We start from the raw sequence: 56906 nt of genomic DNA, 5'->3' as shown, positions 1-56906 counted from the left end.
CAAGGGGCTGCAGGGTAGCGGGCAGTTCAGCGGGGGCGAGGGTCATGGCCCGATTGTATCGACCCGGTCGGGGCGCAACGGACCCGGTAGTGCCGGCCGCTGGCCGGTAAGGGTGAAGAGGTTGCCGGCCAGCGGCCGGCACTACCGATAATGGATGCCGCGTATTCATAATGGGCGGCAGGCAATAAAAAAGCCCGCTTGCAGCGAACTGCCAGCGGGCTCTGCTCCCTCCCCCACGTCGGGATGCAGGGCCATCGTGCGGGCTGCGAAAGCACTTTGCACGCTGCACTGCAAAACAAAACCGGCCGGTTCGGGTGACCCCCGTGGGGAAAAGCCATTCCACGAAGGTAGAACCCCCCGTACGGCGGGGGATGGCCGATAATCGGGTTTCCCCCCGAGAAACACTGTCGTCATGTCTGTTGATCGCATCGCCAACGCGCGTCTTCGTGACCGCGTGGTCTCCGCCGAGGCCGCAGCCGCGCTGATCCAGCCCGGTGAAACCGTGGCCATGAGCGGCTTTACCGGCTCCGGGTATCCCAAGGCCGTTCCCGTCGAACTGGCGCGCCGCATCGAAGCGGTGCATGCCCAGGGCAATCCCTTCCAGATCAAGCTGATGACCGGCGCCTCCACCGCGCCGGAACTCGATGGCGCGCTGGCCAAGGCCGATGGCATCGCCATGCGCATGCCGTTCCAGAGCGACCCGGATGCGCGCAACCGCATCAACGAGGGAAAGCTGGATTACATCGACATCCACCTCAGCCACGTCGCCCAGCACGTGTGGTTCGGCTTCTACGGCGAGATCGATACCGCCGTGATCGAAGTGTCGGCCATCCGCGAGGACGGCTCGCTGGTGCCCTCCACCTCGGTCGGCAACAACAAGACCTGGCTGGACCTGGCGAAGAAGGTGATCGTCGAGGTCAACGAATGGCAGCCGGCCGGCGTCGACGGCATGCATGACATCTACTACGGCACCGCGCTGCCGCCGCACCGCAAGCCGATTCCGCTGGTGAACGCCAACGACCGCATCGGCGACACCGCGCTGCGCTGCGACCCGGACAAGATCGTGGCGGTGGTGCGCACCAACGGCCCGGACCGCAACAGCCCGTTCAGCCCGATCGATGCGACCAGCGAGCAGATCGCCGCGCACCTGATCGAGTTCCTCAAGCACGAGGTGAAGAAGGGCCGCCTGCCGCCGAACCTGCTGCCGCTGCAGTCGGGCGTGGGCAACATCCCCAACGCGGTGCTGGCCGGCCTGGCCAAGAGTGGTTTCCGCGACCTGGGCGCGTTCACCGAGGTGATCCAGGACGGCATGCTCGACCTGCTGCGCGACGGCGTGCTGAGCTATGCCTCGTGCACCGGCTTCGCGCTGAGCCCGCAGGCCAACGAGACGTTCAAGGAGCACATCGATTTCTACCGCGAGCGCATCATCATGCGCACGCAGGAGATCTCCAACCATCCGGAGCTGGTGCGCCGCCTCGGCTGCATCGGCATGAACGGCATGATCGAAGTGGACATCTACGGCAACGTCAATTCGACGCACGTGATGGGCACGCGGATCATGAACGGCATCGGCGGTTCGGGTGACTTTGCCCGCAACGGCTTCCTGTCCGCGTTCCTGAGCCCGTCCACCGCCAAGAACGGCACCATTTCGGCGATCGTGCCGATGGCCAGCCACGTCGACCACACCGAGCACGACGTGTCGGTGATCGTCACCGAACAGGGCCTGGCCGACCTGCGTGGGCTGACCCCGCGCAAGCGTGCGCAGGTACTGATCGACAACTGCGCGCATCCGGATTTCCGCGCGCAGCTGCAGGACTACTTCGACCGTGCCAGCCGCGAGAGCTACGGCAAGCACACCCCGCACCTGCTGCCGGAAGCGCTGTCGTGGCACCAGCGCTGGCTGGATACCGGCACGATGAAGGGCTGAGGCCCGCGAACACTGGTAGAGCCGGCCGCTGGCCGGCTCCCCAGAACAGCCGGCCAGCGGCCGGCTCTACCTTCACGCGGTACGCAGCGCCGCCAGCGATTCGGCCTGCAGCCGCTCGTAGATCTCGAACTCGTCATTCACCGCCACGCCCAGCGCCTGCTCGAAGGCCTCGCGGTTGGCGTGGGCGGCATAGGCGCGCTGTTCTTCGCCGCCCAGGTTCGACTGGAAGATGCCCGCAGCGCTGACCGGCAGGAAATCCTCGTAGACGATCGGGTCGGCGGTGGCCAGGCCGGTGGCCACCAGCACTTCGGCCGGCAGATCGGCCACGCGTTCCGGCGCGGCGCGGCCGGCGTCGGTCAGCTGGTAGCGGTAGTAGCCCAGGCCTTCCTGGCGCAGCGTGTCATGGTCATCCGGGAAGCTGGCGAACACCGCCTGCAGGCGCTGGCCATAGTCGCCACCGGTACTGCCTTCGCCACCGGCATCGCGTGCCTGCGACAGCAGTTGGTCGTACAGCGCGCGCCCCTTCGGGGTCAGCGCAAGCCCGCGCTGCTCGATCTCGCCGAAGCGCGCGGTATGCGTGCCGGCATCACCGCCTTCGCTGTCCGGGAAATGCACCGCTTCTTCCAGTGCCTTGAAGCTGGTCTGGCGCAGCAGGATCGGGCAGGCACGGCGCGGCGGGCCTTCGATTACCGCCTTGGCGGCCATGCCGTGCTCGATCATCGCCGCCTGCGCCGCGTCGATATCCAGCGTGCGCGGGGTCAGGTGGTTGATGTGCGGGCCACGGAAGCTGACCACGTCGGCCACCAGCCGGTGCGCCTTGTTGAGGGCGTGGTAGGTCGGCAGGTCGACGGTGGCGTCGCCGTGCCAGCGGAAGGTTTCCAGCGCCTCTTCGACGAAACGTTCGGCGTCGGCCTGCGACAGGCCACCGTCACGCTCGGCCTGGTCGATCAGTGCCAGCGCGCCCTCGGTGAAGATGCGGCGGCGTTCGAGGATGCGCGCCGATTCGGCACGCAGCGCTTCGTCTTCGATCAGTTCCAGGCGCAGCAGCGAGGTGAACACGCGGAACGGGTTCTGCGCCAGCGCGGCACCGGTAAGCGGCCGGAACGCGGTGGAGTGCACCGGCACGCCGGCCACCGACAGGTCGTAATAGCCGACCGGGAACATGCCCATCACCGCGAACAGGCGGCGCAGCGTCGCCAGTTCCTGCACGGTGCCGACGCGGATCGCGCCGTGGCGCTCCTCGTCCAGGCGCGCGCGCTCGTCATTGCGCTGCAGCTGCGCGGCCAGCGCCGGGTCCTGCTCCAGCACCTGCGCGTTGATCCGCTCCACCAGTTCCACCAGCGTGCCGTACAGCGGCACTTCGGTGCGGTACATGCGGGACATGGCCTGGGCGAACAGGCGGCGGATCACATCAGGCGAAACGAAAGAGGCGCTCATCAGTCACTCGATTACGGGAACGGGGAACAGCTCGAAGCCGTATTGTCGCCGGAGCGCGCGGCGGCGGCGATATGCAGAGCAACATGAAGGAAATCGGTAGTGCCGGCCGCTGGCCGGCAACCTCTGGATGCCTGGAGTACAGGAATTGCCGGCCACCGGCACTACCGCTTCAGCTGGCGCTTCAGGGTGGCATCGAGGGTGATCGGCCGGTCCCAGTGCTGGTAGCTGGCCACGATGGCGTGGCGCACCGCTCGGTAATGCAGGTTGTCCGGCGCGCGCGGCATGCGCTTGACCACCGCCTCCCAGCCGCCCTCCGGGTTCTGGCTGAAGGCGCGCACGCTGTCGCGGCAGGTCTGGCCGCTGGCCTTGGCCCAGAAACAGGCGAAATAGATATCCCCGGCCTGCCAGCCGTGGATGGAGAACAAGGCGCTGATGTAGCCGCGCGGCACGCCGGCATAGCGCGATACTTCGTCGAGGAAGGCGTCGGGATAGCGTTCGGCGTAATGGTTGATGTCCTGCAGCTGGGCATCCACCCAACTGTCACCGGTTTCCACGGTGTAAGCCGCCGAGCGCTCGGCGGTCTGCTGGGCCAGCACGGTGGCCGGCGCCAGCAGCAGGGACAGCATCAGTGCGCGCAGTCGGACGTTCATGCCCCGATTCTGCCGCAGCCGCCCGCCCCTGTCAGGCCGCCGCCGCCTTGGCCTCGATCGCCGCCAGCGCGGCCGGCCAATCGTGCGCGGTATCGGCAGTGACCATGCGCGGTTCGTCGTCGGCCACGCCGTGCTGGGTCTCGTGGGCCCAGGTCACCGCGTACGGGGTATGCACGCCCCAGCCGCCAAGGGTCACCACCGGCTCGATATCCGAGCGCAGCGAGTTGCCCACCATCACGAAGCGCTGCATCGGCAGGTCGAACTCGGCCAGCACGCGCGCGTAGGTTTCCGGGTCCTTCTCCGAGACGATCTCGATGCGCGGGAACAGCTCGCGCAGGTTGGCCACCTTGATCTTGGCTTCCTGATGGAACAGATCGCCCTTGGTGATCAGCACCACCGGGTACTGTTCGGCAATGGCCGCCACCGATGCGCGCACGCCGTCGATCAGCTCGACCGGGTGGCGCAGGGTGTCATGGCCGATGTCCAGCATGCGCTGGATGTCCTTGGCATCGATGCGCTGGCCGGTGATGTCGATGGCCGCTTCGATCATCGACAGCACCATGCCCTTCACGCCATAGCCGAACACGGCCAGGTTGCGCTGCTGCACTTCCAGCAGGTGGCGGGCGGTCTGGGTGTCGTGCACGTCGACATAGCGCGACAGCAGGTCCAGGTAATCCTGCTCGGCCTTGCGGTAGTAGTCCTCGCTCTTCCACAGCGTGTCATCACCGTCAAAACCAACCAGGCCGATGGCGCGCGACGGCGCAGGCGTGGGGGTATTCATCCGCCAAGGATACAGCGGCCCGACAGACGGGAAAAACCCGGGCGGCCGTAGCCGCCCGGGTCTCCATGCACCGGTTTTCCCGAATCAGGTGTGGATCAGCGGCCCTGCGCCGCGCCGGCACCTGCGCCGGCCTGCTGGGCGGCCACGTAGGCCTTGTACTCATCGGCGCTCAGCTCGCCGTCCTTGTTGGTATCGGCCTGGTCGAACACCTGGGCGAGGCCCGCGTTCACCTGTGCCTCGCTCTTGCTGATGGTGCCGTTGCCATCGGTGTCGATGCTGGCCCAGGTCTGACCACCGCCATTGGCCTGTGCCGAGGCCGCTGCGGCCGCGTTGGTGGCCTGGTCAGCCGCCTGCCCGGCCTGTGCCGCCGCCTGCTGGGCCTGCGCGGCTTCATTCTGCGCCTGCGCGGCCTGCTGCTTGGCCGACTGGGCCATCGCCGGGATGGCCAGCACGCTGCCGGCGGCGACGATCAGGGCGATCAGGGGCTTGCGGTTGCGAATAGTCATCAGGGGTGTCTCCTACCGATTGGGTGGTGTTGCGCGGCGTGTTGTTTCCGCACGGCACCTACCCTGCCACCGCGTTTCTGAATCGATTTTGCGGCGCGACCTGCGTGAACACGCACGATTAACCACTGGCCCGCGCGCATGCATTAGCACGCTGGTTAGGGCGGAGTGAGCGGCTCATAAGCTGCGCATTCAGCGCAGCAGGATTTAACCGGCAGGCAACGAAAAACCTGCGTCAGTCGACGGTTTTTTCCAATGACCGCGAACTGAACATCACCCATCCCAAGGCGACACCGGCCAGCGCACCGGCGATTTCCAGCACCACGCGGCTGCCCAGTTCGTTCGGATCGTGGATGGTGGACAGGAACAGGCGCGCATACAGCGGCGACTCCAGCCGCACGATGCCCATGTAGAACAGCTTCCACGCATCGATGCCGGTGGAGATCACCACCGAGATGACGCACGACCAGCCGATCGCATGGCCCACCGACCAGTGCAGCAGCCGGCACAGGCGCGACCACAGGAAGTACACCAGCAGGCCGACCAGCAGGGCGATGGCGCCGGCTTCCAGGGTGCCGAGCAGGCCGAAGTGCAGGGGAAGGTTCATCGGGTGGGCAGGGATGAGAAGGCGGCCAGTGTAAGGGTATCGGCAGGGTTGCACCCTGCACCCGCGGAGGCTTCAAGCAACGGCCGAAGCCAATGCGGCTCTGGACTGCTGACGGTTTGGCGGGACGATGTGGGTGGGCAGGACACGCCGTAAACCCATCCATGGGGGCTCGATGGCGCCATCCATGGTGCCAACGGTCCTGCCCACCCACACCGCCCCACCCCCGACAGATTCCTGATGACGGTTGGTGGTAGATCCACGCCATGCGTGGATGAATCTCCATCGAAATCGAGTATCTCGATGATCAAACGAAAAGCATCCAGGCATGACGTGGATCTACCGTGTCGACCAAGGTCGACACCTACCAACAGCAGCGACCCTCTGCCGATGCCCCTACCGCACCGGGACGTCGTACGCGGTGCCGGGGTCCGGTTCGGGCTGCAGCGTGTAGTGCCACCACTCCTTCGGGTAATTCACGAAACCGCGCCGGGCCATCGCGCGCACAAGCCGCTGTCGATCTGCCTGCTGCACGTCGCTCAATCCGCTCGCCTGCGTATGCGCACGCGGCCCGAAGAAATCGAAATCCGTCCCCATGTCCAGCGCCGTGCAGGTGCCGCTGCGGCAATCGAGCAGGCCGAGGTCGACGGTGGCACCGCGGCTGTGGCCGGAACGCTCGGCGATGTAGCCGTCGGCCAGCAGGCGCGATTTGTCCAGGTCCGGATACTGCAATGCCTTGCGCGAAAGCTCGCGCGGGTCGTTCACCCAGGCCATGAAGGCCTGCACCGAGCGCACCGGTCGATAGCAGTCGTAGATCCGCAGGCCCCATCCATCTGCGCGCAGATCCCGCTCCACCCGGGCCAGTGCCTTCGCCACTGGCGCCAGCAGATAGCAGGAAGGCGCCTCGTAGCCGGGTACCGGCGCGCCGGTGAAGTTGTTGGCGCCGGCGTAGCGGATATCCATGTCGATGTGTGGCGACAGCGTGCGGATCTCCACCAGTCCGGCGCTGGCTGCATCGGTGGCCGCTGAAACGCGCGGTGGCTCAGCGGCGCTGGCGGTCGCGGCCAGCGCAGTCGCCAGTACGAGTGAAATGCAGGTCCTGGAAGTCATAGCTGAAGTCGATGTCCGGATCGATGGCGCGCAGGTCCAGCGTCGGCGACGGGCCTTCGCCCGGTTGCAGCCACGCCTGTGCTTCGTCGCCCAGCGTATCCCAGCGCAGCAGCCAGCGCCCCTGCAGCTGCAGCACCGTGGCCTGCAACCTGGGCGACTTGTCCACGCTGAAACGCAGCCCGTCCTTGCCCGGACACAGCGAGGCCGGCCCCAGCCACGGGTCGGTGTAGCGGCCTTGCCAGCGTGGCAGATCGGAAGCCGACGCCTGCCGTGCATCCGACGTCATCGGCCGCTGATGGCCGGTTGCCGCCCGCGTGGCCTGCTCAGCCTTCAGCTCGGCCAGGTAGGCCCTCGCCGGGCGCGCATCGTGCGCGGCGGTGAACCGTTTCAGCGTGGCCTGCATCAGGGCGGTGCGCGCATCCTCGCCCTCGCCGTTGATCAGCATCACCACACCCAGCTTGCGGTCGGGCAGCAGGGCCAGCGACGAATACATGCCCGACAGCGTGCCGGTGTGCGCCACCTTCCACTGCCCGTCCATGTCCGACACCCGCCAGCCGTATCCGTAGCCGTAGAAGTGCGCGTTGTCCCAGCGCCGCTGCCGTTCGCCCAGCGGCATCGGCATGTGCAGGGTCCACAGCGTGCGGCGCTGCTCAGCGCCCAGCCAGTCCGGCGCCAGCGCGGGATCCAGCAGCACCTGCATCCAGCGCGTCATGTCACGCAGCGAGCAGCGGATGCCACCGGCGGCCATCGAGGGCAGGTTCGGGCTGATGGCCCCATCGGCGTTCACCACTTCGTTGCGTTCGCCGCGCCAGGCATGCGGCTGCGCCACGTTGCCCACGCGTTTCACCGACCACGCCCCCACCTGGCAGCGTGCCATGCCCAGTGGCTCGAACACCTGTTCGCGCATCAGCTGGTCATAGGGTTTTCCACCGGCCGCAGCGGCTACTTCGCCGGCCACCACGTACATCAGGTTGTCGTAGGCGTAATGGCTGCGGAAGCTGCTGACCGGCTTCAGGTGCGCCAGCCCGGCAATGATGTCGGCACGGGTAAACGTGTTCGGCTCCGGCCACAGCATCAGGTCGCCGGCTCCCAGGCCGAGACCGCTGTTGTGGATCAGCAGGTCGCGCACCTGCATCTGCTGGCCCACCCATGCGTCATGCATGCGGAACTCCGGCAGATGGCGCTGCACCGGGTCATCCCAGCGCAGCCTGCCCTGCTGCACCAGCCGCGCCAGCAGCGCGGCGGTCATCGCCTTGCTGTTGGAGGCGATCTTGAACAGCGTGTCCTCGTCGATGCGTCCGCCATCGCCGCGCTTGCCTTCCGCATGGCGATAGACCACCTGTCCGTTCTCGACCACCACCATCGCCAGCCCGGGCAGATGTTCGGCGCGGACTATCGCGACGACGTCGGCATCGATGGATGCGGTGTCTACCGGCTGCGTTGCCGCAGCCGAAGACACCGCCAGTGCAGCCACACAGAGGCCGCATCGGGCGTGCTCAACCAGGTTCCTCAGACGGACGTACGGCATCCTGCCGAGCACGCTCGACGCTATACGCGGCGCTGGCTTCAGAAGTTCCAGGTCACCACCAGCTGGGTATAGCGCGGCGCCTGCCAGCGTGTGCCGGTAGCGAAGGTCGACTCGCGGTACTGGCCGGGCTGTGCTTCGTAGCGCTGGTGCACGTTGATGGTCTTCTGGTTGTTGAACAGGTTGTACACCGACAACCGGGCGCTGAGGTCGATACCTTCCACCGGCAGGCGCCAGGTCACGTTGGCGCCCATGGTCCAGGTCCACGGCAGGCGACCAAACGCGCCGCGCGGGCTGTACTCGAACTGACGCTGGTTGTAGGGGCCCGAACAATTAGCCACGCACAGCCAGCCGGTGCCGCCGCCGCTGCCTTCGCTGGAGGTGCTGCCGCCGGCGATGGAGTCGTTCGGCCACATCACGCCGTAGGCGGTGATCGGGCCACCCGACTGCACCTGCAGCGTGGTGCCGAACGACCACTGCTTGTTCAGCGCATACGCAGCGCGGAGCTTGAACTGGTGGCGGAAGTCGTTGAACAGCACGCCATAGCGCTCGTTGGTGGCCGGATGATCCCAGAACTGCACCATGCCGGTATCACCGTAGTTGGTATCGGAGTTCACCGGCCCTTCGAAGTTGCCCTCGCTCTTGGACCACAGGTAGGACGCGTTGAACATCCACTTCTCGTCCCACGCGCGATCAATCTGGAATTCCAGTGCCTTGTAGGTGCGCTTGGGCTTGGAGTAACCGATCACCTCGCCGCTGCCGCCCTTGCGATAGCCGCTGTTGGCGGTATCGATGGTGATCCAGCCTTCGTTGGCGCAGCCGATGCTCTTGTCGCCCCAGATCGTCAGGCTCTCGCCCGGGTTGGCGATCGGCCACAGCGTGCTCGGGGTCGGGCCGCACGGCGTGTAGTTGATGCGGATGTCATCCAGCGCACGGGTCATGCGCCGATAGGTGGCGTTGACGCCCCACGACCAGGCCTGGTTGATCATGTTCTGGAAGCCCAGGATGTACTCGTCCTGGTAGACCGCCTTCAGGTCGCGGTCCACGCTCTGGCGCAGGTCGGCACCGCCGGTGTTCATGCGCGTGTCTGTCGGCCCGATCTGCTGGCCGATGATCGGCGCCATGTACGGCGAGCCGGTTGGCGAGGTCTTCTGCTCCCAGCCGTTGAGCACGTAGTAACTGTACTCGTCGGTCAGGCCACCGGCGAAGTTCACGTTGATGTTGTTGGTGACTGGCAGGTAGTAGCGACCGGCGTTGCCGAACAGCTTGGTGCTGCCATCGCCGCGCATGTCCCAGGAGAAGCCGACGCGCGGTGCGATCAGGTCGTCCATCTTGATGAACGCCTTGCCGGCAGCGGTGCGGTTTTCAAAGCGGTCCCAGCGCACGCCGAGGTTCAGCATCAGATTCGGCGTGATGTTCCAGATGTCTTCCAGGTAGAAGGCATTGGCCTCGGTCTCGAAGGTGCCACCGGACTTGCGGTTGCGCGCGCGCAGCATTTCGGTGACCCCCGCCGGCACGAAGGCGTTGGCGCCGTCCCACACTTCGTCGCCGGGTCGCGCCACGTAAGCGGTATAGCTCAGCTCGGTGGGGCCCGGGTAGCGGGTGGACTGCTTGGTGGTCATCAACTCGCGGTCCACGCCGAAGCGCAACAGGTGGTCGCCCAGCTGCCATTCGAAGTCCAGGCGCGCCACGTCACGGGTGTCATCGCGTTCGGCCACCGCCGTGCCGGTGGGATGGCAGCCGGCGCGCAGCCCCTGCAGCTTGCCCAGGCGCGGGCCGTAGGTGCTATCGGTGAACACCGGACTGCAGGCCTGGTCCAGCGACGAGTTGGTGAACGCGCGCTGGTTGTTCTGGCCCACCATGGCGCGTGCGGTGAAGTTCTGGCCGAAGTGGCCGGTGTAGGTGGCCGACCAGTTGCGGCCGCCGGTCTCGGTGACCGAGTCGCCGCCCCAGGCGCCGAGCCGGTCGGCGTTCCAGTTGTAGCCATACGACGCATTGGTGACGTCTCCTTCGTCGGAGAACGCCAGCAGCGCCAGGCTATGGTTGTCGTTGATGTTCCAGTCCAGCTTGGTGCCCCAGAAGCCGTTGCCCGAGTCGTTCTTGAACCAGGTGCTGCCATCGGACGAGGTGTTGTGCCCCTTGTCGCTGCGGTCTTCGTACATCGCGAACAGGAACAGCTTGTCCTTGATGATCGGCCCCGAACCCCAGACGTTGGTCTTCAGGAACGAGTTGTTGTCACGGCTGCCATAGGAGTGGGGAGTGCCATCGCGGTGGAAATGATCCCCGCCGCTGGCACGCCATGCGCTGGGCTCGGCGGTGACTTCCACGCCGCCTTCGAAGTCATTGCTGCCCGAGCGGGTCACGGCATTGATCACGCCGCCGGTGGAGCGGCCGAACTCGACCGAGTAGCCACCGGTCTTGACCTGGAACTCGTTGAAGAACGCGAACGGCGCCGTGCTGAAGCCACGACGGGTATACATGTCAGTGACGTTCAGGCCGTTGATGAAGACCGCATTCTCGGCCACCGATGAACCGGCGAACGACAGGCCACCGAACGACGAGTTGCCGCCCACCACGCCTGGCGCCATCAGCGCAACGGCCGACAGATCCTGAGCCACCGGCAGCCGCGAGATTTCCTGCCGGTTGATGTTGAAGGAGGTTTCAGTGGAGTAGACATCCACGCGATTGACCACGCGGGTGCCGACCACCTGCAATGCATCAAGATTGGTCACGCCACCACCACTGGCCAGATTGACCGTGGTGGTACCGCCGACAGCAACGCTGACGGCAACCTGATCGCCCAGCTTCTGGCCGTCGCGGCTGAGCTGCAACTGGTAGTCACCCACCGGCAACTGGCCCAGGCGGTAGCTGCCGTCGCTACCGACGTTGACGGTGCGGGTCAGGCCGGTGCTGCTGCTGACCACGGTGACCTGGTCACCAGCGGTCGCGCGTCCGGCGACTGCACCCGTCACATTCTGTGCCATCGCGATGCCGGGCAGCACTACGCCCAGACACGCCCCGAGGGCGACGCACAACGCCGCCCGCTTAATACTGTAAGCCTTCATCCCCTGCTCTCTCCTGCAAGAATTGAATGGTGTGGAGTGTGATGTGTCGCGCTAGCGTTGCCTGGCTGGCAGTACCCGCCACTGGAAGTCGTAGCTCCATTGATCGAAGTACAGGTTGCCGCCTGCCCACTCGGCCTCGCCGCGCTGCGAGTCGACCGTTTCCGAGCGGAAGTGCTGTTTGGCCGGCACCAAGGGCTGGCCGAAATCATCGTTGAAGGCGATGCGGTAGCCGTCCAGGCCACCCAGGTAGAAGTCGCGCAGGGCCGGCACGTCGCTGGCCAGTGCGCCGGTGGTCACGTCCATCGGCAGCCAGCCATAGGGCGCCAGGTAGACCTGCCCCCAGTCGTGCAGGTTGTTGTAGCCGCTGCCATCGTCGGAGAACACCATGCCCGACTGCCAGCGCGCGGGAATGCCGTTCATGCGCAGCAGCGTGATCAACAGCAGCGTCTGCTGACCGCAGTCGGCATGGCCGGCACGCAACGCGTAATCGCTGAGATTGCTGATCGTGGAATATTCGCGCGCACCGGCCCACGGAACGCGATCCACCGCAGCGAACAGCTTGCGCACCACTTCATACGGCCGCGTCTCGCCCTGCAGTACCTGGTCGGAGAACAGCTTCAGTGCCGGAGTGAAGCGCACATGTGGCAGCTGCTCGGACAGGTAGGGTTGCAGCGCCGGATCGGCCGGCGTCGGCTGCACCTTGGCCGGATCAATCGCGGTATGCCGGGCGAAGATCGTGACCGCGTAGCGGACCTCGAAGCGGGTTGGCTGGCCGGCCACCGCCCTGGCTTCCAGGTAGGCGGTGCGCTGCAGCGTGCTTGCCGGTGCCACGCGTGCCTTGCCCGGCGTACTGCCCAGCCACTGCACCTGTTCCTGCTGGCCGGGAATCTCTCGCGGGTACGGAATCCATACGCGCACGATCTCGCCGGCCGGCACCGCATCGGCTTTCACCGTCAGCGACTGGGTGAATTCAATGCGCTGCGGCAGCACCGAGGCCTGGCCGCCCTGTTCGGCCGCGGCAAGCACGCGCACGTGATGGGCGTTGAGCACTTCGTTCGGGCCCGGCGCCGGCATCGGTGCATCCGCACGGCGGCGTGCACGTGCTTCATCGCTGAGCAGGAACAGGTTCGACGGTACGCGCTTGAAGTACCAGCGCGTGCCATCGATATCGAGGTGCTCGATCAGGCCGAGCTGATCCCAGCGCGCGAATTCCTCGTCGGTCAGGTCGGGAATCCAGCGCCGCACGGCAGACTTGGCGGCGGTTTCGTCGAGGGAAAAGTCCAGGCGGATGCGGCGCATGCGTTCTTCCTGGAACGCGATGTCATCGAAACTGACGCCCGGTTCCGCCGCGTCGGCCGCCGACCAGGTATTCAGCTCGCTATGAGCTTCGGAGAACCGTCCCACGTCGATCATCTGCACGACCCGCGCAAACTGGATGGCCGAGGGCGGCGGCTCCGCGCCCGCCGACCACCCCCACAGCAGCAGCGCGGCACCCAGGCCGGCAGCAGCAGTCAGACGCGGTTTGCGAACGGCAGGATCCACAGCGACACTTCCCCAGCGCGGGTGGTAACGGCTGTGTAACACGGGCCGGGATGCCGGTCAATAATTTATTCTTGATTTAGAAGCCGAAAGGAATAAATATTCCAACAGACATTCGAGGAGGGTGTGCAGCGCATGATCCTGGCTTCCCGCGAACGGCACCGGCATTGGCCGCGCCGCTTGACCCTGGCGCTGTGCCTGCTGGCGGCGCCGGCCTTTGCGCAGACCGCCCCGGCACCCGATCCCGGCGCACCGCTGCCCTATGTGATCGGCCTGCACGAGGCCTTCCTGACCCCGCAGTACTGGGCCGCACGCCTGGACAACGCCGATGCGCCGATCCTCGACCGCGCGCAGATCGACGCGCAGAACGCACGGATGCAGGCGCAGGACAGCCATATCCAGGACATTGCCGCACTGCCCGCTCAGCTGGATGCGACCGCGGTGCGCGACAGCATCACCGCGCTGTCGAGCTGGCCCACGCGCGCCCTCTACAACGACAAGGGCCAGCCCATCACACCGGCACTGCGCCGCGCGATCGAAGCCAACCTCGGGCTGGAGGCGATTCCCGCGCAGGCAGCGCCGCAGTATGGGCTGGTGGTGAGGCGTGCGGCGCTGCGCACCTTCCCCACCCGCGAGCGCGTTTTCAGCAGCGTCGGTGACACCGACATCGACCGCTTCCAGGAATCGGCGCTGTTCCCCGGCGACAAGGTCGCCGTAGTGCATCGCAGTGCCGATGGCCGCTGGCTGTTCGCGCACAGCGAGCGCTACAGCGCGTGGATCGAGGCCGACGCGATCGCCAGCGCTGACAAGGCCACGGTGCTCGGCTACGGCACACAGGGGCCCTACCGCATCATCACCGGCGCCACCGCGCAGACCGCCTACACCCCGGAAGAACCGCGCGTGTCGCGCCTGCAGTTGGACATGGGCGTGCGCCTGCCGGTACTGGCCGACTGGCCGGCCGCCGAGCCGGTGAACGGCCAGCAGGCGCATGCGTCGTGGGTGGTGCAGTTGCCGGTACGCGAAGCCGATGGTCGATTGAAGCTGGTACCGGCGCTGCTGCCGCGCTCGCAGGACACCGCCGCCGACTACCTGCCGTTGACCCCGCGCCTGCTGCTGCAGCAGGCCTTCAAGTTCCTCGGCGAGCGCTACGGCTGGGGCCACGACTACGACACCCGCGATTGCAGTGGGTTCGTGTCCGAGATCTACCGCAGCTTCGGCGTGCTGCTGCCGCGCAATACCAGCGCGCAGGCGGTCAGCCCGGCGCTGGATCGCCTGCCGTTCACCGGCAAGGACGGCAAGACCGTGCGCGACCGCGCCGTCACCGAACTGCAGGTAGGCGACCTGGTCTACATCCCTGGCCACGTGATGATGGCCATCGGCCACGTCGACGGCCGCACCTGGGTCATCCACGATACGGCAGGCGGCAGCTGGTTCGGTGCCGACGGCACGCGTGTGCAGGCCCATCTCAATGGTGTTTCGGTCACGCCGCTGGAGCCGATGATGGCCAGCGACAGCATCCGCTACATCGACCGCATCACCAACATCCAGCGCCTGCGAGCCAAGACTCCCTGAATGAAGATCACCGCCATCGAACTGGGCATGCTGCGCGTGCCGCTGAAGACGCCGTTCAAGACCGCCCTGCGCACGGTGGAGACCGTGGAGGACGTGGTGGTGCTGATCCGCACCGACACCGGCCACACCGGTTATGGCGAAGCGCCGGCCACGGCAGTGATCACCGGCGACACCCATGGTTCGATCATTGAAGCGATCCGCCACTTCATCGCGCCGCGCCTGATCGGCCAGGAGGTGGCCAACCTCAACCGGCTGTGCGGGCTGGTGCAGAGCGCGATGGAGCGCAACACCAGCGCCAAGGCCGCGGTGGAGATCGCGCTGTACGACCTGTGGGCGCAGCTGCATGACGCGCCGTTGTACCAGATGCTTGGCGGCGGCGACCCGGTGATCACCACCGACATCACCATCAGCGTGGACTACATCGACAAGATGGTGGCCGACTCGCTGTCGGCAATCGAACGCGGCTTCGAGTCGCTGAAGATCAAGGTCGGCAAGGATATCGGCCTGGACATCGAACGGGTCAAGGCGATCCATGCTGCGGTGGAAGGCCGCGCACTGCTGCGGCTGGATGCCAACCAGGGCTGGACCGCCAAGCAGGCGGTGCATGCGATGCGTACGCTGGAAGAGGCCGGCGTGGTGCTGGAACTGCTGGAGCAGCCGGTCAAGGCCGCCGACATCAGCGGCCTGAAGTACGTCACCGACCGCGTCAACACGCCGGTGATGGCCGACGAGAGTGTGTTCAGCCCAAGCCAGGTGATGGACCTGATCCAGCAGCGTGCGGCCGACATCATCAACATCAAGCTGATGAAGACCGGCGGCCTGTCCAACGCGATCCGCATTGCCGACATCGCCGGCATCTACGGTGTGCCGTGCATGATCGGCTGCATGATCGAGTCGAGCATCAGCGTGGCCGCCGCGGTGCACCTGGCAGTAGCCAAGAGTGATGTGATCACCAAGGTCGACCTGGACGGCCCGTCGCTGGGCCAGTTCGACCCGGTCAGTGGCGGCGTACATTTCAACGAATCGGAGATCAGCATCAGCGATGTTCCGGGCCTGGGCATCACCGAAGTGCGCGGCCTGGAGATGCTGGGGTGATGCTCGCAGTCGAGCATGGCTCGACTCTACAAGGCAGGTGCCACGGTAGATCCACGCCATGCGTGGATGCACCTGCTCTTGCTTCTGCCCTACCCCGCAATCCCTTCGCGGCTGGCACGCGCGCGATGTGTCCGGGGTCGGGCGGGTGGGGCTTGCGGGGGTGTCCGCCGCATGGATGCGGCGGCCAAGCCTCCATGGACGGATTCACGGCGTCCCCTGCAATCCCCACCCGCCCGACCCATTCCATGACACGCTCTACGCTGCCAACCGCAACGTCTTTGCAGACACCCGGACACCCCGCATGCCGCCCCTGCTGAAGATCCGTTCCGAGCGCGGGCAGATGTCGGCCATCGAACGCCGCATCGCCGACTTCATCCTCGACAACGCCCACCTGCTGCGCGATTACTCGTCCCAGCAGCTGGCCAGCGCACTGGGCATCAGCCAGTCCAGCGTGGTGAAGTTCAGCCAGAAGCTCGGCTTCAAGGGCTACCCGGACCTGAAATACTCCGTCGGCCAGGATGTCGCCCGCGCCGGCACCGACCCGCAGCAGGCACCGAGCGAGCCGGACAGCGGCGACGACTACCTGCGCCTGGGCGAGGCCCTGCGTCGCAGCAAGGCACTGGCCGAAGAGGAAACCCGCCAGGCCAACCCGCGCGCGGAGATCGAACGCATCGTGCAGCTGCTCGACGACGCCCCGAAGCTGTTCGTGTACGGGCTGGGCGATGACGGCCTGTACGCCCGCGAGTTCGCCATGCGGCTGTCGCTGCTCGGGCTGCTGGTGGTGCCGCATACCGACCCGGTCCTGATGCTGGCCAACCTGTCGGCGGCACGCCCGAACGATGTGCTGCTGGTGTTCTCCGAATTCGGAAGCCTGCCCCAGCTGTCGCAGCTGTCGCGGCAGTTCCAGGACATGGGGGGCAAGGTGATTTCCATCACCCGCCATACCGCCAATCCGCTGCGCGCGCACGCGGATGCGGCACTGGCGGTCTGCGCGCACGACCGCACGCCGCAGGTGGCGCAGCTGCTGTACCGTAGCGCCATGCACGCCTTGCTGGATTTCCTGTTCGTGCTGCTCTGCCACGCCAATCCGGACCGCCAGCAGCAGCTGGCCGTGAACCTGGAGCGGATCGACCACCTGCTGGATTCCTGACCGGAGCGCATGTTGATGAAATCGCTGGTCCGCCTCGCCACCGCTGCGCTGCTGCTTGCCACAGCGTGGGCCGTCCACGCCGCGCCGCTGGACGGCGCACGCCAGTTGATCGTGGTCACCAGCGAAGGCTGGGACAGCACCCAGGGCCAACTGCAGGCGTATGTACGCGACGGCAAGGGTTGGCACGCGCATGGGCAGCCATTCCCGGTGGCACTGGGCCGCACCGGCAGCGCCTGGGGGCTGGGCCTGCATCCGGCACAGGCCGATGGCCCGCAGAAGCAGGAAGGCGACGGCCGCAGCCCGGCCGGCGTGTTCGCGCTCGGCAGCGCGTTCGGCTACGCCGTCACCCGCCCCGGCACCGCAATGCCCTACCAGCCGATGCTCGACAGCAGCTACTGCATGGACGTGCCCGCCTCACCGTTCTACAACCGCATCGTCGACGCGAAAAAGGTTGGAAAGGCAGCCGTGGAAGGCTCCACCGAGCCGATGCGGCTGGACCTGCACAACAAGGGCGACGTGCGCTACCAGCAGGGCTTTGTGATCGCCCACAACCCGGACAACCAGCCCGGCAAGGGCAGCTGCATCTTCGCCCACCTGTGGCGCCAGCCGGGCGAAGCCACGGCCGGCTGCACCGCCATGCCGCTGGCGCGCATGCAGGCGCTGCTGGACTGGCTGCGGCCGCAGGACACGCCGCGCTTCGTGCTGCTGCCGCGCGCCGAGTACCAGCGCCTGCAGGCACAGTGGCAGCTGCCCGCACTGAGCGGAGACGTCCGTTGAGCGCGCAGGACGAACCGCAGCTGCAGCGCGCGGTCAGCCGCTGGCAGATCGTCGGCCTGTCGATCAACGATGTGATCGGCAGCGGCATCTACCTGCTGCCGGCCGCCACCGTCGCCCTGCTCGGCCCCTTCAGCCTGTGGGGCGTGGTCGCCGCCGGCATCGTCGTCGCGCTGCTGGTGCTGTGCTACGCGCAGGCCGCCAGCTACTTCGATGAGCCGGGCGGCAGCTACCTGTATGCGCGCGAGGCGTTCGGCCGCTTCGCCGGGTTCGAGATCGGCTGGATGATCTGGCTGACCCGCATCAGCTCGGCCGCGGCGCTCAGCAATGCGCTGGCCGATGCGGTCGCACGCTTCTGGCCGTGGGCTGGCGCCGGCCTGGGTCGCATCGCGGTGATCGTGGTCTCGCTGGGCTTCCTCATCGGGGTCAACATCATCGGCGTGCGCTCGGCCGCGCGCACCGGCGTGGTGCTGGTGATCGGCAAGATGCTGCCGCTGCTGCTGTTCGTGGCCATCGGCGCGTTCTACATTGATCCGCAGCTGGCGTTCTCCGGCCAGCGCCCGGACCCGCACGACCTGCAGCGCATGGGCGAGGCAGCGCTCCTGCTGCTGTACGCCTACGCCGGCTTCGAGAACATCCCGGCCGCCGCCGGCGAGTACCGCAATCCGCGCCGCGATATTCCGTTCGCGCTGATCACCATGATCATCACTGTCACCGTCATCTACGGCGCGGTGCAGGTGGTGGCGCAGGGCACGCTGGCCGGCCTGTCCAGCTCGGCGACGCCGCTGGCCGACGCCGCCGCCGGATTCGGTGGCGAAGCGCTGGCGCTGATCCTGACCATCGGTGCCACCATCTCCATCCTCGGCACCAACAGCAACACGATGATGATGGGCCCGCGCTTCCTGTTCGCGCTGGCCCGCGATGGCTACGGGCCGAAGATCCTGGCGCAGGTGCATCCGCGCTTCCATACCCCGGCCGCGTCGATCCTGTGCCAGGGCCTGATCGCGCTCGGCCTGGCGTTGTCCGGTTCGTTCGTGCAGCTGGCGCTGCTGTCGATGACCACGCGCCTGTTCGCCTACATCGGCACCGCCGCTGCGGTACTGGTACTGGCCAAGCGCTATGCCGACCGCCCGGGCGCGTTGAAACTGCCCGGTGGCCCGCTGATTCCGGTACTGGCGCTGCTGCTGTGCCTGGCGCTGTTCGCCAGTGCCAGCTGGCAGAACATCGCCGCCGCGCTGGTGGCCTTCGCCATCGGCGCGGTGATCTACAAGCTGCCACGCAAGGACGCCGACGCCGGATGAACGGTGGCGCGCCCTGACCGGCGGATTGATCTGGCGATCACGCTGCCGGCCCCGGCGGTTAACCCGCCCGCAGGCACGATCAGGCTTCGTCCACAACGGAGCCCTTCCATGACCGAATACCAGATTCCCGGCCGCGTACCGGACGACAGCACGCCGCGCGACGCGGTCAGCAACTTCTGGCGCGAGCGCTACACCGCCGAGCCGTACTACGACGACCAGCTGTTCTTCGAGGATTATGAACCGGCCTACCGCATCGGCCATGCGGCGCGTGCCCAGGACATCATCCGCGCCTACGAGGAAGTAGAAGGCGAGCTGGAATCACGCTGGGCCAGCGAGCGCGGCCGCAGCCGCCTGGAATGGGCACAGGCACGCAGCGCGGTGCGCCGTGGTTGGGAGGAGGCGGTCAACCTCGACCAGCGGCTGGACAAGGGCGTACCGCGCGGTACCTGATCGTACCGCGCCCAGGATAGAGCCGCGTCCTGCCCGGCTCTGTCCAGACATGCACCTGTTCAGGACCTTCGGGCCACGACGGTCACCGCTCCAGTGGTATACAAGGGACAGCCCGGCCATCCGCATCCCCGCACTGGAGATACCCATGACCCGCACGCCCCTGCTGCTCGCCCTCGGCCTGGTGCCGATCCTTGCCACCTCGGCCTGCAACGCTGCCGACCCGGCCGCCAACGGTGGCCAGGCCGCTGCACCAGCGACCACCACCGCCGCCGACCAACGTCCCTTCACCGCCACCGAAGTCAGCCGCTTCGACCAACCGTGGGCGATGACCTTCCTGCCCGACGGCAGCCTGCTGGTCACCGAGAAGCGCGGCAAGCTGCAGCATCTGGACCTGGCCAGCGGCCAGAAGCATGAGATCACCGGCGTGCCGAAGGTTGCCTATGGCGGCCAAGGCGGCTTCGGCGACGTGATCCTGCATCCGCAGTTCGCCCACAACCACGTGATCTACCTCAGCTACGCCGAGGAAGGCACGCTGGATACCCGTGGTGCCGCCGTCGCCCGTGCCACCCTGGCGCTGGACGCCAGCGGCGCCGGCCAGCTGAAGGATCTGAAGGTGATCTGGCGGCAGAGCCCCAAGGTCAGCGGCGAGGGCCACTACGGCCACCGCCTCGCCTTCGGCCCGGACGGCAAGCTGTGGATCAGCTCCAGCGAGCGGCAGAAATTCGATCCGGCGCAGGACATGAGCGGCAACCTCGGCAAGATCATCCGCCTCAACGACGATGGCAGCCTGCCCGCCGACAATCCGTTCGCCTCGCAGGGGGGCGTCGCCGCACAGGTATGGTCGCTGGGCCACCGCAACATCCTCGGCATGGCCTTCGATGCCAACGGCAAGCTGTGGGCACACGAGATGGGCCCGGCCGGGGGTGACGAACTGAACCTGATCGTGCGCGGCGCCAACTACGGCTACCCGATCGTCTCCAATGGCAACCACTACGATGGCCGCCCGATTCCCGACCACGACACCCGTCCGGAATTCGCCGCGCCGAAGGTGACCTGGACGCCGGTGATCTCCCCGGCCGGCTTCGTGATCTACAGCGGCACCCTGTTCCCGCAGTGGAAGGGCAGCGGCTTCATCGGCGGCCTGTCCTCCACCTCGCTGGTGCGCGTGGCCTTCGACGGCGACAGCGCGCGCGAAGCCGAGCGCTTCAACATGGGCGAGCGCATCCGCGAAGTGGAACAGGGCCCGGATGGCGCGCTGTGGCTGCTGGAAGACGGCAGCAAGGCACGCCTGCTGAAGCTCACCCCGAAGACCTGACGCCCGATAGTGCCGGCCGCTGGCCGGCATCGCTCCTACCCAACGGCCCCGTACACGGGGCCGTTTGCATTCACTGGATGGTGCCGACCTTCACCTCGGTACGCGCACAGGCCTTGTCCAGGCACTCGCCGGTCAGCCAGACCTGCCCATCACCGATCATCACACCCTGCTGGTTGACGAACACCTTGCCGAAGTCCTGCCCGGACATCGCCTTGACCACCGCCGGCGTGATGATCTTCTCGTAGTTGCGCTGAAACTCGCCCGGCCCGCTGATCTTCTTGCCACCAGCGATGTTCAACGGGAAGCGCACTTCCTCCACCACGGCCGCGCGGTCACCACCAACCACGGCGGTCTTGAACGCGTTGAACACCTTCTCGTACTGCGCGGCATCGCCCAGCACGCTGTCGATGCGCGCGCGTGCATCGCCCTCCTCGGCGGCGGCGGGGGTGGAGTTTTCGCTGGCGTGCTCTGCCGCTGCCTGCGGCGCAGCGGCCGGGTCCGGCGTGGTGCTGGCTGCCGCTTCGGCCGGGGTGGAACCGGTCATCGGCGGCGGCGCATCCGCCGCAGGCTCGGCCGGGGGTGCCGGCTGCGAACAGGCGGCCAGCAGCAGGGCCGGAACAAGGAAAGCCATCTTGCGCATGCGCGAACTCCATCGGATCAAGGCCCCGATGGTAGCGCCGGGCCAGTGATGGCAACAAAAAGGGGACGGAGGGAATTAAGTCGTCTATGGCACAAACGACTTAATTCCCTCCGTCCCTTTTTCTTCGATCAGCCCTTCAGCAGTTCGAACTGCACCGCTTCGCCAGCGGCCGACGAGGCGCACACCCACACCTCGAACTGGCCCGGCTCGGCACGCAGCACGCCGTCGCGGCCGGTGAAGGCCAGCTGCTCGCGGGTCAGGGTGAACACCACTTCCGTCGACTCGCCCGGCTGCAATGCCACCTTGCGGAAGTCCTTCAGTTCACGCACCGGGCGCACGCGGCTGGCCACGCGGTCGTGGATGTACAGCTGCACCACTTCCTCACCCGCCACAGCACCGCTGTTGGTCAGCGTGGTGGTGAGCGTCAGGGTCTCGTCCCAGCCCAGCTGGGCGGCACTCAGCTGCGGCACGCCGTAGTCGAACGAGGTGTAGCCGATGCCGTGGCCGAACGGATACAGCGGCTCGTTCGGAATCTCGCGCCAGCGCGCCTTGAACTCCGACATGGTCGGCAGTTCCGGACGGCCGGTACGCGGGTGGTTGTAGAAGTACGGCTGCTGGCCGGACACCTGCGGGAAGCTGACCGGCAGGCGGCCGGACGGGCTGTAATCGCCGAACAGCACATCGGCCACGGCATGGCCGGTCTGCGTGCCCAGGTACCAGGTCACCGCGACCGCCTGTGCATTGCGCACCGCACCCTGCAGCGCCAGCGCGCGGCCGTTGCGCAGCAGCACCACCAGCGGCTTGCCGGTCATCGCCACGGCCTCGGCCAGCGCCTGCTGTGCTGGCGGCAGGGTGATCTCCACGCGCGACTGCGCTTCACCGCTGTAACGCTGCGGTTCTCCCAGTGCCAGCACCACTACGTCGGCGCGCAGCGCGGCGGCCACGGCCGCTTCGGTGCCGCCGGCAATCGCGGTTTCCAGCTCGCAGCCGGGCACGATCTCCAGCAGCGAGTCATCGCCGATGGCGGCACGCACGCCGGTTTCCAGGTCCACGTAGCGCTGCTTGTCGCCGAACAGCGTCCAGCAGCCTTCGATGTTCTCGCGGTCCTGCACGAACGGGCCGATCAGCGCGATCTTCTGCCCGGTCTTCCGCAGCGGCAGCACGTTGTCGCGGTTGTTCAGCAGCACGATCGAACGGCGTGCGGCATCGCGCGACAGTGCGTCATGCGCGGCGATGTGCGAGGTATCCGCTTCGCGCGCCGGGTCCAGCGAACGGTACGGGTCGTCGAACAGGCCGATGGTTTCCTTCAGCCACAGGATGCGGCGCACGCCTTCATCCAGCACTGCCATCGGCACTTCGCCGCTCTCGACCAGGCCCGGCAGGTGCTCGGCGTAGAAACCGCTCTGCATGCTCAGGTCGAGGCCGGCGGTGAACGCCTTGGCGGTGGCATCGCGGTCATCGGCGGCGTAGCCGTGGGCGACCAGTTCCATGTCGGCGGTGTAATCGGAAATCACCACGCCCGGGAACTTCCACTCACCGCGCAGGATGTCGGTCAGCAGTTCGGCGTTGGCGCTGGCCGGTACGCCGTTGATGTCGTTGAACGACGACATCACGGTAATCGCGCCAGCGTCGAAGGCGGCCTTGAACGGCGGCAGGTGCACGTCGCGCAGGGTCTGCGGCGAGATGTCCACCATGTTGTATTCCATGCCGGCCATCACCGCGCCATAGGCGGCGAAATGCTTCGGCGTAGCCAGCAGCGAATCGTCGGCGCGCAGGTCGCTGCCCTGGAAGCCACGCACGCGGGCGGCGGCGAAGGCACAGCCCAGCACCACGTCCTCACCGGCCCCTTCGGCGCCACGGCCCCAGCGCTGGTCGCGGGCGATGTCCACGGCCGGCGCATAGGTCCAGTGCAGGCCGGCGGCGGTCGCCTCGATGGCGGTGGCGCGGGCGGTGCGCTCGGCCAGCTCCGGTTCGAAGCTGGCAGCCTCGCCCAGCGGGATCGGGAACACGGTGCGCATGCCGTGGATGACGTCGGCAGCCAGGATCACCGGGATGCCCAGGCGGCTTTCCTCGGTGGCGACCTGCTGGATGCGGCGGCCCAGCTCGGCGCCGACACCATTGAACAGCGAGCCGACCTTGCCCTCGCGCACCTGCTGCAGCACCTGGTCGGCATTGCGCACGTTGGCTTCCGGGTTCACGTCCGGGGCGAACGGGCGGACCATGTCCGCGAAGACACCCAGCTGGCCGACCTTTTCCTCGACGGTCATCTGGGCAATGAGGGATTCGATGCGATCGGAGGCCACCAGCAGTCCTTGATGAAAACGTTTACAAGCCCGGCATTCTAGCGATCCCGCGCCATTTGGCGAGAGGTTTCGTCGTTCAGTTTCAGGCTCCAGCCGGATCCGTACGGTCCGGCCGGAGGCCTCGCAGCTTACTCCGAGCCGGCCAACTGGCGCTGCCCGGCCATCAACATGGCATCGCTGGAGGCCTGGAACACCCGCAGCCCGAAGGCCGGCAGGATCGCCAGGAGGTGGTCGAAGATGTCCGACTGCACCGCTTCGTACTCGCCCCAGGCGGTGCTGCGGGTGAAGCAGTACAGCTCCAGCGGCAGGCCCTCGGTGGTCGGTTGCAGCTGCCGTACCAGCAGGGTCATGTCGGTATGGATGCCCGGATGGTTGCGCAGGTAGCGCTCCACATAGGCGCGGAACGTGCCCAGGTTGGTCACCCGGCGGCTGTTGACCTCGGCCACTCCCTGTTCGCGCAGGCGCCCGTTCCACTGCCCCAGCTCCTGCGCCTTCTCGTGCAGGTAGTCGCGCAGCAGCGCGAACTCGCCGAGGAAGGCCAGGTCACCCTCGTCCAGGAAGCCGACGCTGTGCTGGTCCAGGTACAGCGCGCGCTTGATGCGGCGGCCACCGGCCTCCTGCATGCCGCGCCAGTTCTTGAACGACTCGGTCACCAGCTTCTTGGTCGGGATGGTGGTGATGGTCTTGTCGAAGTTCTGCACGGTCACGGTGTGCAGCGCGATGTCGATGACGTCACCGTCGGCGTTCTGGCTGGGCATCTCGATCCAGTCGCCGATGCGCACGCGGCCATCGCCGCTGATCTGCACGCTGGCCACCAGCGACAGGATGGTGTCCTGGAAGATCAGCATCAGCACCGCGGTGGCCGCGCCCAGGCCGGTCACCAGATAGCGCAGGTCAACGCCGGCCAGAGTGGCGACGATGGACAGCCCGGCGATCACGAAGATCACGATCTTGGCGACCTGCAGGTAGCCCTTGATCGGCTTGTTGCGTGCCTCGGGGCGGCGCTCGTAAAGGTCGTTGGCCGCATCCAGCGCATGCGATATCGCCAGCACCACGGTCAGGATCGCCCACGCCTGGCAGGCGCCGATGATGAAGCTGACCAGACCCGGCGGCAGGTCCGGTACGATGCGGATGCCCGAGGCGATCACCTGGCTGGGCACCACGTTGGACAGGCGCGAGATCACCCGCATCAGATGGCTGCCACGGCCGGTGTCGGCACCCGGCAGGCGGCTGAGCAGACGCCGCAGCCCGCGCAGCAGGATGCGCTTGGTCACCCAGTTGGCCAGGCCCGCTGCGACCAGCAGCGCCGTGATCATCAACGCCAGGTAGGCGCCGGGATAGGGTTCCAGTGTGTTCTGCAGCTTTTCCAGCCACTGTACCGCCACCACCGCGTCCACCATCGGTTGTCTCCTTGCTTCGTTCTTTGCTGTTGAGGTTGCCGGCCAGCGGCCGGCACTACCAGGTTGCCGGCCGCAGCCGGCGTCGCCGGGTCAGTCCCGCGTGCGTTCGATGATCACGCCCACCGCGCGTGCGCCACGCACCGCACCCGGCTTGCTCAGCTTCAGGCGCAGCCACTTCACGTCGAATTCGTCCAGCACGATCTGCGCACAGCGCTCGGCCAGGGTCTCGACCAGGCCGAACTCCGACTCGCGCACGAACTGCTCCAGGCGCTTGCTGACCGCCTTGTAGTTCAGGGTGTGGGCAATGTCGTCGGTGGCCGCGGGGCGACGGTTGTCGAAGCCCATTTCCAGGTCGAACACCAGGTCCTGGCGGATCCGTCGTTCCCAATCGTAGATACCGATCAGGGCGTCGATCGTCAGCCCCTCGATGAAAACCTTGTCCATTGCGGTTACCAGCCGAATACAGGCAACCATGGTAACGGCACGGCGGTGAGCCTGCCCGGAACGGGCGGTGGGCACTCTGACCGAGGCGGGCGCGAAAAAAACAAAGGGCCCCGCTAGCGGAGCCCTTTGGTACTACCTTTGTCCCCGGGGGGAGCTTTCTCAAGCCGCGAGTCCCGGTGGCGCAGGTGCCCAGACTAGTCAGTCATCAAACGGTGGGTCAAGGCCAATGCCGACAACGCAGACCCTCGTGTTCGCCCCGGCCGAAACGCGGGAAACAGGCCACGCACGCAAGGAGGTTTCCTGATGGTGGCCGACTCGATCCCTGGACAACCTGCGTCTTCCCTTCACCACCGCACATCACAATGGCTGCATACGATGCATTGAGGCGCGCGTTGTCAGCGGAGCGGTTGTCGACCTACGAGAGAATCGCATCAACCTGCGGCCCTGACGTTACTGCCGAATCCCTGTACGTGTGGAACATGCGGATGTGCGGCGCGTTGATGATGCCGGTCCACCTGTGCGAAGTGGTCACGCGCAACGCAGCGGCATCGGCATTGGCCCGACAGCACGGCCCGCGCTGGCCTTGGAACGATGCCTTCAGACGCAGGCTACCTGCCTCTTCATCCACCTCAGCCAGAGCCGCGCTGGAACAGATCGCCAGCCGCGCAACAGATACACCCGGGATCGTCGCTGACCTGCCGATGGTGTTCTGGCAGCAGCTCTTCACCTGTCGCTTCGACGCCACGCTGTGGCTACCGGCGCTCGGGACGGTTCTGCGTCATGCGCCTGCAGCTCATCCAAGCGTGATCAGGAAAGCCATCCATGCAGACATCGGGCGCATCCGCCATCTGCGCAACCGCATCGCGCACCACGAGCCCATCCTGGAACGCGACCTCGGCGCGGACCTGGCGGCGATCGGGCGGCTGATCCATGCGCGCTGCCCGCATACGCTGGGGTGGCTGCAGCGCCATGAGCGGGCGACGACCGTGCTGGCAGCGTCGCCGTTGGGTGCGCGTGCGTAGCCTCGATCACGCGCAGTCGAGCATGGCTCGACGATACAGAGCGCGGCGGTCGGGGTTCACACCGCCGGCAACGTCGCCATGTCCCAGCGTGGAGTCACGTCCACCTTCGGCGGGCTGTGCTGGCCGGCCTGCAGGCGCAGCGCGCCGGCGAAGGCGATCATCGCGCCGTTGTCGGTGCACAGCGCCGGGCGCGGGAAGCAGGCGCGGCCGCCGAGGCGCTCGGCCATCTGCTTCAGGCGTGCGCGCAGGCGCGTGTTGGCACCGACGCCGCCGGCCACCACGATCACGTTGGTCCCGGCCGCCTCCAGCGCGCGCTCGCACTTGATCGACAGGGTCTCGACCACGGCATCTTCGAAGCCACGGGCGATGTCAGCGCGGGTCTGCTCGCTCTGGTCGCTGTCGCGCCAGGCCATCAGGACCTGGGTCTTCAGGCCGGAGAAGCTGAAATCCAGCCCCGGGCGGTCGGTCATCGGCCGTGCGAAGCGGTACGCGCCCGGCGTGCCCTGCTCGGCCAGCCTGGCCAGCTGCGGGCCGCCCGGGTACGGCAGGCCCATCAGCTTGGCGGTCTTGTCGAAGGCCTCGCCGGCCGCGTCGTCCAGGGTCTCGCCCAGCAGGCGGTACTGGCCGATGGCGTCCACCGCCACCAGCTGGGTATGGCCACCGGACACCAGCAGCGCCACGAACGGCGCTTCCGGCGGGTCGTCCTCCATCAGCGGGGCCAGCAGGTGGCCTTCCATATGGTGGACGCCCACTGCCGGCACCTCCAGCGCCCAGGCCAGCGAACGCGCCACGCCCGCGCCCACCAGCAGGGCGCCGACCAGGCCGGGGCCAGCGGTGTAGGCCACGCCATCGATGTCGCCCACGCCCAGGCCGGCCTCGGCCAGGGTCTGGCGCACCAGCGGCAGCAGCTTGCGCACGTGGTCACGGCTGGCCAGCTCGGGCACCACACCGCCGTACTCGGCGTGCAGGGCGATCTGGCTGTAGACCGCATGGGCGCGCAGGGCCGCGCTGCCGGCCAGGTCGGTGTCATACACCGCCACGCCGGTCTCATCACAGGAAGATTCGATGCCAAGGACTCGCATGCCTGCTATTATGACGCCCCTGCCGCCCCCTCGGGGGACGTGCAGGTCTCACTGCTTTCGAACCCCCGGCCCGTATTCAGGGTTGGCCGCTTGCAGTTTGTCGTTTCGCCGCTATAATGTGCGGCTCGCCGGGCGTGACCCGGTTCTACTGTGTCCCGGAGATTCCATGCCCAGCGTCAAAGTCCGCGAGAACGAGCCCTTCGAGTTTGCTCTTCGCCGCTTCAAGCGCACTTGCGAAAAGGCCGGTGTGCTGGCCGAAACCCGCAAGCGCGAGTTCTACGAAAAGCCGACCCAGGAGCGCAAGCGCAAGGCCGCCGCTGCTGTGAAGCGTCAGCTGCGCCGCTCGTCGCGCGACGTCACCAAGCGTCAGCGCCTGTACTGATCGGACGCATCTTCATTGCGGCGGGCCTGCCTGTCGCGATGGAGCCGAAGCCGGCACGCGCGAGCGTCGCCGGCTTTTTGCGTTTCCGGGTCCGGGCATCCGCCCCGCCCTACCTACCACCACGAGGTTCCTCATGAGCATGAAGCAGCAGCTCACCGAAGACATGAAGGCCGCCATGAAGGCGGGCGAGAAGCACAAGCTGGGCGTGATCCGCCTGATCAACGCCGCCATCAAGCAGCGCGAAGTGGACGAGCGCATCGAGCTGGATGACACCGCCGTGATCGCCGTGCTCGACAAGATGGTCAAGCAGCGCAAGGACTCGGTCAGCCAGTTCGAAGCCGCCAACCGCGAAGACCTGGCCGAGATCGAGCGTGCCGAGATCGTGGTCATCGAAGCCTACCTGCCGGCCAAGATGGGTGAAGCCGAAATCGTGGCCGCCATCCAGGCCGCCATCGCCGAAACCGGTGCCTCCGGCCCGGCCGACATGGGCAAGCTGATGGGCGCGCTGAAGCCCAAGCTCGCCGGCCAGGCCGACATGGGCCTGGTGTCCAAGCTGGTCAAGCAGCAGCTGGCATAAGCCATTGCCGGGGTCGGATCCCTTTCGCGCTGCGGAAGGGCTCTGACCCCATCGATGCACTCGCTTCACCGCACCTTCGACCCCCGGCTGCTACAACATCCCCATGGTCGAGCCATCGCACTCCCCCGCCGACACGCGCCCCCACGGCATCCCCGCACGGCTTCGCCACTACGCTGATCGCCTGCAGGACAGCTTCCCGATGGCGGTGGCCAAGCGCTTCGTCGAAATCGACGTGCTGACCCAGGCGGCCTCGGTCTCCTTCTACGCCCTGCTGTCGATGGCGCCGCTGCTGGTGCTGCTGCTGTGGCTGACCGCCTCGCTGTACCCGCCCGCGCAACAGGCACTGATCAGCCAGATCGGCTCGGTGGCCGGCAGCAGCGTGGCCAGCGTCGCCGACACCGTGCTGCACAACGCCAACAGCCAGCCCAGCGTTGGTTCGCTGGCCGGGCTGTGGAGCACGTTGCTGCTGTTCGTCGGCGCCACCGCCGTGTTCGCCCAGCTGCAGAACGCGCTGAACCGGATCTTCCACACCAGCGGCCAGCGCCTGGAAGGCATCAAGGCCTGGCTGCGCAAGCGCGTGTTCTCGTTCGGCGTGGTACTGGCGCTGGGCTTCCTGCTGATCCTGTCGATGACCGCCACCACCGCGCTGCAGGTGGTGTTCGCGCAGCTGCCCTCGGTACTGCCTGCGATCGGCTACCTGACCTCGTTGCTGCTGTACACGCTGGCCTTCGCCTTCCTCTACCACTACCTGCCGGACCGCCGCGTGGCCTGGCGCCAGGCCTTCATCGGCGGTGCCATCACCTCGGTGCTTTTCACCCTGGGCCGCTATGGCATCGGCGTCTACATCGCTACCGTGGCCCCGGGCAGTGCCTACGGGTCGATGGGCGCGCTGGTGATCGCGCTGGTCTGGATCTACTACGCCACCGCCGTGTTCTTCGTCGGTGCGCTGATGACCGCGGTGATCGACGAACGCCAGCATGCACGGGCGCAGCTGGCCCGTGCCGGCGCTGAAGGCCAACAGGCCGGTCCCGGCATCGCCAGCGAGTAAACTAGGGGAACCTGCCGCCCCCTGCAGCGCGCCCTGGCGGCCGCGCCCCGTTCTGTTGCCCATGGCCCGTATCCCCGACGCTTTCATCGACGACCTGCTGGCCCGCACCGACATCGTCGAGGTGGTGGGCAGCCGCGTGCCGCTGAAGCGCCAGGGCAAGGAGTACGCGGCGCGCTGCCCGTTCCATGACGAGCGCTCGGCCTCGTTCACGGTCTCGCCCACCAAGCAGTTCTATCACTGCTTCGGCTGCGGCGCGCACGGCACCGCGATCAGCTTCCTGATGAATTACGACCGCCTCGAGTTCCTCGATGCGGTGGATGAACTGGCCAAGCGCGCCGGCATGGAAGTGCCGCGCAACGAGAACCCGCGCAGCCCCCAGCAGCAGGATGACAGCCGCGAGCTGTACTCGGCGCTGGAGGCGGCCACCAAGTTCTTCCAGAGCAACCTGCAGGGCAGCGACAAGGCCCGCAGCTATCTTGATGGCCGTGGCGTGGATGAAGAGAACCGCGCGCGTTTCCAGATCGGCTACGCGCCGGATGGCTACAGCGGCCTGCGCGATGCGCTGGGCAAGGACGAGCGCCGCATGAAGCTGCTCGATCGCGCCGGCCTGTTCTCCAAGAACGACCGCGGCCACGTCTACGACAAGTTCCGCGACCGGGTGATGTTCCCGATCTTCGACCGCCGTGGCCGGGTCATCGCCTTCGGCGGCCGCGTGTTCGAGAAGGACGACGGCCCCAAGTACCTCAACTCCCCCGAGACCGCGCTGTTCCACAAGGGCCGCGAACTGTACGGCCTGTGGCAGGTACGCCAGGCCAACCAGAAGATCGAGCGGCTGATCGTGGTCGAGGGCTACATGGACGTGGTCTCGCTGTTCCAGTTCGGGGTCACCCAGGCGGTGGCAACGCTGGGTACCGCGACCACGCCGGACCATGCCGAGCTGCTGTTCCGCAACGCGCCGGACGTGTTCTTCTGCTTCGATGGCGATGCCGCCGGCCGCCGCGCCGGCTGGAAGGCGCTGGAGTCGGTGCTGCCGCGCATGAAGGATGGCCGCCAGGCCTTCTTCCTGTTCCTGCCCGATGGCGAGGATCCGGACACCATCGTGCGCAAGGAAGGCGCCGAGGCGTTCAACGAGCGCCTGAAGCAGGCCACCCCACTGTCACAGTTCTTCTTTGACGAACTCACCCGCGAGATCAACCTGGGCACACTGGACGGCAAGGCACGCCTGGCCGAGCGGGCAAAGCCGATGCTGGCGCAGATTCCCGATGGCGCCTTCGGCGACCTGATGAAGCAGCAGCTGGCGCAGCTGACCGGCCTCGGCGGCAATGCCGCGTCCGCGCGCGCACCGATGCCGCAGCGCCAGCCGGCGCGCACGATCCAGCCGGTGGCCAGGCGCAGCCTGGTGCGCGGCGCGATCGCCGTGCTGCTGCAGCAACCCTCGCTGGCGCTCACGCTGGGCGGCAAGCATCACTTCCAGGGCCTGCGCCTGCCCGGCGTGGAGCTGCTGCTGGAACTGCTGGGGTTGGTCGAGCAGCGCCCGGACATCAGTACCGGCGCCCTGCTGGAACACTTCGACGGCCGTGAAGAGCAGGCCGCGCTGCATACGCTGGCGGCGCAGACGCTGCCTGGCACTGAAGCCAGCTGGACCCAGGAACTGCACGACGCCGTGGCCCAGCTGGAGAAACAGCTGCTGGTGCAACGTCTGGAGGAGTTGTTGGCAAAGCAGCGCCAGCAGGGTCTGGACGATACTGACAAGTACGAACTGCGCGAGCTGCTGAAGGCCCGCGCCGGACTGCGCCTGTAGCGGCAGATTGCTTTCCCGGAGAGGACCATGCTGCTGCGCCTGACCTGCCTGCTGTTGTTGTCGCTCTGCCTGCCGCTGACGGCCCTGGCCGAAAACGCCCCTCTCAATGAAGTCCGCCCTGGCCTGTATGCCGGCGGCCAGCCCAGCGGCACGCAGCTGCGGGCGTTGGCCGCGCAGGGCGTGCGCACGGTGATCGACCTGCGCCAGCCCGATGAGGACCGCGGCTTCGATGAAGCCGGCATGGCCGAATCGCTGGGCCTGCGCTACGTACGCATTCCCGTGGCCGGGGCCGATGGCCTGGATGCGGCCAACCTGCGCGCCGTGCACCAGGCCCTGCAGCAAAGCGCAGGTCCGGCGCTGCTGCACTGCGCGTCCGGCAACCGCGCCGGTGCCGTGCTCGCCCTGGTCACTGCACGCTACGAACACGCCAGCCCGGAACAGGCCCTGCAGCTCGGGCAACGTGCCGGCCTGACGTCGCTGGAAGCCGCCACCCGCCAACGCCTGGCCGCGCCCGCCGCTTCGCCCTGACTCCTCCGTCCCAAGGACTCTGCCCACCATGACCCGCTGGTGGTCGCGCCTGCGACCTGACAACTTCACTATCGCCCTGCTGTGCACCGTCGGCCTGGCCTCACTGCTGCCGATGAAGGGCGCCGCCGCCATCGTCCTCGACGATGTCACCACCGTCGCCATCGCCGCGCTGTTCTTCCTGCATGGCGCGCGCCTGCCGCGCGAGTCGATCATCGGCGGCATGCTGCACTGGCGGCTGCACCTGACCATCCTGGCCTGCACCTTCATCCTGTTCCCGCTGCTGGGGCTGATGTTCAAGCCGCTGTCCGGCTGGCTGCTGACCCCTGAGCTGTACCTGGGCGTGCTGTTCCTGTGCACCCTGCCCTCCACCGTGCAGTCGTCCATCGCGTTCACTTCGATGGCGCGCGGCAACGTACCCGCAGCGGTGTGCAGTGCTTCGCTGTCGAGCATCCTCGGTGTGTTCCTGACCCCGCTGTTGCTGACCGCACTGGCCGGCACCTCCGGCGGCATCCACGATCCGCTGCATGCCATCGGCGGCATCATGCTGCAGTTGCTGGTGCCGTTCGTGGCCGGCCACCTGCTGCGGCCGTGGATCGCCGGCTGGGTCGAGAGGCAGCGCGCGCTGCTGCGCTACACCGATCAGGCCACGATCCTGCTGGTGGTGTACTCGGCGTTCGGCGAAGCCGTCACCGAGGGCCTGTGGAGCAAGACGCCGCTGCTCTCGCTGCTGGCCGTAGCGGTGGTTGCCGCCGTGCTGCTGGGCATCGCCATGCCGCTGATCACCTTCATCGCCCGCCGCCTGCGCTTCAACCGCGAAGACGAAATCGCCATCGTGTTCTGCGGTTCGAAGAAGAGCCTGGCCACCGGCGTGCCCATCGCCAAGGTGCTGTTCGCCGGCGGCAGCCTGGGCGCGATCGTGCTGCCGGTGATGATCTACCACCAGATCCAGCTGATCGTCTGCGGCGTGATCGCGCAGCGGTATGCCAAGCGCGCGCCCTGACCGGGCGCGCGGGTTGTTGCCGGAACACGCATCCGCGCATGGCGTGCATCCATAGTAGATCCACGCCATGCGTGGATGACTCTCGCGGCGCCGCTAATCCACAATATCCGCAGCGATGTCGTGCAGCACTCGCGCGTTGCGCTCCACGTCGCTCCCCCGTTCGCCGGTGGCGATCAAGCTGTAGGTCTTGCTGTCTCCTGTCCAGGCAAGCTCGACGCGGGTACGGCCAGCACTGTCCGCGCTCTTCTTCACGTGCGCGGGCGCGCCTTTCACCGTTGTGTTCTGTGCCTCGGCGATGACCTCGATATGCGTGCCCGCGGCGACGAAGTTGTTCTCGCTGAATTCCACGACGCCGACACCTTCCAACTGGAAGAAACGGCTCAGTCCCGAAGACCTGCCTCCCTCCAGCGCGCCACTGGGCTCCATCCCTATCAGCTCGGCCGGACCCAGGACGCTGGCTTCCAGGCTGCTGGGGGGCTGCGGCAGGCGCTGGCGCAGTTCCGACGCCGAACGCTGAGTGCGGGGCACGGCCGCCAGCATTTCAGCCTGTGAGGGGATGTTCCCTGCTGCAGCCTGCACGACACCGTTGGATCGTTCGATGTCAGCGCGAAGCTGCTGCTTCACTTCTTCGGGCGCATCCAGGTCTGCCAACCGCACGACACGGTAGCTGCCCGCAGGCGACGTGCTCGCCTGTGCAGCCGCCTGCATGACGCGTTGCTGCAGCCATTGCCCGACTGCGCCCGCCTCTTCATCCGGTGCAGGTGCAGGTGCATTCACGGCGATCACCACGAAGGCACCGCACAGCAGAGGAAACTTCATCACGACCGCCTTGCTCCAGAGAATTGCGAGTCATCCCGCAACACCTGTATATCTGGCCTGGATCAACCGGCTTGTTGAATGAGTTTGCATCTGTGACCCATCGCGCGCAGGAAGCTGAAAGCGCGGCAAAACCCTAACGCGTGGCGGCCTGGTCAACGGGCGAAATGGCGGCCCTCGGGGGCAGAAGCCGACACTGAATGCACCGGGTTCCGCGGGCTACCATCCACGCATGGCGTGGATCTACTGGTATCCATCACGGTTCCAGCAGCGTGCCAACGCTCAGCTGCTGCATCCACACCCACAGGTCGTACTCGCGGCCGGCATGGGTGTTGACCTCCGGCGCACGCGCTGGCCGTTCGAGCAGGGCCAGTGCCTTGCAGCGATCCATGCATCCCCAGAAGTGACCGCGCAACGCTTCCAGCCGCACGCTGTAGATATCCAGGTCGCGCAGTGCCGATGCCATCGGCTGGGTCTGCATCTCCGGCGGGGCATCGGCCGGGCGCTGCAGCATGGCGTGCACGTTGCCGGTCAGCACGACCATGCGTGCGCCTTCAGGCAAGCGCCGGTACAGGCGTCGCAGTTCGGCGGCCATGCGGTCATCGCGGGCCTGGCTGCCGCCGTCACTGTGATTGACGTCGTAGCCGACCACCTCGATCGCGCGCCCCTGCGCTTTCAGCGCGCGCAGGCCTTCGATCATCGCCAGCATGTCGCGGCTGCGACGACCATCGTGCTGGTCGTCGCGCACGGTCCAGAACGCGCGGCCGTGCAGGCGCTGGCGTGCTGCGGCCCCGCCATCGGAAGCCAGGTAATCACGCAGCGTGGGGTTTTCGCCGCGCGGCAGTTCCAGTGCCAGCAGGATCGGGCCGTTACGACTGTAGTCGTCCACCAACGGGCGCACCAGGAGCGGTGTCTCGCGGGTGCCGTGGAACTCGCCCAGTACCAGCAGGCGGTGGTCACCGGCGTGCTGGCGGATCTGCGCAGCGGTGTCGTCGGCATGCGCACTGAGGGCCATGCCCAACGCCAGCAGCAGCGCAGCGGTCCAGCGGAAGATCGAATGCATCCCTGCTCGTTCCTTTCCTTGGGGTCAGGAACAGCAATGGCGACGCAGCAACCGCGGTTCAAGGTGATCCACGCCATGCGTGGGTGCTGCCGCCCTCAGATCGGGCCTGAGTCGAGCATGGCTCGACTCTACAAAGGGCAGCCCCTTACAGCCAGGGCAGGATCCAGTGATCGACCAGCAGGAAGGCGAACAGCGCCATCAGGTACACGATGGAGTAATGGAACATCTTCATCGAGAACAGCTCGTCCGGCGGGTCCAGCATGCGCCAGGCGTACCAGAGGAACACGGCGTTGAGCACGATCGCGCCGCCCAGGTAGAACGCACCGCTCATGCCCACCAGGTACGGCAGCAGGCAGACCAGCGCCAGCACCACCGAGTAGGCCATGATCTGCTTGCGGGTGTGCACCACGCCGTGGGTCACCGGCAGCATCGGGATCTCGGCCTTGGCGTAGTCCTCGCGGCGGAAGATCGCCAGCGCCCAGAAGTGCGGCGGCGTCCAGATGAAGATGATCAGCACCAGCAGCGACGAATACGCCCAGTCCGACGAGCCCTGCATGCCGGTCACCGCCGCCCAGCCCAGCATCGGCGGCATCGCGCCGGCCAGGCCACCGATCACGATGTTCTGCGAGGTCGCACGCTTGAGGTACACGGTGTAGATCACCGCGTAGCCGATCAGCGAGGCAAAGGTCAGCACCGCGGTGATCAGGTTCACCCACAGCACCAGGATGGCCATCGACAGCACGATCAGCACGCCGGCAAACACCAGCACCTGCCACGGCTTGACCTTGCCCACCACCAGCGGGCGCCACGAAGTGCGCGCCATCTGCGCATCGATGTGCGCGTCCAGCAGCTGGTTGATCGCTGCGGCCGCCGAGGCCGCCAGCCAGATGCCGAGGAAGCCGAGCAGGCCGGCGCGCACCTGCTCCCAGCTGGGCACGCCGGGGATGGCCAGGACCATGCCGACCAACGCGGTGAAGACGATCAGGGCGACGACCTTGGGCTTGGTCAGGTCCCAGTACTGGCGGTAATTGGAAAACATGGAATCAGTCCGGGGCACGCAGGCGGGCCAGCAGGCTGACCAGCACGAACAACAGGGCAACGGCCACGCCGTTGTGGGCCACCGCCACTTCCAGCGGCAGCGCCAGCTTTACATTGAGGATGCCGAGGGTGACCTGCAGCACCAGCAGCGCGATCAGCGCGCTGGCCCAGCCACGCATGCTCGGCAACCGGAACAGGCGCACGCCCAGCCACAGCAGGTAGACGGCCACCACCACCGCGAACATGCGGTGCGCCATCTGGATGGCGATGCGCGACGCGCCGTCCAGCACGCCGCCTTCGTAGTCCACGCCGATGCCACGCCACAGGGTGAAGCCTTCGACGAAGTTGTGCTGCGGCCACCATTGGTTGGCGCAACGCGGGAAGTTGTCCAGCGAGGCGCTGCCGCCGCCGCATGCAAGTGCGGCATAGTTGGCGCTGACCCAGCCACCCAGTGCGATCTGGGTGACCAGCACGGCCACGCCGATGCGCAGCAGCCACTTCAGCTTCGGCGCTTCGGCCAGGGTGATCGGCATGTGCGTCGCGCGCCAGGCCATCCACACCAGCAGGCCGAACATCAGCATGCCGCCCAGCAGGTGGCCCATCACCACGATGGGCTTGAGCAGCAGGGTTACCGTCCACATGCCCAGCAGGGCCTGGAAGATCACCACCGCCAGGGTCAGCAGTGCAGCGCGCGCCAGGTCGATGTTGCTCCAGCGCAGCGCGGCGATCAGCAGGATCGCCTCGCCGATCAGCGCCAGGATGCTGGCGGTGCCATGCCAGCCCATCATGTACAGCGGTATGCCGGCGGCCACCAGTACGCAGGCGGTCACCACCGCCGTGCTTCCGAAGCGGCGCTTGCGCGTGGCCAGCAGGGCCAGGGTCAGGATCTCGATGCCCAGCGCACCGGCCAGGAAGCGATGCACCTGTTCACGCCAGGCCTTGTGGGTCTCCAGCGGGCGGATCTCCGCCGCCGGGTGGCCGATGGTCTCTTCCACGTGCTGCGGCCAGGTGGCCTGTCCGTAGCAGGTCGGCCAGTCCGGGCAGCTCAGGCCGGCATCGGACAGGCGAACGAAGGCGCCGAACATGATCGTGCTCGCGGTCATGATCATGGCGAACCACGCCAGGCGGTGGAAATTGCGGTGCAGCGCCGGACGCGCGGAAAGGCTCATCAAACGGGACTCACTTCAGTTTCAGCAACGTGGCCATGTCCTTGCGCAGGCCACCGAGGTCGGAACCCGGGGCATGGCGCATGATCACGAAGCCGTTCGGATCGATCACGTAGACCGGCAGTCCCGCCGGATCATCGACGCCCGGCAACGCCGCGCGCAGGGCTGGCGACGGAGCCAGCGGCCGCAGCGCGGGCAGCGAGGCGATCGACGCCGGTGGCGTACCCAGCCACAGGATCTCGACATTATCGGCGTTATGGCCGAACAGCTGCCACACCTTGCCCAGCCCCTGCGACAAAGTGACGCACTGTGCATCGCAGGCGCCGGCCGGGGCCACCAGCAGGCGCCAGGTACGGGCCTCGGGATTCCATGGGTAAGGCTGGCCGCTGGCCAGGGTCGGCGCCTGCTGGCGCAGGTCCACCGGTGGCTTCAGCAGCTGGCCGGCATTGCGGTGCCCGGTCGGCTGCCAGCCCGAGAAACGCAGCACGGCGGCCAGCGCCACCGCCCCGAAGAACACGGCAAACAGCAGTACCAGGGTCCGGCGGCCGGAGCCGCGCGCCTGCGGGGACGTAGCAGTGTTCATGCGGGGCATTTTCTCACGGTTGGGAAAGGGATGCGGGTGCGGTACCCCGGTAGATCCGGCCGCTGGCCGACATCCAGGATTCCGGGGGATGCCGGCCAGCGGCCGGCACTACCGGGCGATGGGGCGTCTCCTGCGCCGCTCCAGCACCAGCGCGACCACCAGCACGGTCAGGGCCAGCCCGAACCACTGCACGGCGTAGCCCAGGTGGCGCTGCGGCGGCAGCGTGTTCGGCAGCAGGTCCAGGTCGCGCTCATCGCCGAATGGCAGCGCCGGGTCCAGGCGCAGCACGCGGTCGGGTAGCGCCTGCAGCCCCAGCGCGCGGGCCAGGCCTTCGGCGGGCAGCCGGCTGGCCAGCCAGCGCCCGGCCTCACCCGTCGCGGAGAACGCCGGCCCCAACGCCAACCCCGCCGACGGCGGCGGCGCCAGCAAGCCACGCACGGCTACCGGCGAAGGCGGTGCAGGCAGATCCGGCAAGCTGCGATCCGGTGGCAACGCGCGCCAACCGAGATCCACCAGCAGCACACTGCCGTCGTCACTGCGGAACGGGCGATAGATCTTCACTCCGGCGCGGCCATGCCGGGTCTGGTTGTCCAGCAGCACCACGCCGGGCAGGAAGCGGCCGTGGTCGGCCACGCCGTGCAGCGCACCGGGCGCCGCGAGTGCCTGCGCCAATGGCAACGCCTGTGCCACTGCTGGACCCTGCGCATCCAACATTGCCTGTTTGGCATGCATGCGCTGCAGCTGCCACAGTCCCAATGCGCTGAAACCGGCCATCGCCAGCACCGCCAGCAGCCATCCGATCACGCGCGTGTGCTGGCGCATCATGACAAGTCCGCGCAAACGCGGTCAGATAGGCGCATCCACCCTGCCCTCGAGCCGCGCATGAGTGATTCGCTGAAGACCCTGCTGGTAATCGCGTTTCTGATCGTCATCGTCTGGAATCTGGGCGCCGGCCTGTATTACCTGCTGGTCGACCGCGGCCAGACCAAGCGCACGGTCAACGCACTGACCCGCCGCATCGCGGTGTCGGTGGCCTTGATCGTACTGGTGATCGTGAGCATCTACATGGGCTGGATCAAACCGCACGGCATCGGTGGCTGACCCCACCGATCCGCGCGTGGTCAGAGCACGTAGACGAACAGGAACAGCATCAGCCACACCACGTCGACGAAGTGCCAGTACCACGCGGCGGCTTCGAAACCGAAATGGTTGTCGCGGGTGAAGTGGCCCTTGGCCGAACGCAGCCACATCACGATCAGCATGATCGTGCCCAGCAGCACGTGCGCGCCGTGGAAGCCGGTCAGCATGAAGAACGTCGACCCGTAGATGCCCGAGCCCAGCGTCAGGTTCAGTTCCTTGTAGGCGTGGATGTATTCCTCTGCCTGCAGGGTCAGGAAGCCGAGACCGAGCACAACGGTCAGGCCCAGCCAGATCAGCAGCTGGCGGCGGTTGCCGGCCTTCAGTGCGTGATGGGCGATGGTCAGGGTCACGCCGGAAGTGAGCAGGATCAGCGTGTTGATCAGCGGCAGGCCCCAGGCCGGGATGGTCTGGAACGCACCACCGATCGCCGCAGGACCATTGGTCGGCCATCCAGCGGAATAGCCCTGCCAGAGCAGCTCGTTGGTCATCACCCCGCGGCCTTCGCCGCTCAGCCACGACAGGCCGAGATTGCGGGTGTAGAACAGCGCGCCGAAGAAGGCGCCGAAGAACATCACTTCGGAGAAGATGAACCAGACCATGCCCATCCGGAACGAGCCGTCGACCTGGCGGTTGTAGTTGCCGGCCTGCGATTCGCGCACCACGTCGCTGAACCACCAGAACAGGGTCAGCACCAGCATCGCGATGCCGATGTAGAACGTCCAGCGTCCCCAGCTGGCATCGTTGAGCCAGCTGGCCACGCCGACCATGGTCACCATCATCGCGATGGAGCCCACGAACGGCCATTTGCTCTGGGCCGGGACGAAGTACACGTTGGCGTCGGTCGGTGTCTGGGCCATGTCGGTATCCGGGTCAGGGTGCGGCGTGCGCGCCTTCCGAAGTGGCGGCCGGGGCCAGCCGATCGGACAACGCGTCGTTGCGGTAGAAGGTGTAGGACAAGGTGATCGTCCTGATCTCCGGCGGCAGGTCCGGATCGACGATGAAACGTACCGGCATGTCGCGCTTCTCGCCGGCCTGCAGCGTCTGCGCGGTGAAGCAGAAGCACTCGGTCTTGCTGAAGAATCCCGACGCGCGCGCCGGTGCCACCGAAGGCACGGCACTTCCCACCACGGCCTGCGTGCTGTCGTTGCGGGCAAAGTACAGCGCTTCGTTGAGCTCGCCGGGCACCACGTCCATGGTCAGCTGCTCGGGATGGAACGACCATGGCAGGCGCGAATTGACGCCGCCATCGAACTCGACGCGCACGGTACGCTTGCCGGCCACCGCGCCCGCGCTGGCCTCGCTGCCGGGGCCACGCTCCAGGCGCACGCCGAACACCTTCTCGCAGGCGATGCGGTACAACGGCACCAGCGAGAACGTCAGCAGGAACACCGCTACCGCCACGCCGATCAGGCGCGGCAGCCCGGCGCTGCGTGACGGGGTGCTGGCCGGTGCGTCGCTCATCGGCCGATCACCCCGCTGAGGATGAAGCCGACGTAGACCAGCACGGCGATGGCGCCGACCCAGGCAGCGGTACGCTTGGCACGCTGGCGCTGCTGTTCGACGCTTCCGCTCTGGTAGAGCCGACCGCTGGTCGGCTGCTCTTCGCTGTTGTAGAGCCGAGCCATGCTCGGCTGCTTTTCGTCAGTCGAGCATGGCTCGACTCTACCCAAGGCATCAGCCGAGCCTTGCTCGACTCTACCGATCGGAAGCGGGCTCTCGTTATGCATGACCCACCTCAATGCGTGATGTCGTCATGCGCCAGGTCGCCCGGGCGGATGGTCGGCGGTGTGGTGAAGGTGTGCGCCGGTGCCGGCGACGGCAGCGTCCATTCCAGGCCACGCGCACCTTCCCAGCTGCGCGCCTCGGCCTTTTCACCGTTGCGCAGCGAGGACAGCAGGATCGCCGCCATCATGAACGGGGTGACGAACATGCCGAACGCACCGATCGAGCTGATCAGGTTCCAGTCGGCGAAGGCCACGCTGTAGTCGGGAATGCGGCGCGGCATGCCGGCCAGGCCGAGGAAGTGCTGCGGGAAGAACAGCAGGTTGACGAACACGATCGACCACCAGAAGTGCACCTTGGCCCACTTCTCGCTGTACATGCGCCCGGTCCACTTCGGCCACCAGTAGTACACCGCGGCGATCAGCGCGAACACCGCGCCGGTCACCAGCACGTAGTGGAAGTGCGCGACCACGAAGTAGGTGTCGTGGTACTGGAAGTCCGCCGCCACGATGGCCAGCATCAGGCCGGAGAAGCCGCCGATGGTGAACAGGATGACGAAGGCCACCGACCACAGCATCGGCGCCTCGAACGTCAGCGAGCCACGCCACATGGTGCTGACCCAGTTGAACACCTTCACGCCGGTCGGGATCGAGATCAGCATGGTGGCGAACATGAAGTAGATCTCGCCGCCCAGCGGCATGCCCACAGTGAACATGTGGTGGGCCCAGACGATGAACGACAGGAACGCGATCGCGGCGGTGGCGTATACCATCGCCTGGTAGCCGAACAGCGGCTTGCGGCTGAAGGTCGGGATGATCTCGCTGACCACGCCGAAGGCGGGCAGGATCATGATGTAGACCTCGGGGTGCCCGAAGAACCAGAAGATGTGCTGGTACATCACCGGGTCACCGCCACCGGCGGCATTGAAGAAGCTGGTACCGAAGAACTTGTCGGTCAACAGCATGGTCACCGCACCGGCCAGTACCGGCATCACCGCGATCAGCAGGAACGCGGTGATCAGCCAGGCCCAACAGAAGATCGGCATCTTCAGCAGGTCGATGCCCGGCGCGCGCATGTTCAGCACGGTGGCGATGATGTTGATCGCGCCCATGATCGAACTGATACCGGCCACGTGGATCGCGAACACGCTGAAGGCCACGTTGTAGCCACCCTGCAGCGACAGCGGCGGGTACAGCGTCCAGCCACCGGCCGGCGCGCCACCGGGCAGGAACAGGGTCAGCAGCAGCAGGCTGAAGGCCACCGGCAGCAGCCAGAACGACCAGTTGTTCATGCGCGGCAGCGCCATGTCCGGCGCACCGATCTGCAACGGGATCATCCAGTTGGCCAGGCCGACAAAGGCCGGCATCACGCCGCCGAAGATCATCACCAGCGCATGCACGGTGGTCATCTGGTTGAAGAACTCGGGCTTGACGAACTGCAGGCCCGGCTGCGCCAGCTCGGCGCGGATCACCACGCTCATCGCCGCACCGATGATGAACATGATGAAGCTGAAGCCCAGGTACAGCGTGCCGATGTCCTTGTGGTTGGTCGAGAAGAACCAACGCTCGAAGAAACTCTGCTGGTGATGGTGATCGTCGTGCCCAACTGCCGAGTGCGCCATTGCAAAACACCTCTCAGAATCGGTTGTCACCGCAGCCGCAGGCGGCCGCGGGCTTTACATCACGCGCCGCTGGCTGCGGTGGCAGGGGCGCTGGCGGCGTCCGCCGCAGCGGGGGCGGCAGGCGCCTCACCGGCCGGCGCCGCGGGTTCTGCCGGTGCCGCAGGCGTTGCAGGCGCGGCCGGTGGCGCCGGCTTGCGCTGCGCCAGCCACTGCTTGAAGTCTTCCTTGGACACCGCCTCGACCACGATCGGCATGAAGCCATGGTCCTTGCCGCACAGCTCGGCGCACTGGCCGCGGTACACGCCGGGCTGCTCGATGCTGGTCCAGGCCTCGTTGATGAAGCCGGGGATGGCGTCCTGCTTCCAGCCCAGCGCCGGCACCCACCAGGCATGGATCACGTCATCGGAGGTGATGACGAAGCGCACCTTGGTATCCACCGGCAGCACCAGCCGGTTGTCCACGTCCAGCAGGTAGTGCGGGTGGCTCTCGCGGGTCGGCACGATGCCGCTCTGCCGCACGCGGTCGGACTCACGGTCCAGGCGGCTGGTGAAGGTGACGTTCTCGCCGAGGTATTCGTACTTCCACATCCACTGGTAGCCGGTGACCTTCACCGTCATCTCGGCATCGCGGGTGTCGTACATCTTGATCAGGTTGGCCGTGGCCGGCCATGCCATCACGATCAGGATGATCACCGGGATCACCGTCCAGATCACCTCGGCCTTGGTGTTGTGGCTGAAGGTGGCGGCGACCGCGCCCTTGGATTTGCGGAACTTGAAGATGGCGTAGGCCATCGCACCGAACACGATGACGCCGATCACCGTACAGATGATCAACGACAGGTTGTTCGACTCCCAGGCCAGGCGCGAGGTCTGGGTCACCCCCTTGCCCATGTTCAGCTGCCACGGCTTGGGATCGGCCGCCTGGGCCCATGCCAATGCCGGAACCAGTCCCCCGGCCACCGTGGCGGCGACCGCTGCAACGCACTTCGTGCCCCACCTGCTGCTTTGCTTCATTGCCTAGACCCTTAGCGTCGTCGGTTGCCGCCACCGCTGGCGGCGAGCAAGCTTTCAAGTGTCTCTGCAAGCGTCTGACGTTCGGCCGGCGCGAGGAAACTCCCCACCTCCACCTGCCGGCCGCTGGATGCCAGCCGGACCCTCTCATCGTCGGTGAGCAGGCGCACCCAGTGGGGGTGGGCCCGGAACACCGGCGATCCACCGGGTACGGGGATGACCTCCACGTACGCCGGCACTACCCGGATCTCCTCCTGCCGTTCTCCGCTGCGCCACAAGGCACGCAGCGCCGCCGCCAGCACCAGGCTGTACAGCAGCGCGAACAGGGGGGCGAATGCATTGCCGGCCAACCACCCGAGGGCGGACACCAGCCACATCGCACCCGACAACACGGTGAACAACAGGACGAACTGCCGGGCATCGAGCGCCCGTGGGGGACGCAGCCGCAGCTGCGTACCTGACCCATCCGGAGCTGGAAGCACCTCGATCATGTCGCAACCGCGTTCCTGCCGCGGGAAACGTCTCGATGGTAGCCCCGCCCTCTCGCCGGTAGCAAGGGTGCATTCACACTTTTTCCCATGCTGCAACACAGCATGAGGTCGGCGGCCCGAATGACGAATTCAGCACAAATATTGCCGAGCCTGCTGAACACGCTGAATCCACCGCAGCTAGGGGCTATCAGCACTTCACGAAGGGAGCTGCGGGGCACTTCCGGAACCCGGAAAAATGATTAAAATCGCCAAGTTTTCCACTGGCCGGACCGGCATGAACGCACCCTCCTCCTCCCCTGCCGCCAGCGACGCCCCGCGTCCCGGCGCGCTGCTGTCGCCGGAACTGCCGGCGTCCCCCAACCCGTTCCGCCAGGCCATCACCGATGCCTGGTTGAAGGACGAGGCCAGCCACGTGCGCGATCTTCTGGCGCAGGCCCGCCTGCCCGCCGAGGAGCAGGCCAGGGTGCAGGCCCTGGCCGCCGATCTGGTCGGCCGGGTGCGCGTGCGCGCCAAGGACCAGGGCGCGATCGAAGCCTTCATGCGCCAGTACGACCTGGGCAGCGAGGAAGGCGTGCTGCTGATGTGCGTGGCCGAGGCGCTGCTGCGCATTCCGGACCAGGACACCGCCGACAAGCTGATCCGCGACAAGCTGGCCGACGCCGACTGGGAAAAGCACCTGGGCGGCAGCGACTCGGTGCTGGTCAACGCCTCCACCTGGGGCCTGATGCTGACCGGCAAGCTGGTGCAGATGAACGACGCCACCCGCGCCGACGCGCCCAGCGCGTTCAAGCGCTTGGTCGGCCGCGTCGGTGAGCCGGTGGTGCGCCTGGCCGTGCGCCAGGCGATGAAGATCATGGGCCACCAGTTCGTCATGGGCCGCACGATCAGCGAAGCGCTGTCGCGTTCGCACAAGGGTGACAACGCAGACTACCGCTACTCCTTCGACATGCTGGGCGAAGGCGCGCTGACCATGAAGGACGCGCTGCGCTACCTGGAAGACTACCGTCGTGCGATCCACGCCATCGGCGGCGATCACAAGGCACGCGGCGGCCGTCCGGACGGTGACGTCAACAACGCCCCGGGCATCTCGATCAAGCTGTCGGCGCTGTACCCGCGCTACGAGCACGCCAAGCGCGAGCGCGTGCTGAAGGACCTGGTGCCGGGCGTGCTGGAACTGGCGCAGCTGGCCAAGAGCTACGGCATCGGCTGCACCGTCGACGCCGAAGAATCCGACCGCCTGGAACTGTCGCTGGACATCATCGAACAGGTGTTCGGCGATGCCTCGCTGGCCGGCTGGGATGGCTTCGGCGTGGTCGTGCAGGCCTACCAGAAGCGCACGCCGTACACGATCGACCACCTGGCCGACATGGCGCGCCGCGCCGGTCGTCGCCTGCAGGTGCGCCTGGTCAAGGGCGCCTACTGGGATGCCGAGATCAAGCGCGCGCAGATCGAAGGCTACCCGGGCTACCCGGTGTTCACCCGCAAGCAGAACACCGACGTGTCCTACCTGGCCTGCGCCAAGCGCCTGTTCACCCATGCCGACGCGATCTACCCGATGTTCGCCACGCACAACGCGCACACCATCGCCGCGGTGCGCAGCATCGCCAACGGTGGCGTGTACGAGCACCAGAAGCTGCACGGCATGGGCGACGACCTGTACGCCGAAGTGGTGCCGGCCGACCGCCTCGGCCTTCCCTGCCGCGTGTATGCGCCGGTCGGTTCGCATGAAGACCTGCTGCCGTACCTGGTGCGCCGCCTGCTGGAAAACGGCGCCAACTCCAGCTTCGTCAACCGCATCACTGACGAACGCGTGCCGATCGCCGACCTGATCCGCGATCCGGTCGAGATGGTCGCCTCGTTCGCCTCGATCCCCCACCCGAAGATCCCGCTGCCGGTTGACCTGCTGCGCAGCCAGAACCACGACAGGAAGAACTCCATGGGCGCCAACCTCGCCAACGACAACGAACTGCGCGCCCTGGCCGAGCAGATCAACGCGGCCGTGAAGCCCTGGCAGGCCGCCCCGCTGGTACCGGGTGCGAACCCGGCCGGCGCCGCGCTGCCGGTGACCAACCCGGCCGACACCCGCGAAGTGGTCGGCCAGTGGCTGGCCGCCGATGCCGCCACCGTGCAGAAGGCCCTCGCCAACGCCGTGGCCGCGCAGCCGGCCTGGAACCGCACCCCGGCCGCCAGCCGCGCCGCCATCCTCGAGCACGCCGCCGACCAGCTGGAAGCGCGCATGCCGGAGTTCATGGCGCTGTGCGTGAAGGAAGCCGGCAAGAGCCTGCCCGACAGCATCGCCGAAGTGCGCGAAGCGGTGGACTTCCTGCGTTACTACGCCAAGCAGGCGCGCGAGCAGTTCAGCCACGCCGAGAAGCTGCCGAGCCCGACCGGTGAATCCAACGAGCTGCAGCTGCACGGCCGTGGCGTGTTCGTCTGCATCAGCCCGTGGAACTTCCCGCTGGCGATCTTCCTGGGCCAGGTCGCTGCCGCTCTGGCCGCCGGCAACAGCGTCATCGCCAAGCCGGCCGAACAGACCAACCTGATCGGCTACTACGCAGTGAAGCTGCTGCACGACGCCGGCGTGCCGGCCGAGGTGGTGCAGTTCCTGCCGGGCGACGGTGCCACCGTCGGTGCCGCGCTGACCGCCGACCCGCGCGTGGCCGGCGTGGCCTTCACCGGCTCCACCGACACCGCCCGTGCGATCAACCGCGCGATGGCCGCCCGTGACGCCGCCATCGGCGTGCTGATCGCCGAGACCGGTGGCCAGAACGCCTTCATCGCCGACTCCTCGGCGCTGCCGGAACAGCTGGTCAAGGACGCCATCGGTTCGGCCTTCACCTCCGCCGGCCAGCGTTGCTCGGCCGCGCGCGTGCTGTTCGTGCAGGACGACATCGCCGACAAGGTGATGACCATGCTGGCCGGTGCGATGAAGGAACTGAAGGTCGGCAACCCGGGCCTGCTGTCCACCGACGTCGGCCCGGTGATCGACGCCGATGCACTGAAGATCCTGCAGGACCACGCCGTGCGCATGGACCGCGAAGCACGCCTGATCGCCGCCGCCGAGCTGTCCGCAGAAGCCGTCAATGGCACCTTCTTCGCACCGCGCGCGTATGAGCTGAAGGACCTGGGCCAGCTGCACAAGGAAATCTTCGGGCCGGTGCTGCACGTGATCCGCTGGAAGGGCGACCAGCTCGACGCGGTGATCGATCAGATCAACGCCACCGGCTACGGCCTGACCCTGGGCGTGCATTCGCGCATCGACGAAACCGTTGATCGCATCAGCAACGGTGTCCACGTCGGCAACGTCTACGTCAACCGCAACCAGATCGGTGCGGTGGTCGGCGTGCAGCCGTTCGGCGGCCAGGGCCTGTCCGGCACCGGCCCGAAGGCCGGTGGCCCGCACTACCTGCTGCGCTTCGCCACCGAGAAGACGGTGACGGTGAACACCACCGCCGCGGGCGGCAACGCCTCGCTGCTGACCCTGGGCGACTGATCGCCCGGTTGATGCAGTAAAACGAAAAACCCCGCGAAAGCGGGGTTTTTTGTTGCTCAACGTGCTTCCTCGCGCATCAGGTTGCGCCAATGGCGCAGCGCCACCAGCGCGTTGATCCAGAAGCCGACATACAGGATCGAGGTCAGGTGCAGGCCACGGCTGTAGTACAGCGGCACCGCCACGGTGTTCACCAGCAGCCACACCCACCACGATTCCAGCTTGCGCCGCATCATCAGGATCTGCGCGATCACGCTCAGCACCAGCACCGCCGAATCGATGTACGGCGCGTAGGCGTTGGTCAGGCGGGTCAACATCCAGCCATAACCGAAGGTGGCCACCACCGCCAACGGCGCCAGCCAGGCCCACGCACGCGGGCGCAGCGCGGTGATCGGCAGCGGCGAACCATGGTCGCCACGCAGCCACTGCCACCAGCCCAGCACGCTGATGGCGATGAAGAAGAACTGCAGCACCATGTCCGCGTACAGATGCGAGCGTTCGAACACTGCTGCGAACAGTGCACAGCCGACGATGCCCAGCCACCAGGTGTGCACGTTGTTGCGGCCGGCCAGCAGGATCGAGCCGGCGACGGCGATGTTGGCAGCCAGCTCCAGCTGGAAGTTCGGGTCGGACAGGTTCATCGCCCTATTGTCATGGATCCGCGCCCTGCAGGGAGGGCACGCCATGAAAAAGGAAAGGCCCCGCTTGCGCGGGGCCCTCCGTGTCCTGCTTCAGGCGAACGCCTGGATCAGAACTTGTACTGGAACGAAGCAGCCAGCACGTCGCCACGGACCTTGTACTTGCCAGCCAGCGAGTTGCCCTGATTGTTGGTGGTCGGCTGGATGTTCACGTTCGGGTCGCTGGTGAACAGGTGGGTGTAGCCGAAGTTGTATTCGGTGTTCGCCGACGGGGTCCAGCCCACGCCCAGCGACAGCCACTTGCGGCTGGTATCCGGCACGCGGACGTCACGATGAGCGTCGGTGGTCGGGGTCTGGTCCAGCGCGACACCACCGCGCAGGGTGACGGTATCGCTCAGCTTGTAGTCCGCACCCAGCGACACGAAGGTGGTATCGCGATAGCCGAAGTCCAGCACAGAGTCCTTCTGGGCCGAAGCATAGTCGATGGTGACAGAGTCGAATGCGGTCGACCAAGCGGTGCGGGTGACGTCACCCATCACGGTCCAGCGATCGTTGACCTTGTGCGTCACGCTCAGGGTCGCCGACGCCGGCAGCTTCACGGTTGCCTTGCCACTGGTGCTGACGAACTGGCCCGGCTGGGTCTGACCCAGGATGGTCGCGGTGCGGCCATTGTCATTCGGCATCAGGAAGGTGGCATCGCCGCCGGTGATCTTGTGCGTGACCTTGGAGCGATAGCTCAGGCCGATGTGGGTGTTCTCATCGATCGAGAACAGGCCACCGACCGTCCAGCCCACGGCATTGTTGTCACCTTCAACGGTCAGCTTGCCATCGGCGCTGCCCGGGGCGTAGCCCGGCACGCGGGCCTGGGCCAACGCAGTACCGAAGTCGATGTTGTTGCTGAGCTCGATGGTCAGGTGTTCAACGAACACCGACGCGCCGAACGAGACGTACGGGTTGACGTCATAGGATGCGGCAAAGCCAAGATCGATGGCCTTCAGGTCGGTCTTCAGGCCGCTGTAGCGACCCACCCAACCATTGTCGTACTCGGTCTTGAAACCAAACGGAGCAGTCAGCGACACACCGAAGTGGGCCTTCTCGCCGATCGGCATGTGGAAGTACGCGGCCGGAACCGGGGCGATCATGCCAGCGTCGCCGCCGTCACCGCCGGTCTGCGCGGCGCCGGTCGGCTTGCGACCCTGGCCCTTGAACTCGGCCTTGAAGCTGATGGCGCTCAGGTCACCCTGGATCAGGGTGCCGTCCAGCTGACGCATGCCGGCCGGGTTGACGGCGATGATGGAGGCGTCGCCCTCGGCGCTGCCGGAGCCGGCGAACGCACGGCCGAGGCCCTTGGCACTGTTTTCCTTCAACTGGAAGGCGGCGGCGTTGGCATCGGCGGCGGCCAGCGCACCGGCAACGCCGACGGCCAGCAGGGTCAAACGGGCAATGGTGGAAGCGGTTTGCATCGTAGTTCTCTCTCCGGTAAGCGGTGATGGTGCTCTGAGTGCGCCTGCGCCCGGCCGGCCCTGGGGCCCTTCGGAGCGCGCCGGATTCCCCTCCCGACATACGACGCCGTATGCGAGTATTACCCAGAGCTGTTAATGAAACAATAACAGCGCCGGCGGTTTTTTCGTCTCAAAAGCTGAACAGGACCATCCCCGCCACAAGCGCCCGCACGCTAGGCTAATGCCATGTTCGTCTCCCTCCCGTCGCGCAAGAAGGCGGCCCTGCGCTGGGCCACGCCCGTGCTGTTTGCGGCATTGTGGCTGGCGTTCCTGTGGTCGATCTCGCGCCCGGACGATGCCCGCGGCAGCCTCTGGCTGGACTGGGGCGCCCTGTCCACCGGGCTGACCCACCCGCTGGACTGGTGGGCGACCCTGCAGGACGGCAGCGTGCTGCGCCTGTTCACCGCCCTGTTCCTGCACGCGGACTGGTCACACCTGCTGGGCAACCTGGTGTTCCTGCTGATCTTCGGCCTGCCCGCCGAGCGCGTGCTGGGGCCGTGGCGGTTGCTGCTGCTGTTCCTGGTCGGCGGCGCGGTGTCCAACCTGGTGGCGATCTACACCATGGGCAGCCCGGACCAGATCATCATCGGCGCCAGCGGCGCGGTCTCGGCGCTGATCGGCGCCTACCTGGCCCTGTTCCCCGGCGCCCGCCTGGGCGTGGTGATCCCGCTCGGCCTGTTCCTGGAGTTCGTGCGCGCCCCGGCCTACCTGCTGATCGGCGTGTGGGCCGCACTGCAGGTGGTGTTCGCGCACATCGGCCCCAGCTTCGGCATGGTGGCCTGGTGGGCGCACATCGGCGGCTTCGTGTTCGGCCTGCTGTACGGGGTCTACGTGCGCGCGGCCATCGCGCGCCGGCTGCGCAAGCGCCACGGATTCTGACCCCGGGTAGTGCCGGCCGCTGGCCGGCTCCACGCTCACCCGCTCGTAGATCAGTCGAGCATGGCTCGACTCTACAGAATCAAGGCTTGGCCGGGACCGGCGCGGGCTTGGCTTCCGGCGTGCTGTCCGCCTTCGGTTCGACTTTCTGCTCCGGCTTCGCTTCGGGCTTCGCCGCAGCGGCCTTCGCGGCCTTGGCCGCCTCCGCCTTGGCGGCTTCGGCCTTCAAGCGTGCCGCCACCGAACCCGGGTTCTTGAGTTCGGCCAGCGCATCGTTGATCGGGCCATCGCCCGGCAGCACGGCACCGGCGTGGTAGCCCTCGGTGCCTTCATCGTCGCCGCGCAGGTGGCCCGGCAGGGTCGCTTCGCTGTAGTCGCTGAGGCTGGCCGGCAGTGCATCCTCGGCCGGTGTGGCAGCGGGTTTCAATTCAACGTCCGGCACGATGCCGGTGGCCTGGATCGACTTGCCGCTGGGCGTGTAATAGCGCGCGGTGGTCAGCTTCACCGAATCCCCGTTGTCCAGCGGCAGCACGGTCTGCACCGAACCTTTGCCGAAGGTGCGGCTGCCGACCACGCGGGCGCGCTTGTTGTCGCGCAGCGCGCCGGCCAGCACTTCCGAGGCGCTGGCCGAACCGGCGTCGGCCAGCACCACCACCGGTGCGCCCTTCAGCAGGTCGCCGGGGGTCGCGTCGAACCGTGCGTCGCTGATGCTGATGCGGCCGCGGGTGCTGACGATGTTGCCCTTGTCGAGCAGATCATCGGCCACCTGCACCGCGGCGGTCAGCAGGCCACCCGGGTTGCTGCGCAGGTCCAGCACCAGGCCCTTGAGCTGGCCACCGGACTGCTTCTGCAGCTGCTGCACGTGCTTCTGGAAGTCCGAACCGGTATCGGCCTGGAAGGTGCTCAGGCGGATGTAGCCATACCCCGGCTCCAGCAGGCGGCTGCGCACGCTGGTCACGCGGATGGTCTGGCGGGTGAGGCTGACGTCGAACGGCTTCGGCTTGCCGTCGCGCACGATGGTCAGCACCACCTTGCTGCCGGCCGGGCCACGCAGCGGTTCGCTGGCGTCGATCGCGCTGATCGGCTTGCCGTCGATGGCGATGATCAGGTCACCGGCGAGGATGCCGGCCTTGGCTGCCGGCGTGTCGTCGATCGGCGAAATCACCTTCATGCTGGCGTTGTCCGGCTGCTGCTGCAGCTCCACGCCGATACCCTCGTAAGCGCCGTTGGCCTGCTCGTCGAAGGCCTGCGCGTCTTCCTTGTTGAAGTAGGTGCTGTGCGGATCGAGGTCGAGCAGCAGGCCACGTACCGCTGACTGCATCAGCTTCTTGTCGTCCACCGGATCGACGTAGGCGGCGCGCACCGCGTTGTACACGGCCACGAAACGGCGGATTTCCTCCAGCGGCACCTTCGAGGTCACCGCCTCCTCGCTGTTCGCTGCCTGCCCACTGGTTTCCTGGCTCGGGGCGGGCGCGGTCTGCTGCGCCCAGGACAGCGCTGGCAACAGGGCCAGCAAGAGGGTGGCGGTACGGGCTGCGCGCATGGATCACTCCTGTCGACGGTGGCATCGTGCCCAAGGCACATGCGCCGATTATGCGCGAAGCACAGCTAAATTCCCGTTGAATCCGCCCGTCACGCGACGGCGCCGGATTCAGCGCCGCTGCAGCCAGCTGTCCGGATTGACCGGCTGCCCGCCACGGCGCAGCTCGAAGTACAACGCGGTGACGCCCTGGCCGCCGGAATTGCCGACCTTGGCCACCGCATCGCCGCGGCTGACCCGTGCGCCGGCATCCTTCAGCAGGGTGTCGTTGTGTGCGTACAGGCTCATGTAGCCGTTGCCGTGGTCGACGATCAGGATCATGCCGTAACCGGTCATCCAGTCGGAGAACACCACCGTGCCATCGGCCACGGCGGTGACGGTGCTGCCGGCCGGCGCGCCGATCAGCACGCCGCTGCTGGTGCGCCCGTCGGGCAGCTTGCCGCCGTAGCGGGCCAGCAGATTGCCCGACAACGGCCAGCCCAGTCCGCCCACCTTCGGTGCCGGCGCCGAGGCCACCGCAGGCGGCACCTTGGTCGGCGGTGGCGGGCGGCCTTCCGCCTTGGCCTGGCGTGCGGCCTTCTCGGCGGCGGCTTTCTCGGCAGCGGCGCGGCGCGCGGCGGCACGACGCTCGGCTTCGGCGCGGGCTGCGGCGGCGCGCAGATTGGCCAGCAGCGTTTCCAGCGCCTTTGCATCCTGGCCCAGCGCTTGTTCCTTTTCGCGCTGGTCCTTGAAGCGTTCGTCCAGCGAGGCCACGGTCTGCGCCCGATCACGACGATCGGCCGCCAGGGTGGCCGCCTGCTGCTTCTGGTCACGCTGCGCGCCCTGCAGCTTCTGCTGGCGTTCGGCGATCTGCGCTTGCAGGGCTTCCAGTTCCTTCAGGTCAGCGGTCAGCGTGCTGATGCGCTGCGCGCGTTCGCGCTGCAGATAGCGGTGATAGGCCAGGGCACGGTTGGCATCGGCCACGGTGTCCTGCGACAGCAGCAGCTTCAGCGGTGCGTGGTTGCCCAGCTGATAGGCCGCGCGCAGCAGGCCGGCCAGTTCGCGGTGCTGCTGGGCCAGGTTGTTCTGCAGGCTGCTGCGGCGCTGCTCGGCTTCGGCCAGGGCACGGCTCTGCTCACGCAGTGCGGTCTCGGTCTGCGCAAGCGCGCGTCCGCTGCGGGCCACCTTCTCGTCGGCCTCGCGCAGTTGCTGTGACGCCTGCCCGCGCTGGCCTTCGATTTGACGACGCTCCTGCGCCACGCCTTTCAGTTCGGTGCGCAGCTTCTGCAGCTTGCGCTCGGTCTCACGGGTGGTCTGCGCCGCGGCGGGCAGTGGCAGGGCCAGCGCGATCGCCAGCGCCAACAGCAGGCAGCGCCCGCCGCGGGCAGCGGCGATGTGATGTCGGCGTGATGGGAAGGCGTTGTCGCGCAAGGGCTTTCCAGTGACTTCAGGCAGTTGCGGGGGCTACCGGGGAATGGTGACATCTCCGCACGCGGCCTGCCAGCCGCACATCCATCGAGGTCCCCATGAAAACTCTTTCCATTCCGCTGCTGTTGGGCGTCCTGCTCGCGGCCGGCCCGGCCGGCGCCCAGGACAACATCAGCAAGGTCAACGGCAGCATCAGCGCCGAACCCGGCCAGCGCTACGGCAAGCTGGATACGGTCAACGGCGGTATCCGCGTTGGCGAAGGCGCGGAAACCAGCAGTATCGATACCGTCAACGGCGGGGTGAAAGTGGCCGACCGCGCACGCACCGGCAAGATCGAGACAGTCAACGGCGGCGTGCGCCTGGGCCGCGAAGTCATTGCGCATGGCAGCGTCAGCACGGTCAACGGCAGCATCTTCAGCGACCGTGGCAGCCAGATCGAAGGCGGCGTTGAAACCGTGAACGGTGGCATCGGCCTGGTCGAAAGCCGCGTCGGCAAGGATGTGGAGACCGTCAACGGTGACATCACCGTGGGGATCGGCTCGCAGGTCAACGGCGGTGTGCACGTCCGCAAGCCCAATTTCAGCGTCTCGCTGACTGCCAGCCGCAAGCCGCGCGTGATCATCGGCCCCAATGCCGTGGTCAATGGCCCCCTGCAGTTCGAACGCGAGGTGGTGCTGTACGTGCACCGCAGCGCCCGCATCGGGCCGGTCACCGGCGCCGAACCGATCCCGTTCGACACCGAAACCGCCCCGGCGGACTGAGCCACCGCGCCGTTCGGTCCGGTGATCCTCGCCCAACCGGTCGTGCACAACGTACGGCCACCCTTTGTTACCCAGGAATCGACGATGCCCCGCAAACTCCTCCTGTGCCTGGCCGCCGCGGCCGCGCTCAGTGCCTGCAAAGGCGAAGATACGCCGGCCGCCGCGCCAGCCACCGACACTGCGGCCGCCAAGCCCGCCGCCCATTCGTTCTCGCCGGACATCAATGCCGGCGACTTTGCCGAGATGGTCAAGACCCTGGCCTCGGATGAGTTCGAAGGCCGCGCCCCGGGCAGCAAGGGCGAAGAGCTGACGGTCAACTACATCCGCGACCAGATGCAGCGCATCGGCCTGCAGCCCGGCAACGGCGACAGCTGGTTCCAGGATGTGCCGATGACCGAAACCACGGCCGACGAATCGACCGTGCTGAAGATCACCCAGGGCGGCAAGACCACCGAGCTGAAGTTCGGCACCGACATGGTGGTCGGCACGCGTACCGGCCAAGCCGAGGTGAAGGTCGATGCCAGCGACCTGGTGTTCGTCGGCTACGGCGTCGATGCACCGGAGCAGAAGTGGAACGACTACGCCGGCCAGGACTGGAAGGGCAAGACGGTTGTCATGTTCGTCAACGACCCCGGCTTCCACGTCGATGACGACAAGCTGTTCGACGGCAAGCGCATGACCTACTACGGCCGCTGGACCTACAAGTTCGAAGAGGCCGCACGCAAGGGCGCCGCCGCCGCGCTGATCGTGCACGACACCGCGGGCGCCTCCTATGGCTGGGATGTGGTGAAGAACTCCTGGGCCGGCCCGCAGTACGACCTGCCCGCCAAGGATGATCCGGAAGCCCGTATCCCGGTGCAGGGCTGGCTGAGCGCGGAGGCCGCCAAGACGTTGTTCGCCGGTGCCGGCCTGGATCTGGCGCAGGCCTACAAGGACGCCAGCAAGCGCGGCTTCAAGCCGGTGCCGCTGAAGGCTACTGCGGCGGTTGATCTGAAGAGCCGGATCGCGCAGAAGCAGTCGCGCAACGTGGTGGGCGTGCTGCCGGGCAGCAAGCGTGCCGACGAGGCCGTGCTGTACATGGCGCACTGGGACCACCTGGGCAAGCACGAGGGTGAGACCGGCGACAACATCTACAACGGTGCGGTCGACAACGCGACCGGCGTGGCCGGCATCCTCGAGGTGGCCGAAGCGATGGCCCACCAGCAGCCGAAGCCGGAGCGCTCGGTGGTGTTCCTGGCCGTGACCCTGGAAGAGTCGGGCCTGCTCGGTTCGAAGTACTACGTCGCGCACCCGACCTTCCCGCTGGACAAGATTGCCGGCGTGATCAACATCGACGCGATGTCGGTGGCGGGCCGCGCCAAGGACGTGACCGTGACCGGTTTCGGCAGCTCGGAGCTGGAAGACATCCTCAAGCCGCTGGCCGCCGCCCAGGACCGCACCCTGCACGGTGAGACCTCGGTGCAGAGTGGCTTCTACTTCCGTTCGGACCACTTCAACTTCGCCAAGGCCGGCGTGCCGGCCCTGTATGCCGATGGCGGCGAGGACCTGCGCGAGGGCGGCGTGGAGGCGGGCCGCAAGGCCGCCGCCGACTACGGTGCCAACCGCTACCATGGCCCGAAGGACGAGTTCGACGCGGCCACCTGGAAGCTGGACGGCACCGTCGAAGACCTGCAGTTGATGTACGGCGTCGGCAAGGAACTGGCCGGCGGTGATCGTTGGCCGAACTGGTACGAGGGCAACCCGTTCAAGGCGGCCCGCGACGCGATGATGAAGGACAAGGCGCCGGCCAAGTAGAGTCGAGCGATGCTCGACTGAACATTGTCGAGCGCAAAGCGGCGCCCACAAGGGTGCCGCTTTTTTTTTGTGCGCTCCGCCATGGGTGGGTGCCAACCTTGGTTGGCGCCGCCGTTCGCGGCGGTTTCATCAACGGGCCTGCCGGCCAGCGGCCGGCACTACCGACATTTCCTGAGCACAAAGAAAAACCCCGCTGCGCAAGCAGCGGGGTTTTGGGTGTAAACCCTGGCGATGACCTACTCTCGCATGGCTTGAGCCACACTACCATCGGCGCAGCTGCGTTTCACTTCCGAGTTCGGGATGGGATCGGGTGGTTCCACAGCGCTAATTTCACCAGGGAGACGGTTGCAGCAGCGCTTGCAGCGCCAGCATCGCGATCTTGCCCGTGGGGCGGAAGGTACCCGGAAAATGCAGTGCCTTCACTTAATAAGAAAAACCCCGCTGCGCAAGCAGCGGGGTTTTGGGTGTAAACCCTGGCGATGACCTACTCTCGCATGGCTTGAGCCACACTACCATCGGCGCAGCTGCGTTTCACTTCCGAGTTCGGGATGGGATCGGGTGGTTCCACAGCGCTAATTTCACCAGGGAGGCTTTTGGAGAGTCGCACTCGTCCCTTAGGGACAAGGCGCCAGCCTCGCATAGTTCTTGTGACGTAGCGTGCACTTGGATGCTCTTACGACGTTGTCGTAAAGCCAAGGCAACTTGAGGTTATATGGTCAAGCCGCACGGATCATTAGTATCAGTTAGCTCAATACATTGCTGTACTTACACACCTGACCTATCAACCACGTAGTCTACATGGTTCCTTCAGGGGGCTTGTGCCCCGGGAGATCTCATCTTGAGGCGCGCTTCCCGCTTAGATGCTTTCAGCGGTTATCGCTTCCGAACATAGCTACCCGGCAATGCCACTGGCGTGACAACCGGAACACCAGAGGTTCGTCCACTCCGGTCCTCTCGTACTAGGAGCAGCCCCTCTCAAATCTCCAACGCCCATGGCAGATAGGGACCGAACTGTCTCACGACGTTCTGAACCCAGCTCGCGTACCACTTTAAATGGCGAACAGCCATACCCTTGGGACCGACTACAGCCCCAGGATGTGATGAGCCGACATCGAGGTGCCAAACACCGCCGTCGATATGAACTCTTGGGCGGTATCAGCCTGTTATCCCCGGAGTACCTTTTATCCGTTGAGCGATGGCCCTTCCATACAGAACCACCGGAT

At 66.8% G+C, this 56906-nt stretch carries 51 protein-coding genes and 3 rRNA genes (2 of these 54 running past the window's edge); 20 read left to right on the top strand and 34 right to left on the bottom strand.

The features are described 5' to 3' along the window. A protein-coding gene (glnE, locus tag K5L94_RS01850) for a bifunctional [glutamate--ammonia ligase]-adenylyl-L-tyrosine phosphorylase/[glutamate--ammonia-ligase] adenylyltransferase (RefSeq protein WP_274511891.1) crosses the window boundary here: on the bottom strand, window positions 1-46 show its start. Its footprint begins 2750 nt before the window's first position; 46 of the gene's 2796 nt are visible here — the first part of the coding sequence; the start codon lies at window positions 44-46; the stop codon falls past the left edge of the window. 366 nt (window positions 47-412) lie between these two features. Between glnE and scpC the strand changes: the two genes are divergently transcribed. Further along, on the top strand, window positions 413-1927 hold the full coding sequence (gene scpC, locus K5L94_RS01845; RefSeq protein WP_274511890.1) for a succinyl-CoA:acetate CoA-transferase ScpC: 1515 nt from the start codon (window positions 413-415) through the stop codon (window positions 1925-1927). Window positions 1928-1999: 72 nt separating this feature from the next. On the opposite strand, the gene hglS is transcribed toward scpC, so the two are convergent. From hglS to K5L94_RS01800, 9 genes are all read right to left on the bottom strand, one after another. Beyond that, the gene (hglS, locus tag K5L94_RS01840) at window positions 2000-3364 is read right to left on the bottom strand and encodes a 2-oxoadipate dioxygenase/decarboxylase HglS (protein ID WP_274511889.1); all 1365 of its coding nucleotides are present in this window, start codon (window positions 3362-3364) and stop codon (window positions 2000-2002) included. 161 nt (window positions 3365-3525) lie between these two features. Next, a complete protein-coding gene (locus tag K5L94_RS01835; protein WP_274511888.1) occupies window positions 3526-4014 on the bottom strand; it encodes a hypothetical protein in 489 nt (162 codons plus the stop codon). Between the two features lie 31 nt (window positions 4015-4045). Continuing rightward, entirely contained in the window at window positions 4046-4795 is a 750-nt protein-coding gene (locus K5L94_RS01830) for an HAD family hydrolase (protein WP_274511887.1), read from the bottom strand. A gap of 95 nt (window positions 4796-4890) precedes the next feature. After that, window positions 4891-5301 (bottom strand): EF-hand domain-containing protein, encoded by a 411-nt coding sequence (locus tag K5L94_RS01825; RefSeq protein ID WP_004153928.1) that lies wholly within the window; start codon window positions 5299-5301, stop codon window positions 4891-4893. A gap of 232 nt (window positions 5302-5533) precedes the next feature. Further along, complete coding sequence (locus tag K5L94_RS01820; protein WP_053448606.1) at window positions 5534-5905, bottom strand: hypothetical protein; 372 nt, start codon at window positions 5903-5905, stop codon at window positions 5534-5536. Between the two features lie 393 nt (window positions 5906-6298). Further along, window positions 6299-7012 carry a M15 family metallopeptidase gene (locus tag K5L94_RS01815; RefSeq protein ID WP_274511886.1) on the bottom strand — a complete coding sequence of 238 codons (714 nt, stop codon included), beginning with the start codon at window positions 7010-7012 and terminating at the stop codon, window positions 6299-6301. After that, entirely contained in the window at window positions 6945-8540 is a 1596-nt protein-coding gene (locus K5L94_RS01810) for a serine hydrolase domain-containing protein (protein ID WP_274511885.1), read from the bottom strand. The genes K5L94_RS01815 and K5L94_RS01810 overlap by 68 nt, the downstream gene beginning before the upstream one ends. A gap of 38 nt (window positions 8541-8578) precedes the next feature. Beyond that, on the bottom strand, window positions 8579-11602 hold the full coding sequence (locus K5L94_RS01805) for a TonB-dependent receptor (protein WP_274511884.1): 3024 nt from the start codon (window positions 11600-11602) through the stop codon (window positions 8579-8581). A gap of 51 nt (window positions 11603-11653) precedes the next feature. Then, complete coding sequence (locus K5L94_RS01800) at window positions 11654-13144, bottom strand: transglutaminase-like domain-containing protein (protein ID WP_274511883.1); 1491 nt, start codon at window positions 13142-13144, stop codon at window positions 11654-11656. 132 nt (window positions 13145-13276) lie between these two features. Between K5L94_RS01800 and K5L94_RS01795 the strand changes: the two genes are divergently transcribed. The 7 genes from K5L94_RS01795 to K5L94_RS01765 all read left to right on the top strand — a co-directional run bounded on the left by K5L94_RS01795 (window position 13277) and on the right by K5L94_RS01765 (window position 20798). Further along, a complete protein-coding gene (locus K5L94_RS01795) occupies window positions 13277-14713 on the top strand; it encodes an SH3 domain-containing protein (protein WP_274511882.1) in 1437 nt (478 codons plus the stop codon). Beyond that, entirely contained in the window at window positions 14714-15808 is a 1095-nt protein-coding gene (locus K5L94_RS01790; RefSeq protein ID WP_274511881.1) for a dipeptide epimerase, read from the top strand. A gap of 301 nt (window positions 15809-16109) precedes the next feature. Continuing rightward, window positions 16110-16958, top strand: a complete 849-nt coding sequence (locus K5L94_RS01785) for a MurR/RpiR family transcriptional regulator (protein WP_274511880.1) — start codon at window positions 16110-16112, stop codon at window positions 16956-16958. 15 nt (window positions 16959-16973) lie between these two features. Beyond that, the gene (locus tag K5L94_RS01780) at window positions 16974-17735 is read left to right on the top strand and encodes a L,D-transpeptidase family protein (protein ID WP_274511879.1); all 762 of its coding nucleotides are present in this window, start codon (window positions 16974-16976) and stop codon (window positions 17733-17735) included. After that, a complete protein-coding gene (locus tag K5L94_RS01775) occupies window positions 17732-19033 on the top strand; it encodes an APC family permease (RefSeq protein WP_274511878.1) in 1302 nt (433 codons plus the stop codon). The genes K5L94_RS01780 and K5L94_RS01775 overlap by 4 nt, the downstream gene beginning before the upstream one ends. A 108-nt stretch (window positions 19034-19141) precedes the next feature. After that, window positions 19142-19483: a hypothetical protein gene (locus K5L94_RS01770; protein ID WP_053448598.1), complete on the top strand. Its 342-nt coding sequence runs from the start codon at window positions 19142-19144 to the stop codon at window positions 19481-19483. A gap of 145 nt (window positions 19484-19628) precedes the next feature. Continuing rightward, complete coding sequence (locus K5L94_RS01765) at window positions 19629-20798, top strand: PQQ-dependent sugar dehydrogenase (protein WP_274511877.1); 1170 nt, start codon at window positions 19629-19631, stop codon at window positions 20796-20798. A gap of 70 nt (window positions 20799-20868) precedes the next feature. On the opposite strand, the gene K5L94_RS01760 is transcribed toward K5L94_RS01765, so the two are convergent. From K5L94_RS01760 to folB, 4 genes are all read right to left on the bottom strand, one after another. After that, a complete protein-coding gene (locus K5L94_RS01760) occupies window positions 20869-21438 on the bottom strand; it encodes a hypothetical protein (protein WP_274511876.1) in 570 nt (189 codons plus the stop codon). 128 nt (window positions 21439-21566) lie between these two features. After that, on the bottom strand, window positions 21567-23741 hold the full coding sequence (locus K5L94_RS01755) for a glycoside hydrolase family 3 N-terminal domain-containing protein (protein WP_274511875.1): 2175 nt from the start codon (window positions 23739-23741) through the stop codon (window positions 21567-21569). Window positions 23742-23869: 128 nt separating this feature from the next. Further along, on the bottom strand, window positions 23870-25141 hold the full coding sequence (locus tag K5L94_RS01750; protein WP_274511874.1) for a mechanosensitive ion channel family protein: 1272 nt from the start codon (window positions 25139-25141) through the stop codon (window positions 23870-23872). A 90-nt stretch (window positions 25142-25231) separates the two neighbouring features. Beyond that, window positions 25232-25585, bottom strand: a complete 354-nt coding sequence (gene folB, locus K5L94_RS01745) for a dihydroneopterin aldolase (RefSeq protein WP_005407807.1) — start codon at window positions 25583-25585, stop codon at window positions 25232-25234. Between the two features lie 362 nt (window positions 25586-25947). On the opposite strand from folB, the gene K5L94_RS01740 reads away from it, so the two are divergent. Continuing rightward, the gene (locus tag K5L94_RS01740) at window positions 25948-26607 is read left to right on the top strand and encodes a hypothetical protein (protein WP_274511873.1); all 660 of its coding nucleotides are present in this window, start codon (window positions 25948-25950) and stop codon (window positions 26605-26607) included. A gap of 56 nt (window positions 26608-26663) precedes the next feature. On the opposite strand, the gene tsaD is transcribed toward K5L94_RS01740, so the two are convergent. Beyond that, entirely contained in the window at window positions 26664-27689 is a 1026-nt protein-coding gene (gene tsaD / locus K5L94_RS01735) for a tRNA (adenosine(37)-N6)-threonylcarbamoyltransferase complex transferase subunit TsaD (RefSeq protein WP_274511872.1), read from the bottom strand. 166 nt (window positions 27690-27855) lie between these two features. On the opposite strand from tsaD, the gene rpsU reads away from it, so the two are divergent. The 6 genes from rpsU (at window position 27856) to K5L94_RS01705 (ending at window position 33025) form a co-directional block, all read left to right on the top strand. Continuing rightward, window positions 27856-28071, top strand: coding sequence for a 30S ribosomal protein S21 (gene rpsU / locus K5L94_RS01730; RefSeq protein ID WP_002808376.1), 216 nt, complete (start codon window positions 27856-27858; stop codon window positions 28069-28071). A gap of 133 nt (window positions 28072-28204) precedes the next feature. Next, on the top strand, window positions 28205-28648 hold the full coding sequence (locus K5L94_RS01725; protein WP_004153909.1) for a GatB/YqeY domain-containing protein: 444 nt from the start codon (window positions 28205-28207) through the stop codon (window positions 28646-28648). A gap of 103 nt (window positions 28649-28751) precedes the next feature. Continuing rightward, window positions 28752-29696 (top strand): YihY/virulence factor BrkB family protein, encoded by a 945-nt coding sequence (locus tag K5L94_RS01720; protein WP_053448591.1) that lies wholly within the window; start codon window positions 28752-28754, stop codon window positions 29694-29696. A gap of 61 nt (window positions 29697-29757) precedes the next feature. Then, window positions 29758-31497, top strand: coding sequence for a DNA primase (gene dnaG / locus K5L94_RS01715; RefSeq protein WP_053448590.1), 1740 nt, complete (start codon window positions 29758-29760; stop codon window positions 31495-31497). A 27-nt stretch (window positions 31498-31524) separates the two neighbouring features. After that, on the top strand, window positions 31525-32025 hold the full coding sequence (locus K5L94_RS01710; protein WP_053448589.1) for a protein tyrosine phosphatase family protein: 501 nt from the start codon (window positions 31525-31527) through the stop codon (window positions 32023-32025). A gap of 28 nt (window positions 32026-32053) precedes the next feature. Continuing rightward, on the top strand, window positions 32054-33025 hold the full coding sequence (locus K5L94_RS01705; protein WP_053510529.1) for a bile acid:sodium symporter family protein: 972 nt from the start codon (window positions 32054-32056) through the stop codon (window positions 33023-33025). Window positions 33026-33118: 93 nt separating this feature from the next. Here K5L94_RS01705 and K5L94_RS01700 read toward each other — a convergent pair whose 3' ends face one another. The 6 genes from K5L94_RS01700 to K5L94_RS01675 all read right to left on the bottom strand — a co-directional run bounded on the left by K5L94_RS01700 (window position 33119) and on the right by K5L94_RS01675 (window position 38516). After that, window positions 33119-33844, bottom strand: coding sequence for a hypothetical protein (locus K5L94_RS01700; protein WP_274511871.1), 726 nt, complete (start codon window positions 33842-33844; stop codon window positions 33119-33121). Window positions 33845-34097: 253 nt separating this feature from the next. Beyond that, window positions 34098-34904 (bottom strand): TraB/GumN family protein, encoded by an 807-nt coding sequence (locus K5L94_RS01695; RefSeq protein WP_274511870.1) that lies wholly within the window; start codon window positions 34902-34904, stop codon window positions 34098-34100. Between the two features lie 145 nt (window positions 34905-35049). Continuing rightward, on the bottom strand, window positions 35050-35943 hold the full coding sequence (cyoE, locus tag K5L94_RS01690; RefSeq protein ID WP_274511869.1) for a heme o synthase: 894 nt from the start codon (window positions 35941-35943) through the stop codon (window positions 35050-35052). Window positions 35944-35947: 4 nt separating this feature from the next. Further along, on the bottom strand, window positions 35948-37111 hold the full coding sequence (locus tag K5L94_RS01685; protein ID WP_004153902.1) for a COX15/CtaA family protein: 1164 nt from the start codon (window positions 37109-37111) through the stop codon (window positions 35948-35950). 10 nt (window positions 37112-37121) lie between these two features. Continuing rightward, window positions 37122-37691: a hypothetical protein gene (locus K5L94_RS01680; RefSeq protein ID WP_040009144.1), complete on the bottom strand. Its 570-nt coding sequence runs from the start codon at window positions 37689-37691 to the stop codon at window positions 37122-37124. A gap of 108 nt (window positions 37692-37799) precedes the next feature. Further along, the gene (locus tag K5L94_RS01675) at window positions 37800-38516 is read right to left on the bottom strand and encodes an SURF1 family protein (RefSeq protein WP_053448583.1); all 717 of its coding nucleotides are present in this window, start codon (window positions 38514-38516) and stop codon (window positions 37800-37802) included. A gap of 57 nt (window positions 38517-38573) precedes the next feature. Here K5L94_RS01675 and K5L94_RS01670 point away from each other — a divergent pair, with 57 nt between their 5' ends. After that, a complete protein-coding gene (locus tag K5L94_RS01670) occupies window positions 38574-38792 on the top strand; it encodes a twin transmembrane helix small protein (RefSeq protein ID WP_008264755.1) in 219 nt (72 codons plus the stop codon). Between the two features lie 20 nt (window positions 38793-38812). Here the strand turns inward: K5L94_RS01670 and K5L94_RS01665 are convergent, their stop codons facing one another. The 6 genes from K5L94_RS01665 to K5L94_RS01640 are packed head-to-tail and all read right to left on the bottom strand — an operon-like array spanning window position 38813 to window position 43675. Continuing rightward, entirely contained in the window at window positions 38813-39688 is an 876-nt protein-coding gene (locus K5L94_RS01665) for a cytochrome c oxidase subunit 3 (RefSeq protein ID WP_049457763.1), read from the bottom strand. Between the two features lie 13 nt (window positions 39689-39701). Next, window positions 39702-40292 (bottom strand): cytochrome c oxidase assembly protein, encoded by a 591-nt coding sequence (locus tag K5L94_RS01660; protein WP_053448582.1) that lies wholly within the window; start codon window positions 40290-40292, stop codon window positions 39702-39704. Further along, complete coding sequence (locus K5L94_RS21955) at window positions 40289-40558, bottom strand: hypothetical protein (RefSeq protein ID WP_053448581.1); 270 nt, start codon at window positions 40556-40558, stop codon at window positions 40289-40291. Before K5L94_RS21955 ends, K5L94_RS01660 begins: the two co-directional genes overlap by 4 nt. Window positions 40559-40566: 8 nt before the next feature. Next, on the bottom strand, window positions 40567-42174 hold the full coding sequence (ctaD, locus tag K5L94_RS01650) for a cytochrome c oxidase subunit I (RefSeq protein WP_004153896.1): 1608 nt from the start codon (window positions 42172-42174) through the stop codon (window positions 40567-40569). 59 nt (window positions 42175-42233) lie between these two features. Beyond that, complete coding sequence (gene coxB, locus K5L94_RS01645) at window positions 42234-43187, bottom strand: cytochrome c oxidase subunit II (RefSeq protein ID WP_180880652.1); 954 nt, start codon at window positions 43185-43187, stop codon at window positions 42234-42236. An 11-nt stretch (window positions 43188-43198) separates the two neighbouring features. Next, entirely contained in the window at window positions 43199-43675 is a 477-nt protein-coding gene (locus tag K5L94_RS01640; protein WP_274511868.1) for a DUF2244 domain-containing protein, read from the bottom strand. 274 nt (window positions 43676-43949) lie between these two features. Here K5L94_RS01640 and putA point away from each other — a divergent pair, with 274 nt between their 5' ends. Next, window positions 43950-47168, top strand: a complete 3219-nt coding sequence (putA, locus tag K5L94_RS01635; protein WP_274511867.1) for a bifunctional proline dehydrogenase/L-glutamate gamma-semialdehyde dehydrogenase PutA — start codon at window positions 43950-43952, stop codon at window positions 47166-47168. 56 nt (window positions 47169-47224) lie between these two features. On the opposite strand, the gene pnuC is transcribed toward putA, so the two are convergent. Continuing rightward, entirely contained in the window at window positions 47225-47806 is a 582-nt protein-coding gene (pnuC, locus tag K5L94_RS01630; protein ID WP_053448578.1) for a nicotinamide riboside transporter PnuC, read from the bottom strand. Window positions 47807-47913: 107 nt separating this feature from the next. Then, window positions 47914-49266 carry an outer membrane protein transport protein gene (locus K5L94_RS01625; RefSeq protein ID WP_053448577.1) on the bottom strand — a complete coding sequence of 451 codons (1353 nt, stop codon included), beginning with the start codon at window positions 49264-49266 and terminating at the stop codon, window positions 47914-47916. Window positions 49267-49491: 225 nt separating this feature from the next. Between K5L94_RS01625 and K5L94_RS01620 the strand changes: the two genes are divergently transcribed. Then, window positions 49492-50184 carry a rhomboid family intramembrane serine protease gene (locus K5L94_RS01620; protein ID WP_004153881.1) on the top strand — a complete coding sequence of 231 codons (693 nt, stop codon included), beginning with the start codon at window positions 49492-49494 and terminating at the stop codon, window positions 50182-50184. A gap of 79 nt (window positions 50185-50263) precedes the next feature. On the opposite strand, the gene K5L94_RS01615 is transcribed toward K5L94_RS01620, so the two are convergent. Together K5L94_RS01615 and K5L94_RS01610 are read right to left on the bottom strand one after the other, a co-directional pair. Then, window positions 50264-51724: a S41 family peptidase gene (locus tag K5L94_RS01615; RefSeq protein WP_053448576.1), complete on the bottom strand. Its 1461-nt coding sequence runs from the start codon at window positions 51722-51724 to the stop codon at window positions 50264-50266. Window positions 51725-51832: 108 nt separating this feature from the next. Then, on the bottom strand, window positions 51833-53131 hold the full coding sequence (locus K5L94_RS01610) for a murein hydrolase activator EnvC family protein (RefSeq protein ID WP_053448575.1): 1299 nt from the start codon (window positions 53129-53131) through the stop codon (window positions 51833-51835). A gap of 95 nt (window positions 53132-53226) precedes the next feature. Here K5L94_RS01610 and K5L94_RS01605 point away from each other — a divergent pair, with 95 nt between their 5' ends. Beyond that, entirely contained in the window at window positions 53227-53889 is a 663-nt protein-coding gene (locus K5L94_RS01605; RefSeq protein WP_053448574.1) for a DUF4097 family beta strand repeat-containing protein, read from the top strand. Between the two features lie 84 nt (window positions 53890-53973). Beyond that, window positions 53974-55683 (top strand): M28 family metallopeptidase, encoded by a 1710-nt coding sequence (locus K5L94_RS01600; protein WP_053448573.1) that lies wholly within the window; start codon window positions 53974-53976, stop codon window positions 55681-55683. Window positions 55684-55906: 223 nt separating this feature from the next. On the opposite strand, the gene rrf (K5L94_RS01595) is transcribed toward K5L94_RS01600, so the two are convergent. The 3 genes from rrf (K5L94_RS01595) to K5L94_RS01585 form a co-directional block, all read right to left on the bottom strand. Next, a 5S ribosomal RNA gene (gene rrf, locus K5L94_RS01595) occupies window positions 55907-56021 on the bottom strand. A 133-nt stretch (window positions 56022-56154) separates the two neighbouring features. Then, window positions 56155-56269, bottom strand: a 5S ribosomal RNA gene (gene rrf, locus K5L94_RS01590). Between the two features lie 126 nt (window positions 56270-56395). Then, window positions 56396-56906, bottom strand: a 23S ribosomal RNA gene (locus tag K5L94_RS01585); it runs 2367 nt beyond the window's last position.

The sequence above is a fragment of the Stenotrophomonas forensis genome, assembly GCF_028752115.1.
GTDB classification, from domain to species: Bacteria; Pseudomonadota; Gammaproteobacteria; order Xanthomonadales; family Xanthomonadaceae; genus Stenotrophomonas; species Stenotrophomonas forensis.
Note: the sequence above shows the minus strand (reverse complement) of the source record. Positions and strands in the feature narration are given on the sequence as shown.

Coding starts and splice junctions, on each gene's coding strand:
- K5L94_RS01825 (WP_004153928.1), bottom strand. CDS start 5,301: ATGACTATTCGCAACCGCAAGCCCCTGATCGCCCTGATCGTCGCCGCC.
- K5L94_RS01760 (WP_274511876.1), bottom strand. CDS start 21,438: ATGCGCAAGATGGCTTTCCTTGTTCCGGCCCTGCTGCTGGCCGCCTGT.
- cyoE (WP_274511869.1), bottom strand. CDS start 35,943: ATGTTTTCCAATTACCGCCAGTACTGGGACCTGACCAAGCCCAAGGTC.
- tsaD (WP_274511872.1), bottom strand. CDS start 27,689: ATGCGAGTCCTTGGCATCGAATCTTCCTGTGATGAGACCGGCGTGGCG.
- K5L94_RS01700 (WP_274511871.1), bottom strand. CDS start 33,844: ATGAAGTTTCCTCTGCTGTGCGGTGCCTTCGTGGTGATCGCCGTGAAT.
- K5L94_RS01725 (WP_004153909.1), top strand. CDS start 28,205: ATGAGCATGAAGCAGCAGCTCACCGAAGACATGAAGGCCGCCATGAAG.
- K5L94_RS01820 (WP_053448606.1), bottom strand. CDS start 5,905: ATGAACCTTCCCCTGCACTTCGGCCTGCTCGGCACCCTGGAAGCCGGC.
- K5L94_RS01660 (WP_053448582.1), bottom strand. CDS start 40,292: ATGAGCGACGCACCGGCCAGCACCCCGTCACGCAGCGCCGGGCTGCCG.
- rpsU (WP_002808376.1), top strand. CDS start 27,856: ATGCCCAGCGTCAAAGTCCGCGAGAACGAGCCCTTCGAGTTTGCTCTT.
- K5L94_RS01710 (WP_053448589.1), top strand. CDS start 31,525: ATGCTGCTGCGCCTGACCTGCCTGCTGTTGTTGTCGCTCTGCCTGCCG.
- K5L94_RS01815 (WP_274511886.1), bottom strand. CDS start 7,012: ATGACTTCCAGGACCTGCATTTCACTCGTACTGGCGACTGCGCTGGCC.
- K5L94_RS01750 (WP_274511874.1), bottom strand. CDS start 25,141: ATGGTGGACGCGGTGGTGGCGGTACAGTGGCTGGAAAAGCTGCAGAAC.
- K5L94_RS01625 (WP_053448577.1), bottom strand. CDS start 49,266: ATGCAAACCGCTTCCACCATTGCCCGTTTGACCCTGCTGGCCGTCGGC.
- ctaD (WP_004153896.1), bottom strand. CDS start 42,174: ATGGCGCACTCGGCAGTTGGGCACGACGATCACCATCACCAGCAGAGT.
- K5L94_RS01615 (WP_053448576.1), bottom strand. CDS start 51,724: ATGCGCGCAGCCCGTACCGCCACCCTCTTGCTGGCCCTGTTGCCAGCG.
- K5L94_RS01620 (WP_004153881.1), top strand. CDS start 49,492: ATGTTCGTCTCCCTCCCGTCGCGCAAGAAGGCGGCCCTGCGCTGGGCC.
- K5L94_RS01780 (WP_274511879.1), top strand. CDS start 16,974: ATGAAATCGCTGGTCCGCCTCGCCACCGCTGCGCTGCTGCTTGCCACA.
- K5L94_RS01600 (WP_053448573.1), top strand. CDS start 53,974: ATGCCCCGCAAACTCCTCCTGTGCCTGGCCGCCGCGGCCGCGCTCAGT.
- K5L94_RS01785 (WP_274511880.1), top strand. CDS start 16,110: ATGCCGCCCCTGCTGAAGATCCGTTCCGAGCGCGGGCAGATGTCGGCC.
- folB (WP_005407807.1), bottom strand. CDS start 25,585: ATGGACAAGGTTTTCATCGAGGGGCTGACGATCGACGCCCTGATCGGT.
- K5L94_RS01720 (WP_053448591.1), top strand. CDS start 28,752: ATGGTCGAGCCATCGCACTCCCCCGCCGACACGCGCCCCCACGGCATC.
- K5L94_RS01795 (WP_274511882.1), top strand. CDS start 13,277: ATGATCCTGGCTTCCCGCGAACGGCACCGGCATTGGCCGCGCCGCTTG.
- K5L94_RS01765 (WP_274511877.1), top strand. CDS start 19,629: ATGACCCGCACGCCCCTGCTGCTCGCCCTCGGCCTGGTGCCGATCCTT.
- K5L94_RS01695 (WP_274511870.1), bottom strand. CDS start 34,904: ATGCATTCGATCTTCCGCTGGACCGCTGCGCTGCTGCTGGCGTTGGGC.
- scpC (WP_274511890.1), top strand. CDS start 413: ATGTCTGTTGATCGCATCGCCAACGCGCGTCTTCGTGACCGCGTGGTC.
- K5L94_RS01640 (WP_274511868.1), bottom strand. CDS start 43,675: ATGATCGAGGTGCTTCCAGCTCCGGATGGGTCAGGTACGCAGCTGCGG.
- putA (WP_274511867.1), top strand. CDS start 43,950: ATGAACGCACCCTCCTCCTCCCCTGCCGCCAGCGACGCCCCGCGTCCC.
- K5L94_RS01810 (WP_274511885.1), bottom strand. CDS start 8,540: ATGCCGTACGTCCGTCTGAGGAACCTGGTTGAGCACGCCCGATGCGGC.
- K5L94_RS01705 (WP_053510529.1), top strand. CDS start 32,054: ATGACCCGCTGGTGGTCGCGCCTGCGACCTGACAACTTCACTATCGCC.
- K5L94_RS01605 (WP_053448574.1), top strand. CDS start 53,227: ATGAAAACTCTTTCCATTCCGCTGCTGTTGGGCGTCCTGCTCGCGGCC.
- dnaG (WP_053448590.1), top strand. CDS start 29,758: ATGGCCCGTATCCCCGACGCTTTCATCGACGACCTGCTGGCCCGCACC.
- K5L94_RS01805 (WP_274511884.1), bottom strand. CDS start 11,602: ATGAAGGCTTACAGTATTAAGCGGGCGGCGTTGTGCGTCGCCCTCGGG.
- K5L94_RS01790 (WP_274511881.1), top strand. CDS start 14,714: ATGAAGATCACCGCCATCGAACTGGGCATGCTGCGCGTGCCGCTGAAG.
- K5L94_RS01665 (WP_049457763.1), bottom strand. CDS start 39,688: ATGGCCCAGACACCGACCGACGCCAACGTGTACTTCGTCCCGGCCCAG.
- coxB (WP_180880652.1), bottom strand. CDS start 43,187: ATGAAGCAAAGCAGCAGGTGGGGCACGAAGTGCGTTGCAGCGGTCGCC.
- K5L94_RS21955 (WP_053448581.1), bottom strand. CDS start 40,558: ATGCATAACGAGAGCCCGCTTCCGATCGGTAGAGTCGAGCAAGGCTCG.
- K5L94_RS01685 (WP_004153902.1), bottom strand. CDS start 37,111: ATGAGCCTTTCCGCGCGTCCGGCGCTGCACCGCAATTTCCACCGCCTG.
- K5L94_RS01680 (WP_040009144.1), bottom strand. CDS start 37,691: ATGAACACTGCTACGTCCCCGCAGGCGCGCGGCTCCGGCCGCCGGACC.
- hglS (WP_274511889.1), bottom strand. CDS start 3,364: ATGAGCGCCTCTTTCGTTTCGCCTGATGTGATCCGCCGCCTGTTCGCC.
- K5L94_RS01670 (WP_008264755.1), top strand. CDS start 38,574: ATGAGTGATTCGCTGAAGACCCTGCTGGTAATCGCGTTTCTGATCGTC.
- K5L94_RS01835 (WP_274511888.1), bottom strand. CDS start 4,014: ATGAACGTCCGACTGCGCGCACTGATGCTGTCCCTGCTGCTGGCGCCG.
- pnuC (WP_053448578.1), bottom strand. CDS start 47,806: ATGAACCTGTCCGACCCGAACTTCCAGCTGGAGCTGGCTGCCAACATC.
- K5L94_RS01770 (WP_053448598.1), top strand. CDS start 19,142: ATGACCGAATACCAGATTCCCGGCCGCGTACCGGACGACAGCACGCCG.
- K5L94_RS01740 (WP_274511873.1), top strand. CDS start 25,948: ATGGCTGCATACGATGCATTGAGGCGCGCGTTGTCAGCGGAGCGGTTG.
- K5L94_RS01830 (WP_274511887.1), bottom strand. CDS start 4,795: ATGAATACCCCCACGCCTGCGCCGTCGCGCGCCATCGGCCTGGTTGGT.
- K5L94_RS01675 (WP_053448583.1), bottom strand. CDS start 38,516: ATGATGCGCCAGCACACGCGCGTGATCGGATGGCTGCTGGCGGTGCTG.